Source organism: Parafrankia irregularis (assembly GCF_001536285.1).
Lineage (GTDB): Bacteria > Actinomycetota > Actinomycetes > Frankiales > Frankiaceae > Parafrankia > Parafrankia irregularis.
On record NZ_FAOZ01000013.1, the window covers coordinates 1 to 57,671 of the forward strand.

General features: G+C 71.6%; 43 protein-coding genes (1 of these 43 running past the window's edge). 9 read left to right on the top strand and 34 right to left on the bottom strand.

Going from position 1 to position 57,671, the window contains the following annotated elements:
• Positions 1–512: 512 nt before the first annotated feature.
• From metK to pyrR, 12 genes are all read right to left on the bottom strand, one after another.
• Positions 513–1,709: a methionine adenosyltransferase gene (gene metK / locus AWX74_RS20025; protein ID WP_054566635.1), complete on the bottom strand. Its 1,197-nt coding sequence runs from the start codon at positions 1,707–1,709 to the stop codon at positions 513–515.
• An 86-nt stretch (positions 1,710–1,795) separates the two neighbouring features.
• Entirely contained in the window at positions 1,796–2,995 is a 1,200-nt protein-coding gene (coaBC, locus tag AWX74_RS20030) for a bifunctional phosphopantothenoylcysteine decarboxylase/phosphopantothenate--cysteine ligase CoaBC (protein WP_091279077.1), read from the bottom strand.
• 170 nt (positions 2,996–3,165) lie between these two features.
• On the bottom strand, positions 3,166–3,450 hold the full coding sequence (gene rpoZ / locus AWX74_RS20035) for a DNA-directed RNA polymerase subunit omega (RefSeq protein WP_018503033.1): 285 nt from the start codon (positions 3,448–3,450) through the stop codon (positions 3,166–3,168).
• 152 nt (positions 3,451–3,602) lie between these two features.
• A complete protein-coding gene (gene gmk / locus AWX74_RS20040; RefSeq protein ID WP_054566633.1) occupies positions 3,603–4,154 on the bottom strand; it encodes a guanylate kinase in 552 nt (183 codons plus the stop codon).
• A 472-nt stretch (positions 4,155–4,626) separates the two neighbouring features.
• Positions 4,627–4,947, bottom strand: a complete 321-nt coding sequence (gene mihF / locus AWX74_RS20045) for an integration host factor, actinobacterial type (protein ID WP_006540116.1) — start codon at positions 4,945–4,947, stop codon at positions 4,627–4,629.
• Between the two features lie 245 nt (positions 4,948–5,192).
• On the bottom strand, positions 5,193–6,053 hold the full coding sequence (gene pyrF, locus AWX74_RS20050; protein WP_242666328.1) for an orotidine-5'-phosphate decarboxylase: 861 nt from the start codon (positions 6,051–6,053) through the stop codon (positions 5,193–5,195).
• 93 nt (positions 6,054–6,146) lie between these two features.
• Positions 6,147–9,422, bottom strand: coding sequence for a carbamoyl-phosphate synthase large subunit (gene carB / locus AWX74_RS20055; RefSeq protein ID WP_006540114.1), 3,276 nt, complete (start codon positions 9,420–9,422; stop codon positions 6,147–6,149).
• On the bottom strand, positions 9,422–10,603 hold the full coding sequence (gene carA / locus AWX74_RS20060; RefSeq protein WP_091279084.1) for a glutamine-hydrolyzing carbamoyl-phosphate synthase small subunit: 1,182 nt from the start codon (positions 10,601–10,603) through the stop codon (positions 9,422–9,424). The genes carB and carA overlap by 1 nt, the downstream gene beginning before the upstream one ends.
• Positions 10,604–10,676: 73 nt before the next feature.
• Positions 10,677–12,302, bottom strand: a complete 1,626-nt coding sequence (locus AWX74_RS20065; protein WP_091279087.1) for a PH-like domain-containing protein — start codon at positions 12,300–12,302, stop codon at positions 10,677–10,679.
• Entirely contained in the window at positions 12,299–13,654 is a 1,356-nt protein-coding gene (locus tag AWX74_RS20070; RefSeq protein WP_091279090.1) for a dihydroorotase, read from the bottom strand. The genes AWX74_RS20065 and AWX74_RS20070 overlap by 4 nt, the downstream gene beginning before the upstream one ends.
• A complete protein-coding gene (locus AWX74_RS20075) occupies positions 13,651–14,580 on the bottom strand; it encodes an aspartate carbamoyltransferase catalytic subunit (protein ID WP_091279456.1) in 930 nt (309 codons plus the stop codon). Before AWX74_RS20075 ends, AWX74_RS20070 begins: the two co-directional genes overlap by 4 nt.
• A gap of 43 nt (positions 14,581–14,623) precedes the next feature.
• Entirely contained in the window at positions 14,624–15,331 is a 708-nt protein-coding gene (pyrR, locus tag AWX74_RS20080; RefSeq protein ID WP_091279093.1) for a bifunctional pyr operon transcriptional regulator/uracil phosphoribosyltransferase PyrR, read from the bottom strand.
• A 463-nt stretch (positions 15,332–15,794) separates the two neighbouring features.
• Between pyrR and bldD the strand changes: the two genes are divergently transcribed.
• Positions 15,795–16,292 (top strand): transcriptional regulator BldD, encoded by a 498-nt coding sequence (gene bldD / locus AWX74_RS20085; RefSeq protein ID WP_006540108.1) that lies wholly within the window; start codon positions 15,795–15,797, stop codon positions 16,290–16,292.
• Between the two features lie 301 nt (positions 16,293–16,593).
• Here bldD and nusB read toward each other — a convergent pair whose 3' ends face one another.
• The 14 genes from nusB to AWX74_RS20155 form a co-directional block, all read right to left on the bottom strand.
• Entirely contained in the window at positions 16,594–17,094 is a 501-nt protein-coding gene (gene nusB / locus AWX74_RS20090; protein ID WP_091279097.1) for a transcription antitermination factor NusB, read from the bottom strand.
• A complete protein-coding gene (gene efp / locus AWX74_RS20095) occupies positions 17,091–17,654 on the bottom strand; it encodes an elongation factor P (RefSeq protein ID WP_091279103.1) in 564 nt (187 codons plus the stop codon). The genes nusB and efp overlap by 4 nt, the downstream gene beginning before the upstream one ends.
• A gap of 231 nt (positions 17,655–17,885) precedes the next feature.
• Positions 17,886–18,995 (bottom strand): 3-dehydroquinate synthase, encoded by a 1,110-nt coding sequence (gene aroB / locus AWX74_RS20100; RefSeq protein WP_091279105.1) that lies wholly within the window; start codon positions 18,993–18,995, stop codon positions 17,886–17,888.
• On the bottom strand, positions 18,995–19,654 hold the full coding sequence (locus AWX74_RS20105; RefSeq protein ID WP_226931348.1) for a shikimate kinase: 660 nt from the start codon (positions 19,652–19,654) through the stop codon (positions 18,995–18,997). Before AWX74_RS20105 ends, aroB begins: the two co-directional genes overlap by 1 nt.
• Positions 19,655–19,656: 2 nt before the next feature.
• Positions 19,657–20,841, bottom strand: coding sequence for a chorismate synthase (gene aroC / locus AWX74_RS20110; RefSeq protein ID WP_091279109.1), 1,185 nt, complete (start codon positions 20,839–20,841; stop codon positions 19,657–19,659).
• A gap of 651 nt (positions 20,842–21,492) precedes the next feature.
• Positions 21,493–22,155: a prepilin peptidase gene (locus AWX74_RS20115; protein ID WP_091279112.1), complete on the bottom strand. Its 663-nt coding sequence runs from the start codon at positions 22,153–22,155 to the stop codon at positions 21,493–21,495.
• A gap of 5 nt (positions 22,156–22,160) precedes the next feature.
• On the bottom strand, positions 22,161–23,165 hold the full coding sequence (locus AWX74_RS20120) for a shikimate dehydrogenase (protein WP_091279115.1): 1,005 nt from the start codon (positions 23,163–23,165) through the stop codon (positions 22,161–22,163).
• A 3-nt stretch (positions 23,166–23,168) separates the two neighbouring features.
• Positions 23,169–24,623: an endolytic transglycosylase MltG gene (gene mltG, locus AWX74_RS20125; protein WP_091279119.1), complete on the bottom strand. Its 1,455-nt coding sequence runs from the start codon at positions 24,621–24,623 to the stop codon at positions 23,169–23,171.
• Positions 24,620–25,237, bottom strand: a complete 618-nt coding sequence (gene ruvX, locus AWX74_RS20130; protein WP_397312880.1) for a Holliday junction resolvase RuvX — start codon at positions 25,235–25,237, stop codon at positions 24,620–24,622. Before ruvX ends, mltG begins: the two co-directional genes overlap by 4 nt.
• Entirely contained in the window at positions 25,234–27,876 is a 2,643-nt protein-coding gene (gene alaS, locus AWX74_RS20135; RefSeq protein WP_091279123.1) for an alanine--tRNA ligase, read from the bottom strand. The genes ruvX and alaS overlap by 4 nt, the downstream gene beginning before the upstream one ends.
• A gap of 94 nt (positions 27,877–27,970) precedes the next feature.
• Entirely contained in the window at positions 27,971–28,312 is a 342-nt protein-coding gene (locus tag AWX74_RS20140; RefSeq protein WP_091279127.1) for a hypothetical protein, read from the bottom strand.
• A complete protein-coding gene (locus AWX74_RS20145; protein WP_076833313.1) occupies positions 28,312–28,809 on the bottom strand; it encodes a DUF948 domain-containing protein in 498 nt (165 codons plus the stop codon). The genes AWX74_RS20140 and AWX74_RS20145 overlap by 1 nt, the downstream gene beginning before the upstream one ends.
• A gap of 280 nt (positions 28,810–29,089) precedes the next feature.
• The gene (locus AWX74_RS20150; protein ID WP_091279130.1) at positions 29,090–30,517 is read right to left on the bottom strand and encodes a replication-associated recombination protein A; all 1,428 of its coding nucleotides are present in this window, start codon (positions 30,515–30,517) and stop codon (positions 29,090–29,092) included.
• 42 nt (positions 30,518–30,559) lie between these two features.
• The gene (locus AWX74_RS20155; protein ID WP_226931347.1) at positions 30,560–31,762 is read right to left on the bottom strand and encodes an MHYT domain-containing protein; all 1,203 of its coding nucleotides are present in this window, start codon (positions 31,760–31,762) and stop codon (positions 30,560–30,562) included.
• A 1,176-nt stretch (positions 31,763–32,938) separates the two neighbouring features.
• On the opposite strand from AWX74_RS20155, the gene AWX74_RS20160 reads away from it, so the two are divergent.
• Positions 32,939–33,787, top strand: coding sequence for a FadR/GntR family transcriptional regulator (locus AWX74_RS20160; RefSeq protein ID WP_226931346.1), 849 nt, complete (start codon positions 32,939–32,941; stop codon positions 33,785–33,787).
• Positions 33,788–34,512: 725 nt separating this feature from the next.
• Here the strand turns inward: AWX74_RS20160 and AWX74_RS20165 are convergent.
• Positions 34,513–35,415 (bottom strand): PaaX family transcriptional regulator, encoded by a 903-nt coding sequence (locus AWX74_RS20165; protein ID WP_091279138.1) that lies wholly within the window; start codon positions 35,413–35,415, stop codon positions 34,513–34,515.
• 535 nt (positions 35,416–35,950) lie between these two features.
• On the opposite strand from AWX74_RS20165, the gene AWX74_RS20170 reads away from it, so the two are divergent.
• Complete coding sequence (locus AWX74_RS20170; RefSeq protein WP_226931345.1) at positions 35,951–37,024, top strand: LacI family DNA-binding transcriptional regulator; 1,074 nt, start codon at positions 35,951–35,953, stop codon at positions 37,022–37,024.
• A 5-nt stretch (positions 37,025–37,029) separates the two neighbouring features.
• Here AWX74_RS20170 and AWX74_RS20175 read toward each other — a convergent pair whose 3' ends face one another.
• A complete protein-coding gene (locus tag AWX74_RS20175) occupies positions 37,030–37,647 on the bottom strand; it encodes a TetR/AcrR family transcriptional regulator (protein WP_091279144.1) in 618 nt (205 codons plus the stop codon).
• A 455-nt stretch (positions 37,648–38,102) separates the two neighbouring features.
• Here AWX74_RS20175 and AWX74_RS20180 point away from each other — a divergent pair, with 455 nt between their 5' ends.
• Positions 38,103–40,625, top strand: coding sequence for an MMPL family transporter (locus AWX74_RS20180; protein WP_091279146.1), 2,523 nt, complete (start codon positions 38,103–38,105; stop codon positions 40,623–40,625).
• A gap of 34 nt (positions 40,626–40,659) precedes the next feature.
• Here the strand turns inward: AWX74_RS20180 and AWX74_RS20185 are convergent, their stop codons facing one another.
• Together AWX74_RS20185 and AWX74_RS20190 are read right to left on the bottom strand one after the other, a co-directional pair.
• Positions 40,660–43,140: a heavy metal translocating P-type ATPase gene (locus AWX74_RS20185; RefSeq protein WP_091279150.1), complete on the bottom strand. Its 2,481-nt coding sequence runs from the start codon at positions 43,138–43,140 to the stop codon at positions 40,660–40,662.
• 42 nt (positions 43,141–43,182) lie between these two features.
• On the bottom strand, positions 43,183–44,214 hold the full coding sequence (locus tag AWX74_RS20190) for a hypothetical protein (protein ID WP_091279153.1): 1,032 nt from the start codon (positions 44,212–44,214) through the stop codon (positions 43,183–43,185).
• 328 nt (positions 44,215–44,542) lie between these two features.
• Between AWX74_RS20190 and AWX74_RS20195 the strand changes: the two genes are divergently transcribed.
• Positions 44,543–45,259, top strand: a complete 717-nt coding sequence (locus AWX74_RS20195; RefSeq protein ID WP_006540086.1) for a Crp/Fnr family transcriptional regulator — start codon at positions 44,543–44,545, stop codon at positions 45,257–45,259.
• Between the two features lie 891 nt (positions 45,260–46,150).
• Here the strand turns inward: AWX74_RS20195 and AWX74_RS20200 are convergent.
• Together AWX74_RS20200 and AWX74_RS20205 are read right to left on the bottom strand one after the other, a co-directional pair.
• Positions 46,151–47,134 carry a UDP-glucuronic acid decarboxylase family protein gene (locus AWX74_RS20200; protein ID WP_091279156.1) on the bottom strand — a complete coding sequence of 328 codons (984 nt, stop codon included), beginning with the start codon at positions 47,132–47,134 and terminating at the stop codon, positions 46,151–46,153.
• 120 nt (positions 47,135–47,254) lie between these two features.
• Positions 47,255–48,490, bottom strand: a complete 1,236-nt coding sequence (locus AWX74_RS20205; protein WP_091279159.1) for a glycosyltransferase family 4 protein — start codon at positions 48,488–48,490, stop codon at positions 47,255–47,257.
• Positions 48,491–49,029: 539 nt separating this feature from the next.
• Here AWX74_RS20205 and AWX74_RS20210 point away from each other — a divergent pair.
• On the top strand, positions 49,030–49,776 hold the full coding sequence (locus AWX74_RS20210; protein ID WP_242666330.1) for a helix-turn-helix domain-containing protein: 747 nt from the start codon (positions 49,030–49,032) through the stop codon (positions 49,774–49,776).
• Here the strand turns inward: AWX74_RS20210 and AWX74_RS20215 are convergent.
• Together AWX74_RS20215 and AWX74_RS20220 are read right to left on the bottom strand one after the other, a co-directional pair.
• Positions 49,750–51,765, bottom strand: a complete 2,016-nt coding sequence (locus AWX74_RS20215; protein WP_242666331.1) for an ABC transporter ATP-binding protein — start codon at positions 51,763–51,765, stop codon at positions 49,750–49,752. The genes AWX74_RS20210 and AWX74_RS20215 overlap by 27 nt on opposite strands.
• A gap of 99 nt (positions 51,766–51,864) precedes the next feature.
• The gene (locus AWX74_RS20220) at positions 51,865–54,684 is read right to left on the bottom strand and encodes an alpha/beta fold hydrolase (protein ID WP_091279168.1); all 2,820 of its coding nucleotides are present in this window, start codon (positions 54,682–54,684) and stop codon (positions 51,865–51,867) included.
• A 204-nt stretch (positions 54,685–54,888) separates the two neighbouring features.
• Here AWX74_RS20220 and AWX74_RS20225 point away from each other — a divergent pair, with 204 nt between their 5' ends.
• The 3 genes in view from AWX74_RS20225 to AWX74_RS20235 are tightly spaced (each overlapping or abutting the next) and all read left to right on the top strand, a layout consistent with a single transcriptional unit that may run on beyond the window.
• Positions 54,889–55,989, top strand: coding sequence for a 3-dehydroquinate synthase family protein (locus AWX74_RS20225; protein ID WP_091279172.1), 1,101 nt, complete (start codon positions 54,889–54,891; stop codon positions 55,987–55,989).
• A complete protein-coding gene (locus AWX74_RS20230; protein WP_091279175.1) occupies positions 55,977–56,903 on the top strand; it encodes a shikimate dehydrogenase family protein in 927 nt (308 codons plus the stop codon). Before AWX74_RS20225 ends, AWX74_RS20230 begins: the two co-directional genes overlap by 13 nt.
• Positions 56,900–57,671 carry the 5' portion of an ROK family protein gene (locus AWX74_RS20235; RefSeq protein ID WP_091279178.1) on the top strand. It continues 254 nt past the right edge of the window, so 772 of the gene's 1,026 nt are visible here — the first part of the coding sequence; its start codon is at positions 56,900–56,902; its stop codon lies beyond the right edge, outside the window. Before AWX74_RS20230 ends, AWX74_RS20235 begins: the two co-directional genes overlap by 4 nt.

Here is a 57,671-nt window from a genome sequence, read left to right on the forward strand (position 1 = left end):
GCCGCCCGATCGCGGAGAAACTCAGCTCTTCCGCCAGGCCCCGCGAGATCTCCTCCCGCTCCGCCATCGACAACCGCAACGGTGACCGCGGCTGTGGTGGCCGCGGCCGGACCCCACCCACCGCCAGCATCCACAACCGAGCCGCCGACGAACTCACTCCCGCTCTCCCCGCCGCCACCGTGATGCTGTCTCCCGCCCCATACGCATCCCAGAACTTTCCACGCACATCCCACCCCAACGGTCGCCGACCAGCCGGCATCCCACACCCCCATCCAGACAGGTGTGCAATGACCGACTGAGACCACCCAGCCAATATCCTCAAGTCCTGCTCGACAGCAACCGCGAGGGGGACGGCGGCGACGGCAGCGAGGGTGGTAGCCCGGGCCACCGCGCTATGCCGGAGCGCCGGTCCGCATCCTGGTAGCCGCGGACCTGAGGTCACATACACCCGGGGGCGGGGCCTGGCCGGCTGGCCCAGGCCCCGCCCCCGGGGACTTACGAAGGTGTGCCGGTCAGCCCTTGACGGCCGCGGCCAGGGAGTCGGCACGCGAGGTCGACTCCCAGGTGAAGTCGAGCTCGGGACGACCGAAGTGGCCGTAGGCCGCCGTCTGCGCGTAGATCGGGCGGAGCAGGTCGAGGTCACGGACGATGGCGGCCGGGCGGAGGTCGAAGACCGCGGTGACGGCGTCCTGGATCTGGGCGTCCGGCACCTTGCCCGTCCCGAAGGTCTCCACGAACAGACCGACCGGGTGGGCCTTTCCGATCGCGTAGGCGACCTGCACCTCGCAGCGGCTCGCGAGGCCCGCGGCCACCACGTTCTTGGCGACCCAGCGCATGGCGTAGGCGGCCGACCGGTCGACCTTGGACGGGTCCTTGCCGGAGAACGCGCCGCCGCCGTGCCGGGCGTAGCCGCCGTAGGTGTCGACGATGATCTTGCGCCCGGTGAGGCCGGCGTCGCCCATCGGGCCACCGATCTCGAAGCGCCCGGTCGGGTTCACCAGCAGCCGGCGGCCCTCGGTGGCGATCTCCAGCAGCGCCAGCTCGGGCTCGACGACGTACTCGGCGACGTCAGGCGCGAGCAGCGTGTCGAGGTCGATGTCCGCGGCGTGCTGCGAGGAGACGACGACCGTGTCGAGCCGGACCGGCTTGCCGTCCTCGTACTCGATGGTCACCTGGGTCTTGCCGTCCGGACGCAGGTAGCCGACCTGACCGTCCTTGCGGACCGCCGACAGCCGACGGGCGAGGCGGTGGGCCAGCGCGATCGGCAGCGGCATCAGCTCGGGCGTCTCGTCGCAGGCGAAGCCGAACATCAGGCCCTGGTCGCCGGCGCCCTGACGGTCGAGGTCGTCCTCGGTCGAGCCACCGACCCGCGCCTCGTGCGCCGTGTCGACACCCTGGGCGATGTCGGGCGACTGGGCGCCGATGGAGACGCTCACGCCGCAGGACGCGCCGTCGAAGCCCTTCTTGGAGGAGTCGTAGCCGATCTCCAGGATCCGCTCACGAACCACCGAGGCGATGTCGACGTAGGTCTTGGTGGTCACCTCACCGGCGACATGCACCTGGCCGGTGGTGATCAGGGTCTCCACGGCGACCCGGCTCTTCGGGTCGTCCTTGAGCATGGCATCGAGAATCGAGTCGCTGATCTGGTCAGCGATCTTGTCCGGGTGCCCCTCCGTGACGGACTCGGACGTGAAAAGGCGCGTCGCCACTGGAATTACCCCCTGGGAGATCAGGACTGATACCGACGCAGTTTACCGAGGTTGAATCAGTAGTACGCGCACCACCCACGGCGGGCTCATCCGAGCATACCGACAACATGATCGAAAATGCGGTGCGCGAGGAGGTCCTTGCTCATCAGCGGGACATCCGTCGCTGTGCCGGCACGGTCCAGCAGCACAGCGCTGTTGTGCTCGACCTCGAAGCCGAGCCCGGCGCCCACCTGGTTGACCACCAGGAGGTCCACCGGTTTGCGGGCGAGCTTGGCCCGGGCGAGCTCCAGCACCCCGCCGTCGGGGCCGCCGGTCTCCGCCGCGAACCCCACCAGGACCTGACCCGGCCGCCGGTCACGGAGGAGCTCCGCGAGCACGTCGGGATTGCGGGTCAGCTCGATGCTCTCCGGCGCCCCGGCATCTTTTTTGATCTTGTACTGATGCTCCGCCGCGGGCCGGAAGTCGGCGACCGCGGCCGCCATGATCACCACATCGGCGCCCGGCGCGCGCTCATGCACCGCGGTCCGCAGTTGCTCCGCCGAACCGACCCGCAGGATCGACGCACCCGCGACGTCGGACAGCGCCACGTTCGCCGCGACGACGGTGACCTCCGCCCCGCGGGCCACCGCGGCCCGGGCAAGCGCGTACCCCTGCCGGCCGCTGGAGGCGTTCCCGAGGAAACGCACGGGGTCGAGGTACTCACGGGTGCCGCCGGCGCTGATGAGAACGCGCCGGCCGGCGAGATCGAGCCGGGCACCGCCGGCACCACGGGCGAGGACCGCCCGGGCGACCGCGGCGATCTCGACCGGGTCCGGCAGCCGGCCCGGGCCGGAGTCGGCTCCGGTCAGCCGCCCGACCGCGGGCTCCAGCACCAGGACGCCCCGCTCCCGCAGAAGGGCCACGTTCGCCCGGGTCGCCGGGTGCTGCCACATCTCGGTGTGCATGGCCGGGGCGAAGATCACCGGGCAGGTCGCGGTCAGGAGGGTACCGGTGAGCAGGTCGTCGGCGCGGCCGGCCGCAGCACGTGCCATCAGGTCGGCGGTGGCCGGCACGACCAGCACGAGGTCGGCCTCCCGGCCGACCCGGACATGCGCGACGTCCTCGGCATCGGTGAACAGGTCGGTGCTGACCGGCTGCCCGGACAGCGCCGCCCAGGTGACCTCGCCGACGAACCGCAGGGCCGCCGCCGTCGGGACGACGCGCACCTGGTGCCCGGTCTCGGTCAGCTGGCGCAGAACCTCGACGGCCTTGTAGGAGGCGATCCCACCAGACACGCCGAGGACCACCCTGGGCCGCCGGCCGGCGCCGCCCGAGGGCACCTCCCCGGGGGGCGGTGGCGGCGAGGGCGGTGTGGGTGACACGGGCGGTGTGGGTGACACCGGCGTGTCACCCACCGAGTGCCGCGGGCCGGTGCACGGCCCCGGTCGTCACGGCGAACACCGGCGAGCCTGCCTGGTCAGGAGACCGGAGGCAGCGGGTCGGTGATCGTCTCGTGGGTGAGCAGGCCGGAGTTGATCTCGCGAAGCGCGATCGACAGCGGCTTCTCCTGCGCACTCGTCGTCTCGACGAGGGGGCCGACATACTCCAGGAGGCCCTCACCGAGCTGGGAGTAGTAGGCGTTGATCTGACGGGCCCGCTTGGCGGCGTAGATCACGAGGCTGTACTTGGAGTCGGTGGCCTCGAGCAGCTCGTCGATCGGCGGGTTGGTGATGCCCTCAGGCTGGGCGACGGTACCGGACACGGTGTCCTTCCGGGTGGGGCGATGGGAGGCCGCGCCACGGCGGGCGCGGGCCGGACCCTTGCGTACAGCGATGCCGTGGGTACAGCGGTGTCGTACGTGCACGCGGTGCCACACGTACACAGCGCCGGACGTACACAGCGTCGCTCGTCACACTAGTGTGACGAGCTGGTCATCAAGCCTACCAACCGCTCCGCGGCGGCTGTGACCTCGTCGTTCACGATGACCTCGTCGAACTCCGTCTCGGCGGCGAGCTCGATGCGGGCTCGGTCGAGACGCCGCCTGATGACGTCGTCCCCCTCGGTGCCCCGCCCCGTGAGACGACGGACGAGCTCGTCCCACGTGGGCGGGGCGAGGAAGACGAAACGCGCCTGCGGCATGGCGGACCTGACCTGCCGTGCGCCCTGCAGCTCGATCTCCAGCAGACAGGGCGCACCGGCCGCGATCCGCTCCTCCAGTGGTCCGCGGGGGGTGCCGTAGGCGTGCCCGGCGAACATCGCGTGCTCGACGAACTCACCCACCTTGACCATGTGGGCAAACTCCTCGGCGTCGACGAAGTGGTACTCGACGCCGTCGGTCTCACCCGGGCGCGGCGCGCGCGTCGTCACGCTGACGGACACCCAGACCTCCGGGTGCAGCCGGCGGACAGCGGCAACGATCGTGCCCTTGCCCACTCCCGACGGCCCCGACAACACGGTGAGTCCCATTCCGACACCTTAGAGCCCGCCCAGCAGGCGGCGCAGGTTCGGTGGTGGGCACGTCGGCGCCCCGGCCGTGGCCGGGGCGCGGCGCCCCGAACATCCACCGCCGCCCTGCCGTCAGCAGACGGAGGATCGTCATCTAGATGCCATCAAAGTATGGGTTCCCGCACTCACCTCAGTGGTATGCGAGCCCAAAGGGTTCCCGGTCGGGTAGCCCAACGGATGGCACCCGACCGGCGCGCCTAACGGATGCGAGCGCCATCAGCATGCCGGGGGCTTTGGGCCCCGGCATTCGATGAGAACGCATCGGCGTCCCGCCGGCGATTGAGCAACCGAAGCGATTGACGCAACGCAATGAACTGCCGTGACACCGGAACGTGTCGACGCCTCACGGCATCAACACCAACAGGTGAAGACCGTCACGGGCCGTTACCGGTGTTCCCGGGAACGCAGGTCCATCACGCCGCGCCACGGTCACTCATGCGCCGGCGCCGAACTCCTCCAGGAGCGCGGCACGCTGCTTGGCCCCGAGCCCGCGCAGGCGGCGGGTGGGGCTGATTCCAAGTCGCTCCCGGATCTTCTGGGCCCGAACTCGGCCCACCCCGGGAAGCGACTCCAAGACCGCGGAAACCTTCATCTTGCCGACGACCTCATCGCCATCCGCGAGCTCGAGAACCGCGGCAAGACTGATCTCCCCCTTCTTCAACCGCTCCTTGAGTTCGGCGCGCTGCTTACGAGCCAGCGCAGCTTTCTCGAGGGCGGCGGCCCTCTGCTCGGGCGTCAGGGGCGGCAGGGTCACGGGTACGCCTCCTCAATGTGGTGATCGCGCCGCGCAAACTAGCGAGGAAGAGGCTCCTCGGTCCAGCCGAGCTGCATCACGCCGATCGCCGGGCATTGTCCCCACAAGACACAGCCTTTGATCGGATGAATGCCCTGTGTCGCATGCGCAGGACGCTTTCAGACCTTGGCGGCCCCACCGTACCGGCCGACGGACACCAAGAGCGCCCCGACCTGCACCGAGTGGCGTTTCCGCAGGTCAACGACCTACCGGAGTGGAGTAACCCTGGCGGCGAGAGTGGCGGCGGCCACGGCCCGATCGCTCGCGGAGGTGATCGGACGACCGATCACCAGAAGGTCCGAACCGTCCGCGAGCGCCCGTTCCGGGGTTGCGACACGTGCCTGGTCGGCCTGCTCCGAGCCCTCCGGACGGACCCCAGGTGTGATGAGAGTCACAGTTTCACCGAGCTCTCCGCGGACCAGGGAGGCCTCTTTCGGGCTGCAGACGAGAGCCCTCGCGCCGGCCTCCACAGCGAGCACGGCGAGTCTGCGAACGGCGTCCGAGGGCGGTCCCGACAGGCCGATGGAGGCGAGCGCGGCGCCATCCAGAGAGGTGAGAACCGTGACCGCGGTCACGTGAACCTCGGGCGCCGCCTCGGCCGCGGCCCTGATCATCGCGGCCCCTCCGGCCGCGTGCACCGTCACGAACCGAGGCGCCAGGCCGGCCAGCGAACGCATCCCACCGGCGACCGTCGCCGGGATGTCGTGCAGCTTCAGATCGAGGAAGAGCTCCGGTGCGGATCCGGCCGACCCGGCCGGATCCGCCGGACTCGACAGTGCGGAGTGGTCACCCTCCGTCAGGGATCCGAGGGCCTGGCGCCCCCCGGCAGACCCCACCGAACCCGCCTGAACCAGCAGACCTTCGTCACGCAGCGCATTCACCACCGCGCCGCCCTCCCGAAGGAAGAGCTCCATGCCGATCTTCAGGACGGCGCAGTGTGGCGCGACCGCACGAGCCCAGTCCAGCGCGGTGGCCCCGTCCGGGGCGTCCAGCGCGACCGCGATCGGCGGCCGGCCGGCCGGTGGCACCCACAACCGGCCCGGCCATGAATGGCTCTGTGACGTCACCGGTCGGCTCCCTGTCATCCATCCACCACCCATCCGAGCCAGCGCCGGTCCGAGCCGGCGCCCGCACGGGCGGCACCCGTGCGGGCACCGCCGTCACTTCTCCCAGGCCGCCCGCAGCGCGGCGTGGTAGTCCTGCAGCGGTCGCACCCCGAGCTCACCCCGAACGAGGGACTCGATACCCTGCACGCACGCGGCAGCCGCCTGAATGGTCGTGATGCAGGGAACCCCGGCGCTGACGCAGGCGGTGCGGATCTCGTAGCCGTCCAGCCGCGGTCCGACACCCCAGGGTGTGTTGATGACCAGATCGATCTGGCCAGAGGTGATCATTTCAACGCAGTCGATGAGGTCCTCGCTGGGAGCCCGATGCTTGCCCAGGACCACGGCCTTGACCCCGTTGCGTCGCAGCACGTCCGCCGTCCCGGCTGTCGCGTAGACGACGAAACCGAGATCCGCCAGCCGCTTGATCGGGAAGATCATCGCCCGCTTGTCGCGGTTCGCCACCGAGACGAACACCCGTCCGAAGGTCGGCAGCGACGCGTACGCGGCGGCCTGCGACTTGGCGTAGGCCGTCCCGAAGCCGTCATCGATGCCCATCACCTCGCCGGTGGAACGCATCTCCGGGCCGAGCACGGTGTCCACTCCGTGGCCTCCCGCGTCGCGGAAGCGACCGAAGGGCAGCACGGCCTCCTTGACGGAGATGTGCGAGTCCAGCGGCAGCGTCGCGCCGTCACCATGCGCCGGCAACAGGCCCTCGGCCCGCAGCTCGGGCACCGTCGCGCCGAGCATCACCCGGGCCGCGGCCTTGGCCAGCGGGACCGCCGTCGCCTTGGAGACGAACGGCACGGTCCGCGAGGCCCGCGGGTTGGCCTCCAGGACGTACAGGACGTCGGACTGCAGGGCGTACTGCACGTTGAGCAGCCCGCGCACGCCGACGCCCTCGGCGATCAGCCGGGTCGACTCGCGGATCCGGTCGAGCTCCGAACGCCCGAGGGTGATCGGGGGCAGCGCACAGGCGGAGTCACCGGAGTGCACCCCGGCCTCCTCGATGTGCTCCATAACTCCGGCGAGGTACAGCTCGGAGCCGTCGTAGAGCGCGTCGACGTCGATCTCGATCGCGTCGTCGAGGAAGCGGTCGACCAGCACCGGGTGCTCGGGCGAGATCTGCGTCGCCCGCTCGATGTAGTCGCGCAGCATGGCGTCGTCGTAGACGATCTCCATCCCGCGCCCGCCGAGCACGTAGGACGGCCGAACCAGCACCGGGTAGCCGATCCGGTCAGCGACGGTTCGTGCCTCCGCGTACGAGGTGGCCACGCCGTGCGGCGGCGAGGGCAGGTTCGCCTTGTCGAGCACCTGGCCGAACTGGCCGCGGTCCTCGGCGAGGTGGATGGCCTTCGGCGGAGTGCCGGCGATCGGCACGCCCGCGTCGGCCAGCGCGGCGGCGATGCCGAGCGGCGTCTGGCCGCCCAGCGACACGATCACTCCGGCCAGCGGGCCCGCCTGCGACTCGGCGTGGATGACCTCCAGCACGTCCTCGACGGTCAGCGGCTCGACGTAGAGGCGGTCGGCGGTGTCGTAGTCGGTGGAGACCGTCTCCGGGTTGCAGTTGACCATCACCGCCTCATAGCCGGCCTCGGACAGCGCCATCACCGCGTGGCAGCAGGCGTAGTCGAACTCGATGCCCTGGCCGATGCGGTTGGGCCCGCTGCCGAGCACGATCACCCGCGGGCGGTCGCTCGGCGCGACCTCGGTCTCCTCGTCATACGACGAGTAGTGATACGGGGTCTCGGACGCGAACTCGGCGGCACAGGTGTCGACCGTCTTGTAGACGGGACGGATCCCGGCCCGATGCCGGAACGACCGGACCACGTCCTCCTTGGTGCCCAGCAGGGCCGCGAGCTGGGCGTCGGAGAAGCCGGCCCGCTTCGCCCGGCGGATCCCCTCCGGGTCACGGGTCAGCGACGCGGCGATCTCGTTGAGGTAGACGATCTGGTCGACGAACCAGGGGTCGATGCCGGTCTGCGCGGTCACCTCCGCCGGCTCGGCGCCGGCGAGCAGCGCCTGCTGCACGCAGCGCAGCCGCCCGTCGTGCGGGACACGTGCCTCGGCGAGCAGATCCTCGACGGACTCGGTCGGCGTGGTGAAGCTGAACGCGAGGCCGGGCTGCTCCATCGACCGCAGCGCCTTCTGCAGCGCCTCGGCGAAGCTGCGGCCGACCCCCATCGCCTCGCCGACGGACTTCATCGTCGTGGTCAGCGTCGTGTCCGCCCCGGGGAACTTCTCGAAGGCGAACCGCGGCACCTTCACGACCACGTAGTCGAGAGTCGGCTCGAAGGCGGCCGGGGTCGTGCGCGTGATGTCGTTGGGGATCTCGTCGAGGGTGTAGCCGAGCGCCAGCTTCGCCGAGATCTTGGCGATCGGGAAGCCCGTCGCCTTCGACGCCAGCGCGGAGGAGCGGGACACCCGGGGGTTCATCTCGATCACGACCTGGCGGCCGGTGGCCGGGTCGACCGCGAACTGGATGTTGCACCCGCCCGCGTCCACCCCGACCGCGCGCATGACCGCGATCGACATGTCGCGCATGCGCTGGTACTCACGGTCGGTCAGGGTCAGTGCCGGCGCCACCGTCACCGAGTCGCCGGTGTGCACGCCCATCGGGTCGATGTTCTCGATCGAGCAGACGACGACCACGTTGTCGGCGCGGTCACGCATGAGCTCGAGCTCGAACTCCTTCCAGCCGAGCACGGACTCCTCGACGAGCACTTCGGTGGACGGGCTCGCCGCCAGGCCGAAGGCGGCCATCCGGCGCAGTTCCTCGACATCGTGCGCGAAGCCGCTGCCGGCGCCGCCGAGGGTGTAGCTCGGACGGATCACGACGGGGTAGGAGAACTCGTCCGCGGCGGCGAGGCATTCCTCGACCGTGGTGCAGATCGCGCTGCGGGCGGTCTCGCCGTCCACCGAGGCGACGATGTCCTTGAACGCCTGCCGGTCCTCCCCGGAGCGGATGGCGTCGATGTTGGCGCCGATCAGGAGCACCCCGTACTGCTCCAGCACCCCGGCGTCGTGCAGGGCGACCGCGGTGTTGAGCGCGGTCTGGCCGCCCATCGTCGCCAGGATCGCGTCGGGGCGCTCCCGTTCGATGATCTTCGTGACGATCTCGGTGGTGATCGGCTCGATGTAGGTCGCGTCGGCGATCTCCGGATCGGTCATGATCGTCGCCGGGTTGCTGTTGACCAGGATCACCCGCAGGCCCTCGGCCCGCAGCACCCGACAGGCCTGGGTGCCGGAATAGTCGAACTCGCACGCCTGGCCGATGACGATCGGCCCGGAGCCGATCACCAGCACGGACCTCAGGTCCTCGCGCCTGGGCATCAGGCTTCTCCCCGCTTCCGCCTGCCGGCAGCCATGAGGCCGCAGAACCGGTCGAACAGTCCGTGGGCGTCGTGCGGGCCAGGCGCCGCCTCCGGATGGAACTGGACGCTGAATGCCGGTACGTCCAGGCAGGTCAGACCCTCGACCACGTCATCGTTGAGGGCCACATGACTCACCGCCACCCGCCCGTAGGGCGTGTCGGTGGTCTCCGTGAGCGGTGCGCGCACCGCGAAGCCGTGGTTGTGGCTGGTCACGGCGATCCGTCCGGTCCGGGTGTCGGCGACCGGCTGGTTGACGCCCCGGTGGCCGTAGGTCAGCTTGTACGTCTCGAACCCCAGCGCCCGGGCGAGCACCTGGTTGCCGAAGCAGATCCCGAAGACCGGGACGCCCGCGTCGAGCACGCCGGTGAGCGTCTCGACCGCGTAGTCGGCGCTGGCCGGGTCACCGGGCCCGTTCGAGAGGAAGACGCCGTCGGGCGAGAGCGCCAGCAGCTCCTGGGCGGTGCTGCGGGCCGGCAGGACGTGCACCTCGCAGCCCAGCGCGGCCATGGAGACGGGCGTGTTGCGCTTGATGCCCAGGTCGAGGGCCGCGATCCGGAAGACCGGCAGGCCCGACCGCGCCTCGACGACATACGGAGTGGTGGTGCTGACCTCCGGTGCGAGGTCGGCACCCACCATCTCGGGCGAGGCCTGAACCCGTTCCAGCAGCGAGTCGAGATCGGTGTCGGTGCTGCTGATCCCGCAGCGCATCGCGCCCCGCTCACGCAGGTGGCGGGTGAGCGCCCGGGTGTCGATCCCGCTGATCCCGACCACGCCCGCGTTCTCGAGCTCCTCGTCGAGGGTGCGCTGCGCCCGCCAGTTCGACGCGAGCCGGCTCGGGTCGCGCACCACGAAGCCCGCGACCTGGATGCGCTCGGACTCGTAGTCCAGGTCGTTCACGCCGGTGTTGCCGATGTGCGGCGCCGTCATGATGACGATCTGCCGGTGGTATGACGGATCGGTAAGCGTCTCCTGGTATCCGGTCATTCCGGTGGAGAAGACCGCCTCACCGAACGCCTCGCCGACCGACCCGAAGGCCTCACCGGCGAAGCTCCGGCCGTCCTCCAGCATGAGCACCGCCTGCCGGCCCGTTCCCGGCCGCCCGCCGTCCAGCGGGGCAGGCTGCCTGTCGAAGCCGCTCACCGGCTCACCTCTGCCCTGTTCCTGCCACTCGTGCCGGTGATGTCGCTTGTCACCCGTCTGGTGGTCATCGTCGTTACTCCCATCCCGGCACCCGCTCGCCCGTCGGCGACGACGGCGGCGGGGGTACAGCGAACGCGTCGCGATCCGGGTCAGGGGACCAGCCCGCGGCCGGAGCGCCGGCCCACGGCTGGCGCGTGGCGTCGGCGGGCTGACCGCCGTGATAGCCGGCCGCACCCGGCCCGGAATACTGCCCCGGCCGCTCCCGCTCGGGAAGGCGCCCCACGTCGTAGGCACCGGTGTCGTAGCCGTGGGTACCGGGCGGCACGGCGCTGTGGCCGGCCGTTCCATAGGCACCCGTGTCAAACCTGCCCTGGTCGAACCCGGCGGTGTCGTAGCCGGCGGTGTGGTAACCGCCCGTGTCGTGCCCCTGCGTCTCATACGCGCCCGTGCTGTGCGCGCCCGTCGCAAACCCGTGCGCGCCCGCCGCATGCCCGCCGGCCACCGGGACGCCCCCGGTCTGCGTACCCGCGGGGTAGCCCCCGGTCGGATAGCCACCGGTGGTCGGATAGCCCCCTGTGGGGTATCCACCCGTGCCAGGCGCCGCCGTCTCCTGGGGGCCGCCGCCGGCGAGCGAACCGCCGTAGGAGACCACGCCGTGGGCCCCCGTACGCCGGATGCCGGTGGTGTGAGCCTCCACCTCGTGCGATCCCGTGTGGGCCGCGCTGGTAGAGACGGGTCCCGTCGAGACCGGACCGGTCGGCATGGCACCGGTCGGCATGGCACCGGTCGGGACGGGCGACGTGCTGGCCGGCCCGCCCAGGTGGGGTGTCCCCACCGGATGGCCGGCCGTGCCGCTCGCGGGCAGCCCCGGCTGGTTCCCCGGCAGCGGATTCCCGCTCCGCCGGCGGGGCTGGCGACCGATCACCGGAATCGGCATCGTGGCGGGACCGGGAGCGGGAACGCGGCGGCCGGCCGCGCCGGCACCGGCCGCCTCGGGACTCGCCGCCCCGGGAGGGGGCGTCGGACGCGGCGTCGTGCCGCGCGGCCTCAACCTGGCGCGAACCCGCGGCACCGCGTGCGGCGAGGTGATGTCCCCGGGCAGTGGCGCCGTCGGCATCGGCCCGATCAGGTCGTGGACGGATCGCACGACCCGGGGCTGGCGCGCCCTGTCCTCGCCGCGGAACCCGGTCTCCAGCTCCCGGCCGTCAAAGGACCAGGCGACGACCACGAGCCGGCTCGGCGCGGCGACCTTCCCCGCATGCCCACGCTCGAGCCGGGCGCCACGCACGGCCTCGCGGGGAATCCAGAAGGCATGGCCGTCCCGGTCGACCCGGACTCCAAGGTCGTAGACGGCGATGTAGTCGCCGTCATGGCCGGCGAGCCCGCGGGCCGCGATCCACTCCCGCCAGTGCCCCGCGTCGACGGTGCCGAGATACCTTCCGCGCAGCGGCGCGGCCAGCACGTTCCCGGTCTGCTCCGGTGGTTCGGGCAGGTCCGGCAGGTCTTCCTCCTGCTCCTGTGTCCGGCCGCTCCAGGCCCGTCGCATCGCGCCGACGAAGGCCACCGCGAGCAACAGCAGCCCGAAGGCGAGCAGGAGGTGCAGGGCCGCGCCACTCGGTCTGCCGACCGCGACGGCCGGCCCGGCCAGGGCGAATGGCGCCATCCCCAATGCGGGGGCTCCGCGGGACGTCAGGCTCATACGATCTTCCCGTCGAGCACGGTGGGACGGCCCCGGAGGAACGTCGCGCGGATCACCCCGGGGAGGGTGCGGCCACGGTACGGGGTGTTCGTGCTCCGGCTGGCGAAGCCGGCCGGGTCGATCACCCGCTGCGCCCGCGGATCGAGCAGTGTCAGCGTCGCGGGCGTACCCACCTGCGCGAACTGCGCGACGTCCAGCACGGTGTCGGTCACCCCGCCGATCCGCGCGGGCGCGGCTGCCAGGCGGTCGGCCACACCGGCCCAGTCGAGATGCCCGGTCGTGACCATCGTCTCGATCACCACCGACAGCGCCGTCTCGAGCCCGAGCATCCCCGGCCGAGCGGCGGCCCACTCGGTTTCCTTGTCCTCTGGTGCGTGCGGGGCGTGATCAGTTGCCACACAGTCGATCGTGCCGTCCGCCAGCCCGGCTCGCAGTGCCTCTGTGTCGGCTTTGGTGCGCAACGGCGGATTGACCTTGTACACCGGGTCGTACGAAGCCACCAGATCTTCGGTGAGTAGCAGGTGGTGCGGGGTCACCTCGGCGGTGACCCGCCACCCCTTCGCCTTCGCCCACCGGATGATCTCGACCGAGCCGGCCGTGGAGACGTGACAGACGTGCAGGCGCGAGTCGACATGGCCGGCGAGCAGCGCGTCACGCGCGATGATCGCCTCCTCGGCGACCGCGGGCCAGCCGGGCAGGCCGAGGCAGGCGGCCATCGCGCCCTCGTTCATCTGCGCCCCGGCGGTGAGCCGAGGCTCCTCCGCGTGCTGCGCGACCACGCCGTCGAACGCCTTGACGTACTCCAGCGCGCGACGCATGAGCAGTGCGTCGGACACGCAGTGCCCGTCGTCGGAGAACATCCGCACGGCGGCCGCGGACGTCGCCATGGCTCCCAGCTCGGCGAGCTGGGAGCCGGCGAGCCCCTTGGTCACGGCACCGACCGGACGCACCTCGCAGTGCCCGGCGTCCTGGCCGAGCCGCCACACCTGCTCCACCACTCCGGCGGTGTCCGCGACCGGGTCGGTGTTCGCCATCGCGAACACCGCCGTGTAGCCACCCAGCGCCGCGGCCCGCGTGCCCGACTCGACGGTCTCGGCATCCTCGCGCCCAGGCTCGCGCAGATGTGTGTGCAGGTCGACGAACCCGGGCAGTGCGATGAGGCCCGCGCCGTCGACGATCAGCGGGCCGCGCCGGGTTCCGCCAGCCGCACCGTCGGCGGCGTCCGCGACGACGCTGGTGTGCTCACCGCCGCCGGGCGGCGTGACCGCGGCGATCCGCCCACCCGCGATCACCAGGTCTCGGGGGTCGCCCCCCAGGGGACTGACGCCACGCAGCACGATCACCGATGTCATGTGGTCTCCCGGTCGGTGCCGCCACCCAGCAGCAGATAGAGGACGGCCATCCGGACACTCACCCCGTTGGCCACCTGGTCGACCACCGTCGACCGCGGTGAGTCCGCCACGGAGGAGGCGATCTCCATGCCCCGGACCATCGGCCCGGGATGCATCACCAGCGCGTGCTCCGGCATGAGCGCGGCACGGTCCGCGTCGAGGCCGTAACGCCGGCTGTACTCCCGCTCGCTGGGGAAGAACGCCGCGGACATCCGTTCCCGTTGCACGCGCAACATCATCACGACGTCGGTCTTGGGCAGCACCGCGTCGAGGTCGTAGGAGACCCCGACCGGCCACCCGTCGATGCCCAGCGGGAGCAGGGTCGGCGGCGCGACCACGGTGACCTGCGCACCCAGCGTCGTCAGCAGCCAGATGTTCGACCGCGCGACCCGGGAGTGCAGGACGTCCCCGACGATCGTGACGGCGAGCCCGTCCAGCCGGCCGAGCCGGCGGCGGATCGTGAACGCGTCGAGCAGGGCCTGGGTCGGATGCTCATGCGTCCCATCCCCCGCGTTCACCACGCTGCCGCGCACCCAGGAGGCGAGCCGGTGCGGCGCGCCACTGGCCGAATGGCGACAGACCACCGCATCCGCCCCCATGGCCTCCAGGGTCTGTGCCGTGTCCTTCAGGCTCTCGCCCTTCGACACGCTTGACCCTCGCGCCGAAAAATTGATCACATCGGCCGAGAGTCTCTTGGCGGCGACCTCGAAGGAGGTGCGGGTGCGGGTGGAATCCTCGAAGAAGAGGTTGACGACGGTCCGGCCGCGAAGTGTCGGCAGCTTGCGGACCGGCGCGTCGGCGACCCGCGCCATCCGGTCCGCCGTGTCGAGCACGAGCAGCGCGTCGTCCAGCAGCAGGTCGGCGGTGGAGAGCAGGTGGCGTTTCACACCCACCGCCGAGGTCCGCTGCGGCGCCTGCACGCGGGCGCCGTCACAGCGCGTCCGCGGAGACGATGAGCACGGCGTCCGCGCCGTCGACCTCACGCAGCCGAACGGCGACCGACTCGCGTCGCGAGGTGGGCATGTTCTTCCCCACGTAGTCAGCTCGGATGGGGAGCTCGCGGTGGCCTCGATCGACCAGCACGGCGAGCTGGACCGCACGCGGCCGGCCATAGGCCGAGAGTGCGTCGAGCGCGGCCCGGACGGTGCGGCCCGAGTACAGGACGTCATCGACGAGAATGACGACCATTCCGTCCACTCCGCATTCCGGGATCTCGGTCACCTCGAGTGGGCGAACTCCGCGCAGCCGCAGGTCGTCCCGGTACATCGTCGGGTCGAGCGAACCGACCGGCAGATTCACGCCTTCGACCGCGGCCACTCTGCGCGCGAGCCGCTGCGCGAGCGGAACACCACGGGTCGGGATGCCGAGCAGGAGCACACCGTCACCGCCCGAGGTCTTCTCCAGCACCTGGTGCGCCATCCGGCTCACAACCCGGTTCATATCGGCGGCGGAGAGCACAGTACGGCTCAGGCCCGGCCGGTCGGCACGCCCGCGCGGCCCGGCCACAGAGTCATCGTCGCTGGTCCGGCCCACCACGTCCACCGGGCCGTCGGGGTCCTCGGCAGGTGGGCGCGAGGTGGCCCCCGGCATGTTTCCGGGAGTGTTACGGGCAGGATCGCCTTGCGCGGCCGCAGCCACGAGGTGTCCCTCCTTCCCCGCCTCACTGGACGGTCCTTAAAGGAGCGGTCCCCGCGACCGTACCAGCCAGGTCAGGAGCAGCGAAGCCGGTCAGTGCGGCATGGGGGGCGACGGCGGGGAACACGTCGTCCTCACACGGACGGGTCTGGCACACGACTTCACAAACCTTGGTGAGCCGTTGCCGAGAGTGACGTGAATCACGATGCTCCGTATACCGACGACTTCAATCGTCACTACACGTCACCGTAGGCAGACGACGAGCACAGATCCTCACCGTAGCCGGGAAGTGCCGACAGCGCTAATGCCGGCCGCAACCGGAAGGCTACAGAAAGTGGTACAAAGAAAGAAGCGACACGACCCCCCGGGTGTCGAGTCTCAACCCGGCGGGCACTACTATCGGTAACCGCCGGCGGCAAGAGCCCTCGGTTCCAACTGATCGACCACGACAGGAGTGGGCACTTCGATGTCCGACTATGCGAAGGCGCTCGGTGCTCGGCTGCGCGCGATACGCACCCAGCAGGGGCTCTCGCTCCATGGCGTCGAGGAGAAGTCGCACGGTCGGTGGAAGGCCGTCGTGGTGGGCTCCTACGAGCGAGGGGACCGCGCGGTAACCGTCCAGCGGCTCTCTGAGCTGGCCGAGTTCTACGGCGTTCCGGTCGGCGAGCTTCTCCCCGAGGGCTCGACCGTGGCGCCGCTGGAGCAGTCGCCGCGCATCGTCCTCGACCTGGAGCGTCTCGCGCAGGTTCCCAAGGAGCAGGGCGGTCCGCTGGCCCGGTACGCGGCCACGATCCAGAGCCAGCGCGGCGACTACAACGGGCGCGTGCTCTCTATCCGTTACGAGGACCTGCGCTCCCTCGCGGTGATCTACGACACCTCGCCGAGCAAGCTCACCGAGCAGCTCGTGTCGTGGGGCGTGCTTTCACCCGAGCAGGGCAGCGAGCCGGCCGCGTCCGACGCCTAGGTCCGACGCCTGACCGGGCGCACCGGAACCTCGCACCGCCAGAACATCGCACGAAGGGCAGCTGGTTCCGGGGGGTACCGGCCGCTCAGCACCGAAACAGCAGGCAAACCAGCACATGTACGCCAGCACCATGTAGTGATCTTCTCTGGGGGAAGACCCGGTACGTCACAGCGGTGACGTACCGGGACACCACGGCCTCCGGGCCCGGCAGCCGGATCGAACCATCACCCGGCTCGAAACCGTCACCCCCGAAACCGTCACCCGGAGCGACTCCCGCTCCGATCAGCCCGCGGTCGGCTGATCAGCTCTCGGCCGGCTCCGTGCGCGCCACGGCTTCGGCCGGCGCCGCATCCTCGCCAGCAGCCCCCGCCGGTCCGGCCGATTCAGTGCCCTCCCGCAGCAGCTCGGGCTTCTCCTGCAGCAGGCTGGCCAGCAGCCCGTTCACGAACGCGGGCGACCGCTCGGTGGAGATGGTCTTCGCCAGCCGCACCGCCTCGTCGATGACGACGCCGTCTGGCACGTCGGTCCGCCAGAACAGTTCGAGCACCGCGATCCGCAGGATGTTGCGATCGACCGGAGGCATCCGGTCGATCGCCCACCCCTGCGCATGGCTGGCGATATGGCGGTCGATGTCGCCAAGATGCGCGACCACGCCTTCGACCAGGTCGGAGGCGTAGTCAGGCACCGGGGGGTCGGACTGCGCACGGCGGGCGGCCAGGGTCTCCATCGGCCGCAACGACCGCATGTCCGCCTCGTAGAGAATGTCGAGCGCGCGCTTTCGCGCCTTGGACCTGGCGCTCAGCTCGTCACCCGACCGAGGTACCGACCGTCGCGGGTGTCGACCTTGACCTTCTCACCCTTGGCGATGAACAGTGGAACCTGGATGTTCGCGCCCGTCTCGACGGTTGCGGGCTTGGTCCCGCCGGTCGACCGGTCACCCTGGACACCCGGGTCGGTCTCCGAGATGATCAGCTCGACACTGGCCGGCAGCTCCACATACAGCGGTGCGTCGTCGTGCAGCGCCACCGTCGCCGTCGTGTTCTCGAGCATGTAGTCCGCGGCGGTGCCCACCACGTCCGGCGGGACCGGAATCTGCTCGTAGGACTCACTGTCCATGAACACGAAATCCGCGCCATCTCGGTACAGATAGGTCATCTCGCGACGGTCCACCGTCGCTACCTCGACCTTGACGCCGGCGTTGAAGGTCCGGTCGACGACTTTGCCGGAAAGCACGTTCTTCAGCGTCGTCCGGACGAACGCCCCGCCCTTGCCCGGCTTGACGTGCTGGAATCCGACGACGTTCCACAACACCCCGTCGATGTCGAGCGTCATGCCGTTCTTCAGGTCGTTCGTTGTCGCCACTGCGCGTGTCTCTCCGTTCCGGTCGCCGCCCGGTCGATCGATCCGTACTCGATCGCCAGCCTGTCGCTCGTCACCGTTTCTGGCCGCGGCAAAGTCTACAGATCCGGATCGCCACTGCCGCACAGGCCAACTGGCGGCGCTCCGAGAGCTGGCGGCCGGCTCGCCCGCCGGCCTGCCGCCGGACCGCTCGCCCCCAGCCCGCTCCCGTCAGTCCGCTCGCCGTCAGCCCTATCAGCCCTCCACCACGGGCGCGCCTCCCGCCGCGACGGCCCGATACGCGGCGATCAGGTGCTCCGGCTCCGGATCGTCGAACGACCGTGCCCGGCCAAGGGCCTCCAGCACGACGAAACGCAGGCGGCGCCCGCGTGCCTTCTTGTCGACCCGCATCGCGTCGAGCAGGCTCGGCCAGCGGTCCCCGCGGTACTCCACCGGCAGCCCGATCTCCCGCAGCAGCTCACGGTGACGCGCGGCGGTGGTGTCATCAAGACCCGCGACCCGCCGGGAGAGCTCCGCGGCGAACACCATCCCGACCGAGACCGCGGCGCCGTGACGCCAGGTGAAGTTCTCGATCTTCTCGATGGCGTGCGCGAGGGTGTGACCGTAGTTGAGGATCTCCCTGCCCCCGGCCTCCCGGGGGTCCCCGGACACCACCGCCGCCTTGACCCGGATCGAACGCTCCACCAGCTCGGGCAGATGTGCCGCCCCGGTCGGATCGGCCTCCAGCAGCTCGAGGATGCGCGGGTCCGCGATGAAACCCGCCTTGACGACCTCGGCCAGGCCGGCCTGGACCTCCACCGCGGGCAGGGTCGTCAGCGTCGTGAGATCGCAGAGGACACGCAGCGGCTGGTGGAACGCACCGACCAGGTTCTTGCCCGCATCGATGTCGATGCCGGTCTTGCCACCCACCGCGGCGTCGACCATCCCGAGCACCGTCGTCGGCACCTGGACCACGTCGACACCGCGCAGCCAGCCGGCGGCCACGAATCCGGCCAGGTCGGTGGTCGCCCCACCGCCGAGGCCGACGACGAGGTCGTCCCGGGTGAACCCGAGGCGCCCGAGGGTGTCCCAGCACTCACCGGCGACCCGGAGCTGCTTGGCCTCCTCGCCGTCGGGCACCTCCACCGCGTGCGCCTCCGCACCCGCCTGCGCGCGCAGCGCGGCGACAACGGTCATGGCGGTGGCCCGCAACGCACGTGGGTGGATGACCGCGACCCTGGTCCGCCCCGCGGCGACCACATCCAGCTCGCCGAGCACCCCTTCGCCGAGCACCACCTCGTAGGAGCGGTCGCCGGCCGGGGCGACCTCGATCCGGACCACATCAGAGACCTTCGTCGCCGGCATCAGCGGCTCATCCTCCCCGCGAGTTCGACCAGGATCGCCGCCACGACGTCCTCGACCTCGAGGGCACCGGTGTCGACCGTGAGGGCGGCCACCTCCTCGTAGAGCGGGCGCCGGGCCTTCAGCAACGCGGCCAGCCGGGTACGCGGGCCCTCGACGAGAAGAGGCCGGTCACGGGCGAGCCCCACCCTCCTGGCCGCGGCGGAGGCGCTGACATCGAGGTAGACGACCCAGTGCCCGGCCAGCGCGGCACGGACGTCGGCGTCGAGCACCGCCCCGCCGCCGAGCGCCAGTACACCGGTGTGCTCCGCCAGGGCCGCCAGCACCGCGGACCGCTCGGCCGCGCGGAAATACTCCTCGCCGTGCTCGACGAACACGTCGGAGACACTCATCCCGAGGTTGGACTCGACGTCCAGGTCGGTGTCACGGAACTCCACACCGATCCTCCGCGCGAGCGCCACCCCGACCGTGCTCTTCCCCGCACCCGGCGCGCCGACCAGGACCGCGAGCGGACCCGGACGAACCTGCTCCCCTGAGCCCACGGCCGCACCCGCCGCCGCCCCGCTGCCGACCGCCCCGCTGCCGACCGCCCCGCTGTCGGCCACATCGCTGTCGGCAACCGCGCTGTCCGTGGCCGCCGGGGCCTCGTGCCCGGTTCGCATCGTCAGTGCACCGCCAACGACTTCAGGTAGCCCTCGCAGTTGCGCCGGGTCTCCTCCACGGAGTCCCCCCCGAACTTCTCCAGTGCCGCGTCGGCCAGCACGAGCGCCACCATCGCCTCCGCGACCACCGCGGCCGCGGGCACCGCGCAGACATCGGACCGCTGGGCGATGGCCACCGCGGGCTCGCCGGTGGCCACGTCGATCGTGGCCAGTGGCCGCGACAGCGTCGAGATCGGCTTCATCGCCGCGCGGACCCGCAGTGGATCGCCGGTCGTCATCCCGCCCTCGACCCCGCCGGCCCGATCGCTGGCCCGCCGCACCCGCAGGCCGGGCCCCTCGACGGGCTCGATCTCGTCGTGCGCGACCGACCCACGCCGCCGGGCGGTGCGGAACCCGTCACCGAACTCGACGCCCTTGATGGCCTGAATGCCCATGAGCTCGGCCGCGAGCCGCGCGTCAAGCCGGCGGTCACCGTGGACATAGCTCCCCAGCCCCGGCGGGCAGCCGTAGGCGAGCACCTCGACTATGCCGCCGAGCGTGTCCGCGTCGCGGTGCGCGGCGTCGATCTCGGCGACCATGCGCTCGCTGGTGGCCGGGTCCGCGCAGCGCACCGGGTCGGCGTCGACCACGCTGAGCGAGACCGGCGGTGGCGTGCCCGGCGGGACCTCCACCGCGCCGATCGCCACGACGTGCGAGACGATCTCGATGCCATACGCCTGGCGCAGCAGCGCCTTGGCGACCGTGCCCAGCGCCACCCGCGCCGCGGTCTCGCGCGCGCTGGCGCGCTCCAGCACCGGCCGCGCGTCGTCGAAACCGTACTTCTGCATGCCGGCGAGATCGGCGTGACCCGGCCGCGGGCGGGTCAGCGGCGCGTTGCGGCCCAGACCCGCCAGCTCCGCCGGGTCGATCGGGTCGGGCGACATCACCTGCTGCCACTTCGGCCACTCGGTGTTGCGAACGACAATGCTGACCGGCCCACCGAGGCTGGCCCCGTGGCGAATGCCACCGAGCATCTCGACCTCGTCACGCTCGAACTTCATCCGCGCGCCACGGCCGTGGCCGAGCCTGCGGCGGGCAAGCTCGTCTCCGATCTCCGCGCTGGACACGCGGATCCCCGCGGGCAGCCCCTCCACTGTCGCGACCAGAGCGGGGCCGTGGGACTCCCCCGCCGTCAACCAGCGCACCATGGGACCAGTCTTTCACGACGTTCAGCCGAGGGACGACCGCCCAATACCGCACATAGCCGGACCGAGAGGGTGTCGGGGGATCCCGAGGAAGTGGCGCACCCAGGGCCAGTGGTGCTGGTCTGACGGTCCGTGTCCACACCCACCGCCGCACAGCTACCTACTGAGGATCCCACGCCGCCACGCAGCGCCACCAATTCACCCCAATAGCGGCAAACGGCACAGAGAGTCACGTGACGGTCGACAAGAAGTGAGGATTTCGGTCGTTCCAGCAGCCGAAATCCTCACATCTTGCTCAGCGGCAGCGGTAGCCCGACGTCGCCGCTCGGAAGATCCGAGGATCCTGGTCGTCCCGGCAACCCCGATCCTCAGGTCTTGCTCAGCGGCAACGGCAGCCCGACGCCGCGGTTCGGAAGATCTGAGGATCGCGGTCATCCCAGTGACCAGAATCCTCAGGTCTTGCTCTCGGCAGGCGGCCCGGGCCGGTTCTCCCTGCATCCGTGGAGGCCAGCGCAGCGGCCTGGCGACCCTGCTTGCTCGCGAGCAGCGGCGGAGGCGGAGACGGCAGCAGCGGCAGCGGCAGCCCGAAGCTCGGGATTCCGCGACGGGTTCCTGACCAGGTAAATCACACAGATCAAGCCGTCGGGACACCCGTCAGCCGGCCGGGCCCCAGCCGGTGCCGAGCACCGCGACCAGCGCGCCGACCAGGAGAAACGGCCCGTAGGCAATCGGATCACGCCGGGACACCCGCCGCAGGATCAGCAGGGACAGCGCGACCAGCCCCGCGGTCATCGTGGCCGCGACCAGCCAGAGCGCGACCGCCGGCCAGCCCAGCCAGCCCAGCGCGAGCCCGAGCAGACCGGCCGTCTTCACATCCCCGCGGCCGAGCCCGCTTCCCGGCAGCAGGTACAGCACCCCGTACGCCAGCCAGGCCGCGAAGCCCGCGAGCAGCGCCCGCGACCAGCGGTCCGTGGAGCCCTCCCCCACCGTGGGAACGACGAGCAGGGCCGCCAGCACCGCGTACGACGGCAGGACGATCAGGTCGGGCAGGCGATGGACCCGCAGGTCGACGGCGGCCAGCACGACGCCGACGACCGTCAGGTAAAGATAGGCGGGCAGTCGGCCCGTATGCGGATAGGTGGCCGCTCCGACGGCCGCGAGCACCGCGACGGTGACGGCGCCGAGCACGAGCCGGCTGGGTACCGGCCGCCGCGGCGGCACGCCGTCCACCGGTCCGAAGGCACCGACGATGGACGGCAGCGCCGGGACCGGCAGTGCCGCGCAGACGACGGCCGCGGCGGTCACCGCGGCCGCCATCGCACTCATCCGCCAGAACCCGGACCGGCGGCCACCGGATCACCCGCCGGACCAGCCGCCGCATGGTCCGCGTCCGCTCCCGCAGCCAGGTCCGGCCCCGCGGCCAGGTCCGGCCCCGCCGCCGGGCCGGCGTTGCGCGCGGACAGAGCGGCGAGGCCGGCTGCGAGCAGAACACCCTCATCCACCGCGCAGCCGGTGAAATGGCGCACCTGGCCGACCGCCTGACCGGCCAGGACCTCCAGGCCGCCGATGACCCGGGCACCGGAGCGGTACGCCGACGCGGCCAGCGCTGTCGGCCAGGGGTGGTAGAGCAGTTCCAGCAGCGGGCAGGTCACCGGCCACGCCTGGCGGGCCAGGGTGTCGGTCACACCCGCCGGAGTCGTCGAGATCACCAGATCCGGGCCGGGTGGCACGCCGCCCGAGAGGATTCCCCAGGGCAGCGGCGTCACCGCGACTCCGAGCCGGGCACCGATCCCGACGAGCTCCGCGACCGCACCCGGGCGGCGGGCCACGATGGCGACCCGGGGTGTTCCCGCCCGCGCGAGCGCGGCGACGACCGCACGGGCGGTCCCGCCCGCCCCGAGCATCAGCGGCTGGACCGGAACCGCCCGGCCGAGGAGTCGACGCAACGCGTACCCGACCCCGTCGACGTCGGTGTTGAACCCGGCCAGGTGGCCGTTCGACCGCACGACCACGGTGTTCACCGCGCCCAGCAGCGCGGCGGTGGGATCGACCTCGTCAAGCAGCTCGACCGCCGCCGTCTTCAGCGGCATGGTCAGCGAGACACCGGCCCAGCCGGGCTCGTCGCGCAGGCGTCCGAGCATGGCCGGCAGGCCGGCCTCGTCACATTCGATCGCGGTATAGGTCAGATCGAGACCGAGACGGGTGTAGGCGGCCATGTGCAGCGTCGGCGAGAGGGAGTGCCCCACCGGCGCGCCGAGCACCGCCGCACGGCGAGCGACCGGGCCCACCCCGATGGGCTCCGCGCGGTCGCCTGAGCTGATCGCCACGGTCTACTCCGATCCTCCCTGGCGGCGGTACTCCACCATCGCCTCGTCGAACTCCGCCTGGGTGGCGGCGAACCTGGTCTCGTGGGTCTGGGGCATCGAGACGAAGTAGAACCAGGGCCCGTCCGCCGGCTTCAGCGCCGACTCCAGCGCCCAGGTGCTGGGGCTGGCGATCGCTCCGGGCGGGAGCCCCTGGACGGCCCGGGTGTTGTACGGGTTGCTGCTGCGCAGCTGCTCCTGGGTCAGCCTGCCCTCGTACTCGTTCATCGCGTACCGGGTGGTCGAGTCCATGTCGAGCCGTCGGAAGCCGCCGGAGTCGTCCGCCAGCCGGTTGTAGATGACCCGGGCGACCTTGGGGCCCTCGTCCTTGTTCGCGACCTCCTTCTCGATGATGGAGGCGATGATGACGATGTCGTGCGGCGTCTCGCCCAGCGCCCTGGCCTGGCCGACGAGGTCGGTCTTCTGCGCGTAGGCGTTGAACCGGGCGACGGCGTCCTTGAGCACGTCGACCGGGTCGGTGCCCGGGGCCACGTCGTAGGTGGACGGGAAGAGGTAGCCCTCCAGCGTGTTGCTCGCATAGTCGGGCAGCCCCAGCGAGCTGGGATCCTTGGCCAGCGCCTCCAGCTCGGCCATCGGCCGGCCGGTCCGCGCGGAGAGCTCCTGGAGGACCTTCCGGACCGTGTCCCCCGGGTTGATGGTGTAGCGGAACAGCGCCGATGACGCGTCGTCCAGCAGCGCGTCCAGTGCCGAGGCCGCGCTCATCTTCTCGCGCAGCCGGTAGGTACCCGGCTGGATCGACAGGGCTCGGCTGTCCTGGGTCGCCACGTTCACGAAGGCCTGCCGGCTCGCCACGACATCTGCCTTGACGAGCGTGGCGGCGATTTCGGACGATGTGGCACCCGCGGGGATCTGGATGACGACGATGCCCTCACCCCCGCCGGCGTAGTCCGCGGCGGGCTCGCCGCCGATCCGGCCGATGACCTTGCCGACACCGATGATCCCCGCTCCGAGAAGCACGGCGACCACGACCAGGACACCGATGAGCCGCGGCAGCGCGCTGCCCGACCGGCGCTCCCGGGCCCCGTCCGGCCCACCGCGACGGCGGCGGCCGGAGCCGCGACCGTCACCGGACGGGTCGTCGTCGTAGCGGTCCTCACCGTCGTAGGACCCGTCGTCGTAGTCGTCGCCGTCGTAACCCTCAGCGTCGTGGTAGCCGTCGTAGGGCCCGTCGTCATAGCCGTCGACGTCGTCGTAGGGCCCGTCGCCGCGGACGCCCCGGCCACCGGCGGCGGCTGACGCGGCCTGCGGGCCGGTTCCCGGCGCCGGCCGACGCTGACCGGGCCCGGACGCCGCACCGGCACGCCGGCGCCCCTCGCGGCGCCGGAGCTCCTCGAAGTCGTCGTACTCGTCGCCAGCGGCGCCGCCGAACAGGCCGTCGAATCCGTCCGCGCCGCGGCTCACACCGAATCCTGCGGCCGCGCGGCACCGTCCGGCGCGGCCCGGCTGGCCGCTTCCCGGGCCCGGCGGATGTCCAGGTGGTGCTGGAGGATCTGCACCGCTGCCTCCTGATCCACAAGCTCACGACGGGCCCGCGATCGCAGTCCGCGCTCAGCCATGCGGCGATGAGCCACGACCGTGGTGAGCCGCTCGTCAACGAGACGGACCGGTACGGGCGCGACACGCGTCGACAGCACCTCGGCGTACTGCCGTGCGCGGCGGACCGCCTCACCCTCCTCACCGGAGAGCTGACGCGGCAGACCGACGACAACCTCGACAGCGTGCCTGTCCCGAACGATGTCGGCAAGCTCGTCGACGTCCTTGTGACGACGACCTGACGCATCCCGACGCAGCGTGGTGACCGGCACGGCCAGCAGACCGTCCGGATCACTCGCCGCGACCCCTACCCGCACAGAACCGACATCGACGCCGATCCGGACGCCTCGGCCGGGTTCCTCGGCGCGGGGCGGCGCCTGGTCCGCCTCCCGCGCCGCGCCGGGGCCAGCCTCAACCCCGGCACCAGCACCGGGGTCGGGCGCGGCAGCGGGGTCAGGCCCGGGCACCGGGGTGTCGCTCACGCGCCCTGGTCGGCGACCAGCTCGCGGATCCGGGCGAAGACCTTCGGGATCATGGAGGCGTCGCCCCGGCCGCCCTGCGCGACGTCGGGCTTGCCGCCGCCCTTGCCCCCGAGCGCGGCCCAGGACTGGCGGATCAGGTCGCCGGCGCGCAGCCCGCGCCCGCGGGCGGCGTCATCGGTGGCGACCACGATGGCGGCCCCCTCGGCCTCGGTCACCACGACCACCGCCGGGCGCCCGGCCAGCCGGCCCCGGACGTCCAGCGCCAGCAGCCGGACGTCGTCCGCGGGTGTGCCGGCCGGCACCTGGGCCGTCACGAGCGCGACCTCACCGACGGCCTCCGCTCCGGCGGCGAGCGCCGCGGCCCCGGCCAGCACGGCCTGCGCCCGCAGCCGCTCCAGCTCCCGCTCCGCGTCACGCAGCCGGCCCACGATGTCGGCGACCCGGTCGGTGAGCTCGTCCGGGCGGGCCTTCAGCGCGGTCGAAAGCTGTGAGACGAGCACGTGCTCGCGGGCGAGGAACCGGAAGGCGTCGATACCGACCAGCGCCTCCACCCGACGTGTCCCGGCGGAGATGGACGACTCGGACAGGAGCTTGATCGCGCCCAGCTGGGCGGAACTGGACACGTGCGTACCACCGCACAGTTCGCGGGCGTAGTCGCCGACGTCCACCACCCGGACCTGGTCGCCGTACTTCTCGCCGAACAGCGCCATCGCCCCCAACCGGCGGGCCTCCGCCTGGGTGGTGACGTACCAGCGAACCTCCAGGTCGCGCAGCGCGACCTCGTTGACCTCGTCCTCGACGTCGGCGAGGACCGAGTCGGGCACCGCGCCGAGCGCGTGGAAGTCGAAGCGCAGCCGGCCCGGCGAGTTCAGCGAGCCCGCCTGGGTCGCCGACTCGCCCAGCGCGCGGCGGAACGCGGTGTGGACGAGGTGCGTGGCGGTGTGCGAGCGCGAAACAGCCCGCCGCCGCTCCACGTCGACCTCGACGGCGACGTCCGCACCGACCCGCAGCTCCCCGCGCAGCACCTTCACCCGGTGCATGACCAGGTCGGGCACCGGCCGCTGGACGTCGAGGACCTCGCACTCACCGCCGTCGAAGCGGATCACACCGAGGTCCGCCTCCTGGCCACCGCCCTCGGCGTAGAAGGGCGTCGTGTCCAGGACGATGCCGACCTCCTCGCCCTCCCCGACCGCGACCCGGCTGCTGCCGTCACCGATGCCGACGAGGCCGACGACGCCGGACTCCCGCACCAGCTCGGTGTAGCCGGTGAAGGTGGTGGGCCCGGAGGCGGCCAGAATCGGGCGGAACGCCGACAGGTCGAGGTTCCCGATGCGCCGGGAGGCCCGGTCCGCCTTCGCCGCCTGGCGCTGGCGTTCCATGAGCCGGCGGAAGCCGGCCTCGTCGACGGTGAGCCCCGCGTCGGCGGCCATGTCGATGGTCAGGTCGATGGGGAACCCGTAGGTGTCATGCAGCCGGAACGCGGACTCGCCGCTGAGCTGCGCCGACCCGCTGGAGCGGGCCTGGGTCACCGCGGTGTCGAACAGGGTGGTCCCGGTCCGCAGCGTCTCCAGGAAGGCGGTCTCCTCCGCGACCGCGACCGCGGTGATCGCCTCGGCCTGGTCGACCAGCTCCGGGTAGATCGGCCCCATCGCCTGGCGGACCTCGGCGAACAGCTCCGCCATCACCGGCTCGCGGGCCCCCAGCAGGCGGGCGTCACGAACCGCCCGGCGCAGCATCCGGCGCAGCACGTAGCCGCGGCCCTCGTTGGACGGGGAGACCCCGTCCGAGATGAGCATCGCGGCGGTGCGCGTGTGGTCGGCGACGACCCGCAGGCGGACGTCCGCGGCCGGGTCCGCGCCGTAGCGGGCACCGGTGAGCCGGCCGGCGGCGTCCAGCACCGGGCGGGAGATGTCGATCTCGTAGAGGTTCTCGACGCCCTGCAGGATCGTCGCCATCCGCTCGAGGCCCATGCCGGTGTCGATGTTGCGGGCCGGCAGGTCCCCGACGATCTCGTAGCCGTACTCGCTGCCCTCACCTCGCGCGTACTGCATGAACACGAGGTTCCAGATCTCCAGGTAGCGGTCCTCGTCCGCCTCCGGCCCGCCGTCGCGCCCGTATTCGGGCCCGCGGTCGAAGTAGATCTCGCTGCACGGGCCGCAGGGGCCCGGCACGCCCATCGACCAGAAGTTGTCCTTCTTGCCCCGGCGCTGGATCCGCTCGGCGGGCAGCAGGGTGCGCCAGATCGACTCGGCCTCGTCGTCGTCGAGGTAGACGGTGGCCCACAGGTCGTCGGGGTTGAAGCCGTACCCCTCGGTGACGAGCTCGAAGGCGAACGGGATCGCCTCGGCCTTGAAGTAGTCACCGAAGGAGAAGTTCCCGCACATCTGGAAGAACGAGGCATGCCGGGCGGTGCGCCCGACGTTCTCGATGTCCACGGTCCGCACGCACTTCTGCACGCTGGTCGCGCGGCTCCACGGCGGGGTGAGGTCGCCGACGAAATAGGGCTTGAACGGCACCATGCCGGCGTTGACCAGCAGCAGCGTCGGGTCCTGCGCCACCAGGGACGCGCTCGGGACCACGGTGTGACCCCGCTCGGAGAAGTGGTTCAGAAAGCGGCGGCGGATCTCGGCCGTGTCCATCGGTTCACGTCGTCCAGGGTTGTCGGGATGTGTCGGCCGGCCAGGCGGCCGGCGCCGGCTCCGCAGCCGGGATCGGCCGCCGCCGGATGGGAGATCAGGGCCTGCGTGCCCCCGGCACCAGGCGCATCGTCTGCTCCGGATCAAAGCCCACGGGCGCCGGAGCGGCGAGGTGCTGACCGCTTCCGGACGGCTCGCCACCAGCCAGATCGCCCGGCTCCCCGGACGCCTCGAGCTCGTCGAGACCCAACGCGGAGCGGATCTCCTCCTCCCGTTCGGCCATGGCCTCGGCCACGTCGGCGGCGAACTCCCGCATCGACTCTACGAGAGACCCCGCCAGGCTTGTCGGCGTGAGCGCCGACACGGCGCGTGCCACCTGGCGCACCACGAGCACACCGGTGGCCGCGCCCAGCGCGACGTAGAAGACCCGGGTGACCATCAGCGCCCACCGCCTCGGCCGTCAGCGCCGACCGCGGTGGCCTCGGGCGAGCGCCGGGCGGACCGCCGCTGCGCCTTCTCCGCCTTCATCTGAGCGGAGACCCGAGCCGTGACGTCCGCCTTCGTCCGCTTGGCGACCGCCTGGCGCACGCCATAGCTGAACGCGGCCACCCGCACGACGGGACCACCCAGCGTCGCGGCGAAGATCGACGTCAGGGACGAGACGTTGGTGGTCACCGTCTGCACGTTCGCCGTGATCGCGTCGATCCGTTCCAGTTCCTTGTTCACGTGCGCGAGCGCGACGTTCACCTCGTCAACGGTCGCACCCGCCTGCCGCACCCGGGCGGTGCCCTCGTCGATGACGACACCGGTCTGCCGCACCCGGGCAGCGGCCTCGTCGAAGATCTTGCCTAGCTTGAACAGGACATAACAGGCGAAGAGCACGAGCACCGCGAACGCCCCCGAGGCGATCAGGCCCGCGACCGCACCACCGGACATGTGCTTCGCCTCCATTGTTTTCGGTAACGCCTTGCCCAGACGACACCCGCCATCTGGATGACGCCTGGCCGTGCCCCGCCGAATCACACCGCTCGCGGGTGACGTCGAGGTGACCGCCCACCCGCCCTCAGGCGCGCCTGTGGCCGGACGGGTCCGACCGGCGTGCCGATGCTGCTCGTCAGTGACCTTACCGACCAGGACGCGCAGACCTCCGGTAACCCCCGGGCCGTCCGTGTCCGTCCCGGACCGGGCAGGGTCCGGGCGGGGGCCACGCCCCGATTCAGCCCGCCGGGTCCGCCGGAGGCTCGGGAGGGCGTCCGCGCAGGACGCCGCGCAGGAACTCGACCCGCTCGGTGGCCCGCCGCTCGAAGCCGTGCCCGGTCGGGCGGTAGTAGTCCGACCCGGCGAGGACGTCCGGTGCGTACTGCTGACGGACCACCCCGTCCGGGTAATCGTGCGGATACCGGTAACCCGCGCCGTGGCCCAGCCGGGAGGCACCGCGGTAGTGGGCGTCACGCAGATGCGACGGAACGGGACCGAGCCGACCCGCCCGCACGTCAGCCGTGGCGGCGTCGATCGCGGTGATGACCGTGTTCGACTTCGGCGCGAGCGTCAGGTGGATCACCGCCTGGGCCAGCGCGAGACGGGCCTCCGGCAGCCCGACCAGCTCCAGGGCCTGGGCGGCCGAGACCGCGACACCCAGGGCACCCGGGTCGGCCATACCGACGTCCTCACTGGCCAGGATGATCATGCGGCGGGCCACGAACCGCGGATCCTCACCCGCTTCGAGCATCCTGGCCAGATAGTGCAGTGCCGCGTCGACGTCGCCGCCACGCATCGACTTGATGAACGCACTCACCACGTCGTAGTGCTGATCGCCCTCCCGGTCGTACCGGACCGCCGACCGGTCGACCGCCCGTTCCAACAGCTCCAACCGGAGCGGGACCGCTTCACCAGCGCTGTCACCACCACCGGTCGTGTCGATGTCCGCGTCGGCGGCGTCGGCACCGCCGGTGTCGGCGTCGCGGGCCGCGGCCAGAGCAGCCTCCGCTCCCGCCTCCAGCGCGGTGAGCGCGCGCCGGCCGTCACCGCCCGACAGCCGCACCAGATGGTCACGGGCTTCCGCGGTGAGCGTGAGGCGGCCGCCGTACCCGCGCGGATCGGCGACGGCACGCTCGACCAGATCCGCGATGTCCGCGTCGGACAACGGTTCCAGCGTGAGCAGCAGCGACCGGGACAGCAGCGGCGCGACGACGCTGAAGAACGGATTCTCCGTTGTCGCGGCGACCAGGGTCACCCAGCCCTTCTCCACCGACGGGAGGAGGGCGTCCTGCTGGGTCCGGGTGAAGCGGTGCACCTCGTCGATGAACAGGACGGTCCGCACACCCGACATGAACAGCGTGTCCCGGGCCTCGTCGATCACGGCCCGGACATCCTTGACGCCCGCGGTGACGGCGGACAGCTCGCGGAACCGGCGGCGGGTGGCCCGGGAGACGATGTGCGCCAACGTGGTCTTGCCCGTCCCAGGCGGCCCCCACAGCACGACCGACGTCGTGCCACCGCCCTCGACCAGACGACGCAGCGGGCTGCCCTCGGCGAGCAGGTGGCGCTGCCCGACGACCTCGTCGAGACTGCGCGGACGCAGCCGGGCGGCGAGCGGGCCCGACGCGGCCAGCGTGTCCGTCACGTCGGCGTCGAAGAGGCTCACTCACGTACCGTACGGCCCGCCAGCCCGCCGTTCGTTCGGCGATCAGGAACCGGATGGGTAGGCGCCGGCGGTGCCGGTCCATTCCGTCGACGGCCGCACACCGGCCGGATCGACTCCTTGCGACCAGTCGGGCCGATCCGACCAGGCCGGCTGCCCCTGTGAACTCGGCTGTACCGGCGCACTCGGCTGCACCGCGACCTGCGGCGGACCGGGTAGCTCAGCCCAGGCAACTGGCTCGGTCAGGAAAGCCGGCTCGGTTCGACCAGCTGCCTCGGTTCGGCCAGCCGGCTCGGTTCGACCAGCCGGCTCGGTTCGGCCATGCTGCCCCGCTCGACTGTGCTGCCCCGCTCGACCAGGCTGCGCGGCCGAGCCGGACCGCGCGGCCGGACCGGACCGCGATGCGCCGGTATCCGCCCAGGACGACGACGCCGCGTCGGGTGCCGCCGGGGCAGCGGGCCGACCACGGCGATGCTGGCTCTCCCGGTCCGCCCGCGCCCGCGTGAAGGGGTCGGCGTACGTCACCCCGCCGAGCGCCGCGAAGATCACGACCGCGAGCACCGAAAAAGCGATCACGCAGACCAGCAGGGCGAGCGTGATCGGGTCCGCACCCGACACCGGTTCAGGAAGGACTGTCGCCGAAACCCGCGTCGCGGCCATGGCCGTGTAGTGCATTCCGCACACCGCCACGGCCATGATCGCCGAAGCGACCACCACGTGCCAGGCGGTCACCACCTGGAAGGCGATCCACAGCGCCGCGAGCGCGGCACCGATCGCGATGGCGATGGACAGTGCCACCAGTGTGGGCCGATAGGTGACCTCGCTGCCGACGTGCATGGCCGCCATACCGGTGTAGTGCATGGCGGCAACGCCGAGACCCGCGATCACTCCCCCGGCCACCAGGCGCAGCACGCTGTCCGGACGCCGGGCGACCACGGAAAGGCCCACCGCGGAGAAAACTATCGCGATCAACAGCGACAGGCCGGTGAGCGGCATGTCGTAGCGTGGGTCACGATCAGCGACCTGGTAACCGATCATCCCGATGAAGTGCATGGACCACACCGCGCCGCCGCCGAGCGACACCGCGGCCAGCGCGGTCCAGGTAAGCCGGGCACGGCCGACCGCATAGGGCACACGCATCGAGCAGACCAGCGCGGCGAACGAGCCGATCGCGGCGAGCAGCACCGAGACCGCCACAAAGAGCAGGTCCTGGCTCGCATGTTGATGGGCGACCTGCGCCGTGATCAATTGTTCCCCCCATAGGGCAAGCGAAAAGACGCCCATTCCTAACACAAGTTCTCAGATAGCGGCAATGAGTCATCTGATTATGCCCAAGTGGTGCACTTGACTACTTTCCGTGACACCGGTGATCAAATTAGGGACTTCAGTCCTACTGGTGACACCCCAGAGGACCCTTGCATGGAGATCATCCGTGGCGCGACCCCGGAATTGTAGTCACTCAAAGTAGTTGCTAACTACTCTTCGCAATCACGGTGCAGTCCGAACTCCGTCTGCCGCCAGGGGCCGTCGAATGTTATTCCCACGCACCCGGGCAGGATATTCATAGCAGCATTGTTCAGCGCCACCCGAGGCGCCACGGGCGACGTTCCGTCGACAACCACCGAATCCGGGCCTGAAATGCGCCGCGACCGGATGCGCCAGGCGGTGGGGGTGCTCCCCCGGTCGCGCGTATTGGCCGCCGCGGAGCGGTCGGGATTTGCGACATGAAGCGACATGTGGGATGCGCCTGGCCCAGAGGTGCCAGCCGCGTCCGCGTTCGCCGATGGGATGGGACACACGTCCAGAAGGACGTCGCACCGAACCGGCCGACCTGCCACGCCTCCCCAAGCCGGCCACCGGGTGCCGGTAGAAGCCAGCATCGCCAGTGGAAACCGCAGAGGTAGGTGCATTCCCTGCTGCGCGTGCATCGTCCGGTGACGCTTCTGGGCCACCATGGCACCGACCGCAGGACCTGCGCAGATGGCAATGAGTCGCCTGCTGCGCCCACACGGGTAGCTCCAATCGGTTGACTGGAGGCCCTTATCTGGAACACGCTGCCGAGGCCGGGGGGCAAAGGCCAGCGCCGGGAACCGGGAACTCTCCGGGGGCGGCGTGGAACACAGCCGGAAAGGAAACTCATCACACTGTGGGTGTCACCTGGCCCCGACCGCGACAGCGCGTCAGCGGCGAGGATGACAGCCCGCCGTCGGAGCAGTCATGGCCGCGTCGGAATGTCCACGCGGGCTAACGAGTACATCCGGAGGAAGAGCAGTGTCTGACGGTCTATCGCCGATCAGCCGGAATGCTGTGCCCGGCGCCCTCCACGGTCCGGTACGAAGCACTCCACGCGGGGGGGCACCAGTATCCGCGACGGGCATCGGTGGGCATGCCACCGGTGGTCGGCCCACCACGAACCGTCGTCCCATGCCCGGGCATCGCCCCGGCGGCCATCACAATGGCGGGCACCTGGACAACGGCCACCACCTCGATGACGGTGCCGTCAGTCTCGCGGTAGGCGGGCCCGGGGAGTTCACCTCCAGGCTGGGCCAGCGCACGCTCGCGTCCAGGCTGGCCCGCACCATCGAGTTGGAGATCATCCGACGCGGCTGGCCGGTCGGGGAGGGCCTCGGCTCGGAGGCCCAGCTCATGGAGCGCTATCAGGTGGGCCGGTCCGTGCTGCGGGAAGCGGTGCGGCTGCTGGAAAGCCGCTGGGTCGCGCGGCCCCGTCCGGGCCCGGGTGGTGGTCTCGTCGTCACCGCCCCCGACCATGACGGTGTCCGTGACGTCGCCCGCGTCTACCTGGACTTCGCCCGGGCGCGGCCTGAGCACCTCTGTGAGACCTGGTCGGCCCTCGAGGCGGTCGCCGTCCGCAGACTCTCCGAGCAGATCGACACCGCGGGCCTCACCCGGCTGCGTGGCGCGCTGGAGCCCACCGCACCCGGCGCCAGGGCCGCCAGCCCACGGGCCCGCTCCCGATCGGTCGGCGCACGTTCCGGTCCGGTCACCGCGGGAACGCCCGGCGAGGCGTCCGTACTGCTGCACCTGGAAATCGCCCGGCTCGCCGGCAATCCGGCAGCGGAGTTGTTCATCCGGGTGCTTGCTGACCTCGCACACCCGCATGACGAGACCGAGCGGCTCGGGCAGTGGTGGCAGCACCCGCTTCACGCCGAGATCGTCGACGCGATCACCCGCGGGGAGGGCGCTCTCGCCGAGCACCTCGCCCGATCGTGCATCCGGCGACATGTCGAAGAGGCAACAGCCCACAGGCACTGACATCGATGTCAGGTTCCGATGGCCACGCCATCGGCCCGCTCCCGGACAGGCGTTTTTGCGCACGCCGAATGCAGTTGTCTTCCGATGGCACCGAAGCGTGCCACCCGTCGTGGCCGGCAATGCGGACCACGACGGGCGGCACAGCCGGCCATGGTGCGCGAACGAAGCCCCCGAGCCACGACGAGTAGTTCGCGGCACGGAGGCTGGTTCGGTGTCACATGTGTCGTGACGCGGCACCGATGTCGCAATCACCGGCGACATCGGTGGCCGGGCGGCGTGCTGGCCGCGGCGAAGCGGCCGTCGCGGCGAACAGCCGGTCGTCGGACGACTGTTTCTTCCGACCAGCGGTGCCACCCGGCAGCGGTACCGACCGCCGGGTATCCACGGTGCATTCACGAGCAGTGCGCCTTTTCCATCTCACGGGACCCGTGGGTCAGTGTTGCCATCGCAAGGCGGGGCGGGGCGGCGCGGCTACGAGTCCGAGGAGCTGAGAATTCTGCTTGTCCCAGCCACCAGAATCCTCAGGCCTTGCCCGACAGCAAACCGCGGGTCGGGACGGCGCGGGACCATGAGTCCGAAGAGCCGAGAATTCTGGTTGTCCCAGCCACCGGAATCCCCAGATCTTGCCCGACAGCAAACCACGGGTCAGGGCGGGGCGGGACGACGAAAGGCCTCAGCTCTTCGAGTTCCGACCGTGGTGTGATCAGTGCGTATGCACCAGGCGGTCAGCCGACGGCCCGGTGCACGCGCACCAGATCAGCGAGGTCCGGCGAGACGACGGCGAGCAGCTCACGGACGCGGCCAGCGGCCGGGGCCGCCAGGCCGTCGTAGACCTCGGCGAAGACAGTCCGAGCCTCGCGCCGCGGCCAGCCACCGGGAAGGAGCTCGATCGGCAGGTCCGGGTCGAGGGTGGGGAAACGAGCCCAGGCCTCCATCACCGCGGTACGCGCGGCCAACGCCTCGGCACCGTGGACGCCCCCGCTGCGGACTCGTTCCAGCAGCGGCTCGTAGGCGCTGATGAAATCCTCGTAGGCGCGGGCCAGCTCGCTGAGGTCCCAGGCGGCCATGGGCGGGCGCGGGTCCGTGCGGCGGGCCTCCGACGTCGTGATCAGAACGGTCGAGGCTGTGACGCCCAGCTCCGCGAACACCCGGCGCGCCGCCTCGCCGACAAGACGCGGTGTCACCCACATTCCGTCGTAGAGCGGAGCGAAGCCGAGCCAGCGCAGCCTCGCTCGCACCGCGTGCCGGACGTCCCGCTGCCCCTCGGGGATCGAGAAGGACGCCACCGTCCAACGCCCATCCCACGGATCATGGCGAAGGCCGAACGTGAGGATCCGGTTCATCGACACGCGGATGGCCGCGCAGGCGTCCGGAGCCAGACCGTAGTAGGTGTTCCGCCCGATCCTGGAGGATTCGAGGAGACCACGCCGGGACAGCCGACTCAGCGCGGCTCTCGCCCCGACCGTGCTGACCTCGAAATCCGCGAGCAGGCTGACGAGCACGACAGACGGGATGTGCTCGAGACGGTCGACCCAGTAGTCCCCGAGCAGGGTTGTCAGCAGATGCTGTGGCTGCGCTCCGGCCTGCACACGGGGCAGATCGACGAGCTCGGCCGGTGGTACGTGCACCAGACTCTCGCTCGCCAGCTGAAGATGGGGCCCTCGGACAGCGGAGAGCCGGCCACGACCCGGATCGCGGTCGCGACCAGCAAGCCGCGTAGGCGCTGTCACGTCATCAAATTTTACGAGCCCTCCGGGGCGTTCCGTGCCCTTGGTCCGGATCTCCTGTGGTCTCGGTGCCATCTGTCACCGAGAGCGCAGCAGATCGGTGCGTTCCGCGACCGTGTACGGGCTTGAAGCCGCCTGGTCACCGCCGCCGGTCGTGGCCTGGTTTGCGGCCCGGTCGTGGCCCGGGTCGTGGTTGGGACGGACCACGACCCGGGCCGGGAACCCGCCGGAGGGTGGGGGGATACCTCCGCCGGGTGGGCCGGGGATGCCGCTCGGACCGACTCCCCGAGGACATCACCGCCGCCCTAAGCGAGCCTTAAGAGCAAGTCAAAAGAGCCTTGGACCGGCCGGAGTGTCACGCACTGCTGACCTTGCCGATGAGCAGCGTGACCGACGCGACCCTCCACGTGGGCGACATCGACCTTTAATGGAGTCGATGTCTACCGACCGCTACATCGAGCGCGTTACGTCCCGGGAGGCGACGGTGAAGCGGCCCGCCACGATCCGGGAGGTCGCGGCGCTGGCCGGCGTCAGCGTCAGCACGGTCAGCAACGCCCTGGCGGGCCGCCGGTCGGTGAGCGGCGAATCCAGCGCACGGATCCGGGCGGCCGCGCATCGGCTCGGCTATCGGCCGGGCACAGCAGCCACCGGCGCGGCCCGGACCCAGACCCGACAGGCGATCGGCCTCATCGTCCCGGACGCCCGGAACCCCTTCTTCGCACAGGTCGCGCACGGGGTCGAGACGGTCGCGCAGTCGTTCGGCTGGGCCGTGTTCCTCGCCAGCACCGATCTCGACTCCGCGCGGGAGGCCGACTACCTCGACCGCCTGGCGGGTGCCGCCGACGGTGTCCTGGTCTGTTCGACGTCCGGCCAGGCCGATCAGGTCCAGCACCTGGTGGACAGCGGTGTCGCGGTGGTGGTGTGCGACGAGCGCCTGGCCGTGCGGGGCGCTGGCGGGGTCTTCTCCGACGACGAGGAGGCCGGCCGGACAGCGGCCAGGCACATCCTCGACCGCGGAGCGCGGCGCATCGCGATGATCCGCGGCCCGGAACACCTCGAGACCGCCCGCGCACGCCGGTCCGGCTTCCGGGCCGAACTGGAGGTCGCGGGGCGTTCCCTGCCCCCCTGGAGGTCCCTCGCGAGTGACTACACGATCGACGGAGGGCGCTGGGCCGCCGACCAGATCCTCGCCTCGGATCCGCGGGTCGACGCGATCTTCTGCGCCAACGACCTCCAGGCCGTCGGCGCCGCGCAGGCGATGCGCCACGCGGGCCGCGGGGTACCCGAGGACGTGCTGGTGATCGGCATCGACGGGATCGCCTGGGCCGAGCTCACCGAGCCGTCCATCACCTCGGTGAGCCGCCACCCGCACCAACTGGGAGCCGAGGCCGCGCGGTTGCTGATCGAGATGGTCGGCGAGGACGCCCACGCCCGCGAGCTCATGCTGCCCGTCTCACTCGTCCAACGGGACAGCACGCGCCGAGTCGGCGGGAACGACCGAACGGCCTAGTCGGCCTACTCGGCCAGTGCGGGCTGTGCGGGCGCGGCGCCAGCGGGCCGGCGCCGGGGCCGGAGGAGGCGGTGGGAGCAGTCCACCAGATGGCGATGAAACTGTTCGTCGTCCAGCGCGGTGACTCGTGGGTCGAGCCCCGCGCCGCGTAAGCCGGCCAGCAGCATCCCCGCCGCCATCAACGCGCCGACATCCGGACGCGGGCCGGTCAGTAATGTCATGAGGCGCTCCGCCAGTGCGGGATATTCGGAGCGGTCACGCAGAATTGCCGCGCAGGTCGGATCACCCTGCATCAGGCCGTACAACGGCCGGTTTTCGATGACCAGATCGGCGAGGCCACCGATCACCGCCTCGACCTGTGCGGATCGTGACCGCTTGCTCTCCGCGACGGCGGCCACCTCCGCCAGCTGATCGAGCGCCGGCCGGACCACCGCGAGCACGATCTCGTCCTTGCTTCTGAAATGGTGGTAGACGGCGGCTTTGGTAACGCCCATCGCGTCCGCGATCATCTGGAGCGAGGTTCCGCTGACGCCTCTGTCGGCAAACAGATCCAACGCCGTGGCGCGCAGCTTCTCCCGACCGGCGCTCACTCCGTCCCTGTGATCGACCAGCTCGACCGCCATGATCTTCCTCTCCCCACCGATCCGGAAATGTGCCCGGCCCGGCCCACTCCCGCCGGCACCGAGACCGATCCCGCAGTTCACGGACCTGTCCAGGCGAGATCGGCGGGGCCCATTGTGGCGTACCACCTGCCTTTCCGGGGCCACACCCGCAGATAGAGCCCATTGCCGGACCAGGCACCGCGCGGGACGGCCGGCCGTGATCCGGGCCGATCGATCGACAATGCGCGGCGCCCACCACCCAGCCCGATCGACCTGACCGACCGGTCGGCTGGTTCAACGCGCTTCAGGTCGGTTCCGGCCCGTTCTGGCGAGCGCCTGAACCGATTACGGGGACACCCGAAGCCACCATCAGGCACCGCCAGAGGGTCATCAGCGGGTGCCTATCCGAGGGTCCGGCCGGCCGACCGCGTGAAATCCGCGACGAACGCGGGCGATCCGCCGCGAGGAGATGAATTGTGGGCACCGTTCTCTACCGCCTCGGCCGGTCCTGCCACCGGCATGGCCGGACCGTTCTGGGGCTGTGGCTCGCTCTGCTCGCGCTGGCCGGCGCTGGCACCGCGGTGTCCGGCGGCTCGCTCGACCAGTCATTTCCACTGCGTACGGAGCAGGCGACACAGGCCGCGCTGACCGGGGCGGCGGCGCTGCCCGGAACAGACTCCCGGCGCGGGGCGGACCTGCTGCTGCAACGCCGGGCCCCGACCCGGGCCGAGGCCGCGACCGCCCGGATCGTCTTCAGCCTGGACGAGCGAGCCGAGGCGGACGCAGCCGCTGGAGCAGGCGCAGCCACGAAGGCTGGCTCGGCCGCGAAGGCCGGCGCAGCCGCCGCGCTGACCGACTCCCCCTACCGAGCGGTGATCAGCAGGGTCGTCGCCGCGCTGGGCCGGGCTCCGCTGGTGGCACACGTCGGCGACCCGTTCGCCGCCACCAGCGCCGAGGCCGCGCAGGCCGGCCTCTCGGGTGATGGCCGGACCGCCTATGCCCTCGTCACCTACCGGGTCACCAGCCCCGAGTTGACGGCGCAGGCACGCGACGCGCTGCTGACCGCGGCCGAGCCCGCGCGGGCGGCCGGCATCACGGTCGATGTCGCGGGCACCGCTGTGGCAGGGCACCATCCGCTGCTGGACACCCGGCCCTCCGGGCTGATCGGAGCGGCGGTCGTGCTCCTGCTCCTCACCGGCGTTCTCCTCGCGTTCGCCCGGACCGGCGCGGCGCTGGCCACCGGGCTCCCGCTGGCCGCGGGCCTGCTCGGCCTCGTCGTCAGCCTGGGCGGGATCGGGCTGGCAGTCGGCCTGGCCGGTCTCGGCCCGACGGCCGCCATGCCGGCGTTGGCAGTCGGTCTGGCCACCTCGGTCGGCTGCTCGTCGTACGTCCTGGCCAGGCTGCGACAGGAACTCGCCGCCGGGCATTCGGGCGCCGAGGCGGCGGGACGGACCCTGCGGAGCGCCGGGTCGGACGTGATCCTCGTGGGCCTGTTCGCGATGCTCACCTCGAGCACGCTCGTCCTGCCCCGGGTACCGGTCCTGACAGCCCTGGCGCTGTCGACGGCCGGCGCGGTGGCCCTGTCCGTCTGCATCGCGCTCACCCTCCCGACCGCCCTGCACGGAGCCGGCAGGGCAGTCGGGAGGGCCGGCCACGCCGGGAACGCCCAGGTGGCCCACGACACCCACCGCGATCACGGCGTGAGCGGGGAGCACGGCGGGGGTAGCGCTCGGGCGGTGGTCCGCCGGCCGCTGCCAGCGCTGCTGGGAAGCCTGGTCGTACTCGCCGTCCTCGCGCTCGCGGTGCCCGGGCTGCGGCTGGGCCCGACCGATGACGGTTCCGCCGGGCCGACGAGCACGCAGCGTCGCGCCCACGACCGGATCAGCACGGCCTTCGGGCCTGGGTTCAACGGCCCGCTGCTCATGGTGATCGAGGCGACGGGCGGGGCCGACCCCGTCGCGGCGGCCGGCCGGATCCGCCCGACCATCGCCGCGCTGACAGCGGTCGCCCTGGTCGACGAGCCGCAGGAGCTGCCCGGAACCGACCTCGCGACGATGACCGTGATCCCGTTGACCGGCCCGGACGACCCGGCCACCGCGGACCTGCTGCGCGCCGTTCGCGAACACGCGGCGACCCTCGCCGTCACGACCGGGGCGACGATCACCGTCACCGGCCCGACCGCGATCGACCTCGACGTCTCCCGGCGGCTCACCGCCGCGGTGCCGCTGTGCCTCGCCCTGCTCGGTGGGCTGACAGTCGCCCTGCTGATGCTGGCGCTGCGCGGTGTCGCGGTGGCGCTGCTGGTGGCGGCGGGTTCGCTGGCGACCGCGGCCGCGTCCTACGGTGCCGTGACCGCGGTACTCCGGTGGGGCCCGCTCGCCGATGCACTCGGGCTCAGGCCGGCCGGATCCGTCACCGCGGTCCTGCCGCTCCTCGTGGCCGGGCTGCTGAGCGGCCTCGCGACCGGCCACCTGCTGCTCGGGCTGTACCGCCTCCGGGCCGAGCACCCACGGTCGGGACACCCACAACCAGGGCCCCCACGGTCGGGACGTCCCCACGGCGCCGTCGCCGCCCGGTACCGGGAGGAGAGCCGGGCCGCCCTGGCCGTCGCCGCGGTCGCCGTCGTCGTCTTCGCCGGGCTTGCCCGGTCGACCGATCCGATCATCCGGACGACCGGCCTCGTCCTGGCCTTCGGGCTCCTGGTGAACGCGCTGGTGGTGCGCCTGGTGACCGTTCCGGCCGCGCTTGCCCTGCTCGAGCGCGGCGCCTGGTGGCATCCGCGCCTGCCCGGCCTGCCCGGCCTGCCGGGTTCTCCGGATTCCTCGGATTCTCCGCGAGCGGTTCCGGCGGCGCCGGCGGCGCCAGCCGGGGAGACCGAAGGGCACCACGCCTGCGATGAAGGTTCGGACATTCCGGAGGCGGACATCCCGGAGGCAGCCGGCCACCCGGGCGGCATCGACCACACCGGCCAGGCCGCCCAGGAGCTCGTCCGCTCCTGAGCGCCCGGCCAGATCTCCCGGTCAGATCTCCCGGTCAGATCTCCCGGTCGACGGAGAACCGCCGCAGGCGCAGGCTGTTGCCGACGACGAACAGCGAGCTCGCCGCCATCGCCGCGCCAGCCAGCATCGGGTTCAGCAGGCCCGCCGCCGCCAGCGGAAGTGCCGCGACGTTGTAGGCGAAGGCCCAGAACAGGTTGCCCTGGATGGTGGCGAGCGTCCGCCGCGCGAGCCGGATCGCGTCGGCGGCGGCCAGCAGGTCCCCGCTGACCAGCGTCAGGTCGCTCGCCTCGATGGCGACATCGGTGCCGGTGCCCATCGCGAGCCCCAGATCCGCCTGCGCGAGCGCGGCGGCGTCGTTGACGCCGTCCCCCACCATGGCGACGACCCGGTTGCTCTCCTGCAGGCGCCGCACGACCTCGATCTTGTCCTCGGGCAGGACCTCGGCGATCACGTCATCGGGCGCGATCCCGACCTGGGCCGCGACGGTCGCCGCCACCGCGGCGTTGTCGCCCGTCAGCAGGATCGGACGCAGCCCCAGGCCACGCAGCTCACGGACGGCAGCGGCGGACGTCGGTCGAACCGCGTCGGCGACCGTGAGCACGCCGCGGGCCCGCCCGTCCCAGGACACCGCGACAGCGGTACGCCCGTCGGCCTCGGCATCCCGGGCGACCTGGAGCAGCTCGGCCGGCAACGGCTGTGAGCACCCGTTGAGCAGCCTGGGCCGGCCGACCAGCACGGCATGCCCGTCCACCATGCCCCGGACCCCGAGGCCCGCCCGGTTGGCGAACTGGTCGACGGCGGGCAGCTCCTCGTCACGCCGGGCGGCCGCACCCGCCGCGGCCCTGGCGATCGCACGTGCCACCGGATGCTCGGAGGCCCGTTCCAGCGCACCGGCGAGCCGGAGCACCTCGTCGCGGTCCTCCCCCGGGACGGTCACGACGTCCTGCAGGGTCATCTCGCCGGTGGTGACCGTGCCCGTCTTGTCCAGGACGATCGTGTCGGCCCGCAGGGTCGACTCCAGCACCTCCGGCCCGCGGATGAGGATGCCGAGCTGCGCGCCGCGTCCCGTTCCGACCATGAGGGCTGTCGGCGTCGCGAGCCCCAGCGCGCAGGGGCAGGCGATGACGAGCACCGCCACGGCGGCGGTGAAGGCGTAGGTGAGCCCGCTGTCCCGGCCGGCCCAGTAGCCGAAGGTCGCGACGGCCAGGGCGACCACGACGGGGACGAACACACCCGCGACCCGGTCGGCGAGGCGCTGGACCGGTGCCTTGCCGTTCTGCGCCTGCTCCACGAGCCGACCGATCCGCGCGAGCTGGGTGTCGGCTCCGACCCTGGTGGCCCGCACGACGAGCCGACCGCCGGCGTTCACCGTGGCGCCGGTCACGGCGTCCCCGGGGCCGACCTCCACCGGCACCGACTCCCCGGTGAGCATCGAGGCGTCCACCGCGGACGTGCCTTCGACCACATTCCCGTCGGTCGCGATCTTCTCTCCGGGACGGACAACGAACAGATCACCCACCCGGAGCTGGTCGATACCCACCCGTGACTCCCGGCCGTCGCGGAGAACGGCGACGTCACGGGCCCCGAGCGTCAGCAGGGCGCGCAGGGCCGAACCGGCGGCACGCTTCGCCCTGGCCTCCAGGTACCGGCCGGTGAGGATGAAGGCGGTGACGCCGGACGCCACCTCCAGGTAGATGTTGCCCCCACCGCCCCCGTGGGTCACGGTGACACTGAATCCGTGGGTCATTCCGGGCTCGCCCGCGTCTCCGACGAACAGCGCGTACAACGACCATCCGAACGCGGCCAGCGTGCCCATCGACACGAGCGTGTCCATCGTCGTCGTGCCGTGGCGCAGGTTGGTCCAGGCGGCCCGGTGGAAGGGCCAGGCGCCCCACACCACCACGGGTGCGGCCAGCGTCAGCGACAGCCACTGCCAGTAGTCGAACTGCAGAGCCGGGATCATGGCGAGCGCCACCACCGGCACGGTCAGCGCGGCGACGACGATCAGCCGCTCGCGCAGCGCACGCACCCGGGCCTCGGCGGCACTGTCCCGCAGCTGGACGGCGCTCGGAGCCGGCGGGGCACCGTTGCCGCCGACGGCAGGAGCACCACCGGCGTCCGCCGCTCCGCCCGCATCCGCCGTGCCACCCGCGTCCGGCGCGGCGCCGGTGTCCGCCGCGCCTTCGGCCGGGCCCGATTCGGCGGCTCCGAGCTCAGGCGGGACCGATCCGGGCGTGGATCCGACGTCAGCCTGCGCTGGCACCGGGGGTGGGGGCTGGACGGGCGCCGGCGGCAACGCGGCCGCGTACCCGGCCGCCTCGACCTGGGCGACCAGGCGCTCGGCGGGCAACGCGGCCGGGAAGCTGACCTTCGCGATCTCCGTCGCGTAGTTGACCGTCGCCGTGACGCCCTCGATCTTGTTCAGCCTCCGCTCGACACGGGCCGCGCAGGACGCACAGGTCATCCCGCCGATGACCAGGTCGACCTCACGTCGTTCGGTGGCCAGCGGGCTCATCGGATCTCCCAAAGGGACATGGAGTGGGGGGCAGGGTCAGGGTCAGTGCACGTGCGCTGGGGTGGCGGTTCCGGCGGGCCGGGTCGGGCTGGTGGTCCGGCCCGCCACGACGTCCATCGTGATCTCGGCGGTACGTACCTGCCCGCCGTGCTTGAAGTCGAGGTAGAGCCGGTAGGAGCCGGCCGACGGAAACCGCGTCGCGAAGGACAGCTCCGGGCTTTCGTCCGCCGCGACCGACGCACCGTCGGTGTGGACATGGCCGTCGCCGTGGTTGTCGCCGCCCCCGTCGCCCGGATGGACGTGCAGGTAGGCGAGATCGCCCTGGCGGATCACCACCAGATGACCGAGCGCGCCGAGGTACTGCTCGAGATCGGTGACCGGCCGCCCGTTGTGCGCGACCGTGAAGGTGAGGGTGCTCGATTCACCCGGCTCCGCCCGCCCCTGCATCGTCACGCTGTAACCGCCCGTCAACGTCACATTACGTGTCGGCTCGGGGAGTACGGCGGGACGAAGGTCGCCGGCCACGGTGAGGTCGGTACCCAGCGTGATCCCGTTCGTCGCTTCGGTGTGGCTCCCGGTTCCCGTCGACGCCGGGACGAAGTCCACGAACACCCGGTAGACGCCCGCCACGGCCAGCCGGAGCGGGACGCTCCACGTTCCGGCGGAGTCACGGGTCGGGTGCAGGTGCTGGTAGCCGGTGAGATCCCGCCGCACGACGATCAGGTGGAGGTCGGCGTCGTGGGCGCGGGTGAAGGCCGTCACGGGTCGGCCGTCGGCGCCGAGGATGCGGAAGGTGTAGGCGCTCGATCGCCCGGCGGGCCAGGTGAGCTCAGCGGGATCGAGCGTGTAGCCGCCGGCGGAGATGGCCAGGCCACCCACGGCGGCCGCACCGTCGCCGGTGCCGCCTGTACCTGCCGCGGCGCCCCCCGCCCCGGCGGAGATCCCCTGCCCGGCACCGCCGGCTGGCCCCGCCGAGTCCTGCGACGGTCCGATCGTCGTCCCGACCACATAGGAGACACCGAAGAGCACAGCCAACGCGAGGCCGAACCCGCCAATCCGGGTCATAGCGTTCATCGTGCGTCCCTTCGCGCGGGCTAGCGAACTACTCGTCCGTACGGTACATACCCCCAGGGGGTATAGGTCAACGATACGGGCGGATCGGTGGCGGCACTCTCACACCTTCGGACGGCGCCTCGCGCGCTCTGGCCGCCATGCCCGCCGGGCGGGCCGGGCGGGCCGGGCTGCGCCGGAAGTGGCCTCGCGGCAGGATCCGGACGGCAGGGAAAGGACAACGCACTGTCCCGCTCGGTACTAACACAGGACGCCCGGGGCCCCGGCGAACGACAATAGGAACCTCCGACGTTCCGGGCACGGAGGCCCGGGGTGAAAGGAGGGCATTCCTTTGCCTGAGGATTCTCGACCCTTTCCGCCGGGCACCCTGCCCGCCCGGCTGAACCCGGCGCTGCGCCAGCAGCTTCTCGCCCTCGGGGGGATACGCCACTACCCACACGGTGAGATGCTGATGCGGGAGGCCGAGCCATACGGCGAGGTCATCCTGATTCTGGACGGCTTCGTGAAGATCACCGCCAACGGCGAGGAGAACAGGCTCGCCTTCCTGGTCATCAGGTCACGGGGTGACATCCTGGGCGAGATCAGCGCGATGGAGCAGGACACTCACACCGGAACCGCCACGGCAGCCGGCCCTGTGGTGGGCCGGGCGATGAGCGCCGCGGCCTTTCGATCGTTCCTCGAACAGAATCCGCCCGCTGCTTTCGCGGTCGCCGAGCTGGTCGCGAACAAGCTGCGCAACTCGATCCGGCGCAGGGTGGAGCATGTCGACGGCTCCGTTCGTGGCCGACTCGCCCGGGTCCTCATCGAGCTGGCCACGCTTTGGGGCCGGCCAGCCGCCCGCGGGGTGCAGCTCGCCGTCGGCCTGAGCCAGCCCGAGCTCGCGGCACTGGTCGCCGCCGACGAGCGATCGGTCAACCGCGCTCTCGCCGAGCTACGGAACATGCAGGTCGTGGACGTCGGCTACCGACGGGTCATCGTCCTGGACCTCGAGGGCCTCGAACGAGTGGCTTTCGGAAACAACAATCGACCAGGCGGGTCCGGCAGCTGAAGACGTAGAAAACATCTGGCAAAGAGAACCGCGGAAAACCCGCGGCCTGGAGCGCCCAGGGCTCTTACATGATCGCGTTTTGCCCGGAGGTCGTCGGATTGGCCTGGATGGCCGGCCGGCCGGCCGGTCCGCGTGGCGGGGATGTCGCGCGGGCCCTGGAGATTGAGCGCGGGCGGTGGCGGCCACGTGGGCGACGGCCCGCGGAGCGGCGGTGGTGGCCCGCGGAGCGGCGGTGGGGGCCCGCAGCGCGGAGCTTGCCGCACGGCGGCATGGTGACCCGCGGGTCCCTGTGGTCCGGGGCAGACTGCTTCCGCGCTGGGGCCGGAGGCCGGGTCCGACGTTCGTCCGACCGGCCGACCACGATTTATTCCATCGCCGCGCGTGGCCGAAGCGGCCGGTCCCACTCTTGCGGAAACGACACCGAGCAAGATCAGGTTCATGCGGGTGAGGCTCCCACGGCTCGCACTCCACGAACACGGCCGGGCCTGAGCACGGCGGCCCGGGTGGGCGAGTCCGAAGAGTGAAGGATTTTGGTCGTTCCGACGACCAAAATCCTTCACTCTTGTGGACTACCAAGCGGCCTCGCATCCCTTTTGCGCCACTTGTGGCGATTCCTGGTGCTGCGCGGCGGTGCGGGATGCCCGGTGGGTGGCCGGGTGACGGGTCCGGGTAGGCAGCCGGCCGGCGCTGACGCCACCGGTCGACTGCCTACCCGTTCAGCCGCCCCTGGGACAGGCGGCTCCAGCGCTCGGACCAGGTGGCCACGGTCACTGGTCGGCAACGGTCACTGGTCGGCAACGGTCACTGATCGGCAACGGCCACCAGCCGGCCCGACCCCGGCGAGCCCGACCCCGGCGACCCTGGCGAGCCCGCCGTTCGAAAGGCCTCGGCTCAGGCCACGGGCGCCACAGCGGCACCGGCAGCGGCCCCCGGAACGGGGCCGGCGCCGAGCTCGCTCGCGAACCATTCGATGGTCCGCAGCAGACCGTCACGCACGTCGATCACCGGCTCCCAGTCGAGCTGGCGTCGCGCGAGGGTGATGTCCGGCCGACGCACCATGGGGTCGTCTCCGGGCCGGGGAATGAACTTGATGGGCACGTCGGCGCCGATGAGCTCGACCACGAGCCGAGCGGTGTCGATGATGGACATCTCGTGCGGGTTACCGAGGTTCACGGGGCCGGGCAGGCCGCTGCGCAGCATCCGCACGATGCCTTCGACGAGGTCGTCGACGTAACAGACCGAACGAGTCTGCAGACCGTCCCCGGCCACCGTGACGGGCTCGCCGCGCAGGGCCTGCGAGACGAACGCGGGAATGGCCCGGCCGTCATCGGTCCGCATCCGCGGGCCGTAGGTGTTGAAAATCCGGATGATCGCCGTGTCGATCCCGTGCCGGTTGCGGTACGCGGTGGTCAGGGCCTCGGCGAAACGCTTCGCCTCGTCGTACATGCTGCGCGGCCCGATCGGGTTGACGTGCCCCCAGTAGGACTCCTCCTGCGGGTGCACCAACGGGTCGCCGTAGACCTCCGAGGTGGAGGCGAGCAGGAAACGCGCACCCTTGCTGCGAGCGAGGTCCAGGGCGTGGAGGGTGCCGTGCGAACCCGCTTTCAGCGTCTCGATGGGATATCTCGCGTAGTCGAGCGGCGACGCCGGCGACGCGAACTCCAGGATTGCGTCGACCGTACCCGGCACGGTCATCTGCTCGGAGACATCCTGCTCAAGCAGCTCGAAGCCGGGCCGGCCGAGCAGGTGCTCGATGTTGTTCTTCCTGCCGGTCAGGTAGTTGTCGACGCAGACGACTTCCTCACCGTCGTCAAGCAGCCGATCACACAGATGACTTCCGAGAAAGCCCGCGCCTCCCGCGACGACGACACGCATAGCCGAAAACCCCCAGTACTGTCTACTCAAACAAATTCCGACGGACTGCCTGGCGCCTACTGCCAGTCACCAGTCAGCCACAGCGGCGGGGCGTCCGGTGGGCCCGAACCACGAGACGATCTAGCCGCGGCCCCGGGCTGGACCGTGAACCTGGTGACGAGCGATTGCCTTGAGGTATACCTCCTCGCGGCGGGCCGCGATGACGTCGGGGTTGAGTTCGGCGGTGCCCGCCCGGCCGCGCAGACCGACCGTGGCCGCGTGACCTGCGTCTGTCAGGAACGGCTCCAACGCATCGGCCATCGCGTCCGGATTCTCCGGCGGCACAACGGCGCCGCCGTTCCAGCGCGCCACCCAGGCCGAGACGCCGGTCGTCGCGGTGGCGACCACCGGGCGCGCGGAGGCCATTCCCTCCAGCCCCGCGATGGAGAAGCTCTCGAACCGGCTCGGCACCACGACCACACGCGCCTCCCCGTAGAGGCCAGGGAGATCGGTGCGCGCCACGTGGCCGTCGAAGCGGACCGGAACGCCCAGCTCGGTCGCCCTGCGCTCCAGCCAGGTCCCGGTCTCGACACCGTCGACCCGGCCGGACGACTTCCCGACGAAGATGACCTTGGCGTCGATTCCCCGCTTCTGCAGGCGGGACGTCGCGTCGAGCAGCACGTCTAGGCCCTTGCGCCATTCCAGACGGCCCACGACCACGAGGTTGGGCCCGGTGTGCTCCGCCGTCGGAACCTCGGCGAACGACGCGTTCTCGAACGGGTACGGGATCACGTCGACGTCGGTGTCCGGCCGCAGCCAGTCGAGGTCGCGCAGCGTGTCGACGAGAAGCTGCGACGGCGAGGTCCGCGCGTCGGCGCGCAGCGCCGAGAACCGGTCGACCTTGTCCGCGATCTCACCCTTGCGGGTCAGCTCCGGATCACGCATCCGGACGTCCATCATCGTGGGCGTGTGGAGGTGGATCACCAGCGGAGTACGCCGGCCCAGCGCGGTGAACAGGCCGCGCGTCTCGCCGTCCTGGGTCTCGATGACGTCGGGCCTTATCCCGCTCTGGCGCAGCCAGAACCCGTATGACACCGCCAGTGAGGCGCGCAGCGACAACGAATCCCGCGGGTGGTCCCGACCGGTGATCAGTTTTGCGGCGGGCCCGAGGTAGCGCGTTACCGGCGCCCGCAGCAACGGACGGCGGTGAACGTGCACGCCTTCGAAGACATCGTCACGAACAGCGCGTCCCTGCGTGCACAGCACATGAACCTCGTGCCCCCGCCGCGCCAACGCGTGCGCGATGTCGTGCGTGTACACGCCAGCACCATCCCAGATGACTGGTGGGTACTGCTCGCACAAAAAAGCAATCCGCATGCACAACTCCAGGCGACCGTCAGGCCATGTATCTCCGGGAGGCACATGGTAGTACCGATGCCTGGGCTACCGATCGGCACCCACCACCAATCCCACGTCAATACCCTGACGTTAGGGACGGGTACATCTACTCGCTTGTAGAAGGTCCGGAGGACTTCCCTGGAAATTCTCCGCTCCGTATTCGAAACAAGCCTGGACGCACCCATTGCAGCGCCGGGGGAACACGCCGCCGCAAGGAAGAACGGCGCAGCGCGGCGCCGTGTTCGGCGGCCCCACCGGACCGCCGGGAACGCCGCATCCGACCGGGGGCGGAACGATTCCCCCCCAGCCGCCGAAGGGCCATCACAGGGACCACCGGAAAACACTATCCGCTACCTGGCGCACACCCTTGGCTCCCACCGGCCCGCGCCGCGGCGGCCGGGGCACCTGGGCGCCACCGCGCATCGTGATCCGCGCCACGTCGGCGGCCGAGGAACACCGCGCCGACCGCGCCGGGATCGCGGCCGCTTCGCGCACCTCGCCCGCGGGCAGAATGGGGTGTGCCCCCCGAGAGCCCGGACCCGGAACAGGAACAGGATGTGAACCTGGTCCTCGCCGCCGTGGGGCCACGCCTGCGCGCGCTGCGCAGGCAGCGAGGCCGGACACTCCCCGAGGTGTCCCGCAGCACCGGCATCTCGGTCAGCACGCTGTCGCGTCTGGAGTCCGGCCAGCGCCGGCTTACCTTGGAACTGCTGCTCCCGCTTGCCCGGGCCTACCAGACCCCGCTGGACGAACTGATCGGGTTTCGTCCCGGCGCCGACCCCCGGGTGCTGCCCCGGCCGGTCGAGCGGGCCGGGCTCTCCTTCGTCCCGCTGACCAGGCGACCCGGTGGGCTGCAGGCATTCAAGATGATCATTCCGGCGGGGTGGCCCGTCTGCGCGGAGGAGCCGCAGAGCCACGAAGGATACGAGTGGGTCTATGTGCTCGCCGGGCGGCTGCGGCTGACTCTGGGCAGCCAGACCGTGGTGCTGACGGCCGGTGAGGTGGCGGAGTTCGACACCCACCTCCCGCACGCTTTCAGCAATCCGGGGCCCGGCCCGGTGGAGGCGATCAGCATCTTCGGGCCCCAGGGCGAGCGCCTGCACGTCCGGGCCCGGCCGGCGAGAGCTTCCGCTGCCCGCGGCGAGCCGGCCCACAGCGCGCCAGCCCACGGCACGCCAGCCCACGGCACACCAGCCCCGGACAGGTCGGCCAGGCCAGACAGGCCAGCACAGGGCGAGTCAGCCGGCGCCGACCGCTCCATATAGCCGCGAGTAGGCGCCGCCGTCGGCGAGCAGCCCACCGTGGGTGCCTTCCTCGACGACCCGGCCGTGGTCCATGACGTAGATGCGGTCGGCGTCGCGGACCGTGGACAGACGGTGCGCGATCACCAGGCAGGTCCGGCCGATGGCAAGCCGGTCGAGCGCGGCCCGCACGGCCGCCTCGGAGACCGTGTCCAGCGCGGAGGTGGCCTCGTCGAGCACCAGCACCCGCGGTGCCTGAAGCAGCACCCGGGCGATGGCGAGCCGTTGCCGCTCCCCTCCGGAAAGCCGGTAGCCGCGGGCACCGACCCGGGTCGCGAGGCCCTCGGGAAGGCGGTCGAGCAGTGCCGAGAGATGCGCCGCGTCCAGTGCCTCGCGCAGCTCGTCATCGGTGGCGTCGAGCCTGCCGTAGCGCAGGTTGGCGGCGATGGTGTCATGGAACAGGTGCGGGTCCTGCGGGACGACGCCGACCAGCGCGTGCAGCTCGGCGGCGGGTATGTCGGCCAGATCCCGACCGCCGAGCCGGACGGTTCCGCGCTGGGGCCGGTGAATGCCGCTCGCGAGATAGGTGATGGTCGTCTTGCCGGCACCGCTCGCGCCGACGACGGCCGTGGTCGTGCCCGCCGCCGCCCGCAACGTGACACCCCGAAGGTTCCACGCCTCGTCCTCGGACGCCTGACCGGGCACAGCGCGGCCGGGAGCGGCGCCGTCGGGGTCCGGCGTCGCCAGGTCGTAGGAGAACCAGACGTCGTCCAGACTGAGGTCAAGGGCCTGGGCCCGCGTCCGCGGCCGCGCCGGCTCAGTCTGACGGGCGCCGACCCCGGCCACCGTTCCGGCCCGCGGCACCGCCCGGGCGGTGGGCGCTCCACCGACGGGAGGGCTGCCGGCGGGAAGGCTGCCCGTGTGAAGGCCGCCGTTGTGACTGCTGCCGTTGTGACTGCTGCCGGCGGGCTCGCCGTCGGTGGGGAGGTCGAGCAGGGCGAAGATCCGCCGGAAGGAGGCCCCGGCCGACGACAGCTCCGACTTCAGCTCGACCGCCGACGCCAGCGGCCCGAAGGAGACCAGCAGGGCACCGCCGAGAGCCGCGACGGTGCCGAGCGTGGTGCGTCCGGTCGACACCAGCCAGGCACCCAGCGCGACGACGACGATCATCGTCACGACGATGCCGAGGTTGACCACGAGCCGTACCCGGGAGGTCAGCCGGGCCTGCTCCCGGGCCGCCGCCAGCAGGGCCTCGCCAGCCTCCTCGAAGCGGGCGCACTCGTAGTCGGCCCGGTCGAACAGCCGGACGTGCAGGGCACCCGAGACGGACGAGGTGTCCGCCACCTGGGCCATCAGCTGGCCGTCGAGCTCACGCTGGCGCTGGGACAGCACCGCGAGACGCCGCCGGCCCGCCTTCATGATCAGCAAGGTGGCCGGGGCGAACACCATCACCGCGAGGCTGAGACGCCAGTCGAGCACGAACACGACGGTCAGGCCGACGGCGATGTCCGCCACCCGGCAGACGACCGCCTGCACGATCGCCGAGATCGCGTACTGCGCGGAGACCACATCGGTGGACATCACCGTCATGACCTCGCCCTGCTGGCTGCGCGGGAAGAAGCCGAACGGCAGGTGCTGCAGGCGTGCGTTGACAGCCTGCCGCATCCGCACCGTGATCACCGCGCCGAGCCTGGCGATCAGCGCCATCCGGGTCGCCAGTACCGCCGACTCGAACACCAGCAGCGCGCACAGCAGCAGCACCGGGGCGACCAGGTCCTCGATGCGGCCGGTGGGCAGGGACCGGTCGATCAGATGGCGCAGCAGGAACGGGCCCGCCGCGACCGCCACCGAGCCGATGACCGACAGACCGACCAGGGCGGTGACGACCCGGCCCTGGTCGGCGAAGAACGCCAGGCTCCGCGCGGCTTCCCCGGTGCCGGTCAGCCGCGCGACCACCTGGGCGTGCAGCCTGGTCACCCGGGTGGGCAGAACGGACCGTCGCGAAGGAAGCACGACGCCAGACACTATGCCGCCCACGCCGTCCCATCGCCGCCTCCCCCGGGCCCGGTCCACGGGCTCCCCCACCCAGCCCGGGCAGAGGCGGCGATCAGGTCAGGTCGGCGTCGGCGCGAGGCGGGCGTGCAGGTCCGCGGCGAGGGCCGCCGCGTGTGGCTCGTTGAGCATCGTGTGGTGCTCGCCGGGGACCGTGACGACGGTGGTGTCACCGGTCAGGTGGCGGCTCCATCCGTCCCGTGCCGTGTCGTTGTTGTCCTCGGCGAGGTAGAGCAGGGTGCGGCCGGCGTAGGGGCGCACCTGGTAGGAGCGGCTGACGACCCGGGCGTGGTCGAAGAACGCGTCGAACTGGGAAAGGCCGGGGAAGCGGACGAGACCGGTGAGCGGCAGACGGGCTGCCTTGCGGACCTTCGACACGCTGGGCAGCAGCCGCTTCCACAGCGCCGGGGAGCGATCGGGACTGCCGGTGCCGGGCACGGTGCCGACCACGGCGCCCCCTGGGGAGCGGGCACCGGAGCGGGCACCGGCCGCGGGCGCGTTGGCGTCGGCTGTGCCGGCAGCATCGGCGCCGGCCCCGCGTGCTGCCGGGGGCAGCCGGCTGTCGAGCAGCGCCAGCAGGGCGACCTCGGCCCCGGCGTCCGTGAGCAGGTGGGCCATCTCCAGCGCGACGAGGCCACCGAAGGAGAATCCGACGAGATGGTAGGGCCCGTCGGGCTGGACCAGCCGGAGCACCTCGAGGTGGCGGCGGGCATGACGCTCGACGCTCCAGTCGGGGAACGCCCGGTTCTCCAGGCCCTGGGCCTGAAAGCCGTAGACCCGGCGGCCGGCACCGAGACGGCGGGCGAGCGCGACGAAGTTGATGGCGAGGCCTCCGGCACCCGCGACGCAGAACAACGGCGGCCCGGACCCCTCGGTGCTCAGCGGGACACAGGTCGGATGGGTGGGCAGCGCCCGGTGGGCCGCCGCGACCCGCGCGGCCAGGGCCTCGACGGTGGGTGCCTGCGCCAGGGTGGAGGTCGGCAGGCGCACTCCCAGCCGGGCCGAGATGTCGCTCAGCAGCTGCTGGGCCAGCAGCGAGTCACCGCCGAGCTCGACGAAGTCGTCGTCGAGACCGACGTCGTCAACCTTGAGGGTCTGCGCGAACAGGTCGCGCACGGCGATCTCCCAATGGCTGCGGTCGGTTGGCGCGCGGCCCGGCGCCCGCGGTGGCGGCTCAGGCAGCGACGTCCGGTCGATCTTGCCTCGCTCGTTGCGGGGCAGCTCGTTGAGCAGCACCACCGAGGCGGGCACCATGTAGGCGGGCAGCTTCTCCCGCAGCAGGCCGCGGACCATGACCGCGGCTGCCTTGACCGTGCCGGCGCACACCACGTAGGCGACCAGCCGCGGGGGCTGGTCCGCCGGGTGCTGCGCCACGACCACGGCCTCCACGATGTCCGGCGAGGTCAGCAGCGCGGCTTCGATCTCGGCCGGCTCGACCAGGTAGCCGCGGATCTTCACCGCGGTGTCGGCGCGGCCCAGCAGCTCGATGCACCCGTCGGGACGTCGCCGCGCGAGATCACCGGCCCGGTAGGTGACCATCGGCCCGGCCGCGCCGGAATCGAGATCGCCGCGGGCGGGACGGAAACGGTCGGCGGTCATCCCGGCCGCGTTCCAGTAGCCGCCGGAAAGGTAGCGGGAGGTGACCGACATCTGCCCGGTGGCGCCGTCGGGCAGCGATTCACCGGCCTCGTCGACGATGTCGACGTCCTTGCCGTCGACGGCCCATCCCGCCGGCAGCGGCCCGGTGGGAATCTCGTCATCGGACCGCACCGGAAAGAACGCCAGGGACGCGGTCTCCGTCGAGCCGGACCAGTTGTAGAACGTGCACGTCGCGGGCAGATGCGCGCGCAGCGCGGCCACCTCGCGGCCGTAGACGGCCTCGCCGGAACTGGTCACCGCGCGCAGGCTGCCCAGGACGCACCCGGGCTCCGTGGCGCCGGTCAGGGCCCGGATGAGTGACGGGGTGAGATGCAGGGTGGTGATTCCGCGGTCGAGCAGCCATCCGGGCAGCGCCGCGATCCCCCGGGTGCGCGGGTCGAGCGCGTGCAGGGTGGCGCCGACCAGCAGCCCCCAGAACATGACGGTGATGCCGGCCGCGAACGCGACCGGCAGGACCAGGGCGACCTGGTCCGTGGCGTTCATGCCGACCACGTCGATCCCGGCGCGCAGTTCGTGCAGCACCGTCTGGTTCCGCCAGACGACCCCTTTGGGGACACCGGTGGACCCGGAGCTGAAAACGACGAAGGCCGGATCCGCGGGCAGTGCGAACCACCCCGGCAGCGGATCCTCCGACACCGCCCCCGGTTCCGCCTCGGGATCTGCCCCCGAATCCGCCGCCGAGTCGCCCGCGGCGGGATCCGGGCCGGACGCAGCTCCCCGCTCGCAGACGGATCCGGCGGTGTCGAGGAGCACGGCCTGGACCGGTCCGGCCGCGGCAAGAAGACCCTGGTGCCGGGTGTCGGTCAGGCAGGTGGTGACGCCGGCGAGCTCGAGGATCTGCCCGAGCCGCGCCGGCGGCAGCACCGGGTCCAGCGGGACGAACGGCCGGCCGGCCTTCAGTACACCGAGCATCGCGACCGTCGCGGGAACACCCTGCTCCAGCAGGATGCCGACCGGGCTCGCGACGCCATCCACGCCATCCACACCGTTGACGCCTTTGACGCCGTTGACGCCATCCATGCGGCCACCGGAGCCGACCAGCAGCCGGGCCAGCGCGGACGAGCGCCAGTCCAGGTCGGCATAGGTCAACGCGGTCGCGTCATCACATATCGCAGGCACATCCGTACGGGCCGCGACGATTCGCGAGAATCGGGCCACGATCGACGGGTAGGGCGCCTCGAGACCGGCTGCCGGGATGACCAAGGGCTGCGTGCCCACCATTTCTCAGCTTCCCCGCCCATCTGCTCTGTTCACGGCCATTCGAAGCATCGCCGATCGTACGACCCGGATACATCCACGCTCACCCACTGGTGCCACCATCGACGCACCTGTGCGGCCCTTTCGTGAATATTCGCGGTGGCCGGCCGGGACCTGTCAGATCCAGGACAGTCCGCATCTGGACGACCGAGCGTCGGGAGGACGACCATGACGGAACCGCCCATGACCCACCGGGTCTGGGTTGACCTGGGTGAGCGCGGATATCCGGTCGAGATCGGCCCCGGTGTCCGGCGGCTTCTGCCGGACGTCGTGGGTCGGATCGGAGCGGCGCGGGTCGCGGTCGTTTCGGCCCGTCCCGACCTTGACGCGGTTCCCGATCCCGGGGTACCGGCATTGCGGATCACCGCACGGGACGGCGAACACGGAAAGACCCTCGCCAATGTCCAGGAACTCTGCGAAGGATTCGCTTCCTTCGGTCTTACCCGCTCAGATGCTGTGGTCTCCTGCGGCGGCGGCACGACCACCGATGTCGTGGGCCTCGCGGCTGCCCTTTACCACCGCGGAATCGCGGTGATCCACCTGCCGACGTCGTTGCTGGCGCAGGTCGACGCGAGTGTCGGCGGCAAGACGGCGGTGAACCTGCCCGCCGGCAAGAACCTGGTGGGTGCCTACTGGCAGCCGAGCGCGGTGCTGTGCGACACCGACCACCTGCGCACGCTGCCCGCCCGGGAATGGACCAACGGCTACGGTGAGATCGCGCGGGCCCACTTCATCGGCGCGGGCGACCTGCGCGGACTGCCGGTCGCGGAGCAGATCGCCCGCAGCGTGGCGCTCAAGGCCTCGATCGTCGCCCGCGACGAACGCGACGGCGGGCTGCGCCACATCCTCAACTACGGGCACACGCTCGGACACGCGCTGGAGATCGTCACCGGCTTCGAGATGCGGCACGGCGAGGGCGTCGCCGTCGGGACGGTCTTCGCCGGCCGGCTGGCCGCCGCGCTCGGCCTGATCGACGAGGCGCGCGCCGCCGAGCACCTGGACGTGGTGGCGCACTACGGGCTCCCGACGGCGCTGCCAGCGGATGTCGACATCGCCGATCTCGTCGCGGCCATGCGGCGCGACAAGAAGTCGACCAACACGGGCCTGACCTTCGTCCTGGACTCGCCGGAGGGGCCCCAACTGGTTCCCGACGTCCCGCCGGACGTGGTGGTCAGCACCCTGGAGGCGATGGACCGCGACGGGGACCGGGACAGGCACGGGGTCAGGGACAGGGACCGCGACGGGGAGAGCGAACGATGCACGGCGTGACGACCCAGCCCGCCCCCGTGGACCAGCCTGCCCCCGCGGCCCAGCCTGCCCCCGCGGCCCAGCCCGCCCACACACCTGCGGCCGACCGGCTCCCGCGGACGATCACCGGCGCGACCCGGCTGTTCGTCGTCGTCGGTGACCCGGTCGCCCAGGTCCAGGCACCGATGCTGATGAACCCCGTCTTCGCCGAGGTGGGCCTGGACGCCGTCCTCGTCCCGGTGCACGCCCGGCCGGAGGACTTTCCCGCCGTGCTGGCCGGGCTGCGTGCGATGGCCAACCTGGACGGCATCCTGATCACGATTCCGCACAAGGTGGCCGCGGCGGCGCTGGCGGACCTGCGCTCCCCCGCGGCCGCGATCAGCGGCAGCGCCAACGTGCTGCGGCGCGAGCCCGACGGGCGGTGGCTCGCCGACAACTTCGACGGCTCCGGGTTCGTCCGGGGCCTGCGGCGGGCGGGGCACCGCGTCGCGGGCGCGAACGTGCGCCTGATCGGTGCGGGCGGGGCCGGCAGCGCCATCGCCGTCGCGCTGCTCGAAGCCGGCTGCGCCGGCCTGGCCGTCGTCGACCCCGACCGGGCCCGGCTCGCCGAGCTGCTCGGCCGGCTCGAGCCGCACTGGCCCGGTCAGGTCACCGCGGCACCACCCGAAGGGCCGGGCGCGCCGGGCACCGCGAGCACGATCGATCTGATCGTGAACGCCACACCGCTGGGCCTGCGCCCGCAGGACCCGCTGCCGTTCGACCCGACGACGCTGCCAGCGGGCTGTGTCGTGGCGGACATCATCATGAAGCCGGCCCGGACCCGGCTGCTGCAGGCGGCGGACGAACGCGGCCTGCCGACCCATCCGGGCATCCACATGCTGGCGGAGCAGGTCGACCTCTACCGGGCCTTCTTCGACCTGCCCGATGCCCGGTGACCGGCCGGCTTGGCATCGACGTCGGTGGCACCAAGGTGGCTCTGCGGCTCGAGGTCGCCGGGCAGCCCCCGCGCGAGACGGTGTTGCGCTGGGCGGCCGGGGCCACCGCCGAAGCGGACCTGCGTGCCCTGGGCGAGGCGGTCACCGGGCTGTGCGCCGGATGGGGCGAGCCGGTCGGCGCGGTCGGCGCGATCGGCGTGGCGATGCCGGCAACAGTCGATCATGAAGGGCGGGTCACGGCCTGGCCGAGCCGGCCGTCCTGGACCGGCCTGGACCTCGGGCCGGCTCTGCGGAACCTCGTTCCCGGCGCGGCGGTGGCCCTCGCCGACGACGGCGATCTCGCCGCGCTGGCCGAGGCGGAGCACGCGGGCGCCGCGAACCTGGTCTACCTCGGGGTCGGCACGGGCATCGGCGGCGGTCTCGTGCTGGACGGGCGCCTGTGCCCCGGGCCGGCCCGGGGCTCCTGCGAGATCGGGCATCTGATCATCGCCCTGGACGGACCGCTGTGCCGATGCGGACGCCGCGGCTGCCTGCAGGCCATCGCCTCCGGACCCGCCACGCTGCGTCGTGCCGGTGACCTGCGCGCGGGCAACCGGCGCCCGACCACCAGCACCAGCACCAGCACCGCCACCGGAACCAGCACCAGCACCAGCACCGGCACCGCAGCCTCCGACGCCGCGGACGCCGCGGACGCCGCGGACGCCGACGTGGACTATCCGGAGCTGCGGGAGGCCTGGGGAGCGGGTTCGGACTGGGCCCGTACCGCGG

What these genes read in the sequence shown, in the direction of transcription:
- gmk (WP_054566633.1), bottom strand. Translation starts at nt 4,154, where the DNA reads ATGGGACTCACCGTGTTGTCGGGGCCGTCGGGAGTGGGCAAGGGCACG.
- carB (WP_006540114.1), bottom strand. Translation starts at nt 9,422, where the DNA reads ATGCCCAGGCGCGAGGACCTGAGGTCCGTGCTGGTGATCGGCTCCGGG.
- AWX74_RS20065 (WP_091279087.1), bottom strand. Translation starts at nt 12,302, where the DNA reads ATGAGCCTGACGTCCCGCGGAGCCCCCGCATTGGGGATGGCGCCATTC.
- AWX74_RS20070 (WP_091279090.1), bottom strand. Translation starts at nt 13,654, where the DNA reads ATGACATCGGTGATCGTGCTGCGTGGCGTCAGTCCCCTGGGGGGCGAC.
- bldD (WP_006540108.1), top strand. Translation starts at nt 15,795, where the DNA reads ATGTCCGACTATGCGAAGGCGCTCGGTGCTCGGCTGCGCGCGATACGC.
- aroB (WP_091279105.1), bottom strand. Translation starts at nt 18,995, where the DNA reads ATGCCGGCGACGAAGGTCTCTGATGTGGTCCGGATCGAGGTCGCCCCG.
- AWX74_RS20105 (WP_226931348.1), bottom strand. Translation starts at nt 19,654, where the DNA reads ATGCGAACCGGGCACGAGGCCCCGGCGGCCACGGACAGCGCGGTTGCC.
- aroC (WP_091279109.1), bottom strand. Translation starts at nt 20,841, where the DNA reads ATGGTGCGCTGGTTGACGGCGGGGGAGTCCCACGGCCCCGCTCTGGTC.
- AWX74_RS20115 (WP_091279112.1), bottom strand. Translation starts at nt 22,155, where the DNA reads ATGGCGGCCGCGGTGACCGCCGCGGCCGTCGTCTGCGCGGCACTGCCG.
- alaS (WP_091279123.1), bottom strand. Translation starts at nt 27,876, where the DNA reads ATGGACACGGCCGAGATCCGCCGCCGCTTTCTGAACCACTTCTCCGAG.
- AWX74_RS20140 (WP_091279127.1), bottom strand. Translation starts at nt 28,312, where the DNA reads ATGGTCACCCGGGTCTTCTACGTCGCGCTGGGCGCGGCCACCGGTGTG.
- AWX74_RS20145 (WP_076833313.1), bottom strand. Translation starts at nt 28,809, where the DNA reads ATGTCCGGTGGTGCGGTCGCGGGCCTGATCGCCTCGGGGGCGTTCGCG.
- AWX74_RS20160 (WP_226931346.1), top strand. Translation starts at nt 32,939, where the DNA reads ATGCCCGGGCATCGCCCCGGCGGCCATCACAATGGCGGGCACCTGGAC.
- AWX74_RS20170 (WP_226931345.1), top strand. Translation starts at nt 35,951, where the DNA reads ATGTCTACCGACCGCTACATCGAGCGCGTTACGTCCCGGGAGGCGACG.
- AWX74_RS20175 (WP_091279144.1), bottom strand. Translation starts at nt 37,647, where the DNA reads ATGGCGGTCGAGCTGGTCGATCACAGGGACGGAGTGAGCGCCGGTCGG.
- AWX74_RS20185 (WP_091279150.1), bottom strand. Translation starts at nt 43,140, where the DNA reads ATGAGCCCGCTGGCCACCGAACGACGTGAGGTCGACCTGGTCATCGGC.
- AWX74_RS20190 (WP_091279153.1), bottom strand. Translation starts at nt 44,214, where the DNA reads ATGAACGCTATGACCCGGATTGGCGGGTTCGGCCTCGCGTTGGCTGTG.
- AWX74_RS20200 (WP_091279156.1), bottom strand. Translation starts at nt 47,134, where the DNA reads ATGCGTGTCGTCGTCGCGGGAGGCGCGGGCTTTCTCGGAAGTCATCTG.
- AWX74_RS20205 (WP_091279159.1), bottom strand. Translation starts at nt 48,490, where the DNA reads ATGCGGATTGCTTTTTTGTGCGAGCAGTACCCACCAGTCATCTGGGAT.
- AWX74_RS20220 (WP_091279168.1), bottom strand. Translation starts at nt 54,684, where the DNA reads ATGGTGGGCACGCAGCCCTTGGTCATCCCGGCAGCCGGTCTCGAGGCG.
- AWX74_RS20225 (WP_091279172.1), top strand. Translation starts at nt 54,889, where the DNA reads ATGACGGAACCGCCCATGACCCACCGGGTCTGGGTTGACCTGGGTGAG.
- AWX74_RS20230 (WP_091279175.1), top strand. Translation starts at nt 55,977, where the DNA reads ATGCACGGCGTGACGACCCAGCCCGCCCCCGTGGACCAGCCTGCCCCC.